This is a genomic window from Streptomyces sp. NPDC008079, assembly GCF_042957385.1.
Taxonomy (GTDB): domain Bacteria; phylum Actinomycetota; class Actinomycetes; order Streptomycetales; family Streptomycetaceae; genus Actinacidiphila.
Genome location: NZ_JBIBIC010000003.1, coordinates 403386 through 461056 on the forward strand (window position 1 = coordinate 403386; position 57671 = coordinate 461056).

45 protein-coding genes and 1 riboswitch (2 of these 46 cut by a window edge) are annotated in these 57671 nt (G+C 71.7%); of the genes, 33 read left to right on the forward strand and 12 right to left on the reverse strand.

Features of this window, described 5'->3' with window-relative positions; translation table 11 throughout:
• Positions 1 to 40, forward strand: partial view of a hypothetical protein gene (locus ACFZAM_RS11080; RefSeq protein ID WP_391044720.1) — the 3' portion only. The gene continues 659 nt to the left of window position 1, outside the view; 40 of the gene's 699 nt are visible here — the last part of the coding sequence; its start codon lies beyond the left edge, outside the window; its stop codon occupies positions 38 to 40.
• A 72-nt stretch (positions 41 to 112) separates the two neighbouring features.
• Here ACFZAM_RS11080 and ACFZAM_RS11085 read toward each other — a convergent pair whose 3' ends face one another.
• Positions 113 to 499: a hypothetical protein gene (locus ACFZAM_RS11085; RefSeq protein ID WP_355348019.1), complete on the reverse strand. Its 387-nt coding sequence runs from the start codon at positions 497 to 499 to the stop codon at positions 113 to 115.
• A gap of 172 nt (positions 500 to 671) precedes the next feature.
• Positions 672 to 1334, reverse strand: a complete 663-nt coding sequence (locus ACFZAM_RS11090; protein ID WP_355348022.1) for a hypothetical protein — start codon at positions 1332 to 1334, stop codon at positions 672 to 674.
• 315 nt (positions 1335 to 1649) lie between these two features.
• Here ACFZAM_RS11090 and ACFZAM_RS11095 point away from each other — a divergent pair, with 315 nt between their 5' ends.
• On the forward strand, positions 1650 to 2633 hold the full coding sequence (locus ACFZAM_RS11095) for a helix-turn-helix domain-containing protein (RefSeq protein WP_391044724.1): 984 nt from the start codon (positions 1650 to 1652) through the stop codon (positions 2631 to 2633).
• On the opposite strand, the gene ACFZAM_RS11100 is transcribed toward ACFZAM_RS11095, so the two are convergent.
• Both ACFZAM_RS11100 and ACFZAM_RS11105 read right to left on the reverse strand, forming a co-directional pair.
• A complete protein-coding gene (locus ACFZAM_RS11100; RefSeq protein ID WP_391044725.1) occupies positions 2627 to 4987 on the reverse strand; it encodes a tetratricopeptide repeat protein in 2361 nt (786 codons plus the stop codon). The two genes, ACFZAM_RS11095 and ACFZAM_RS11100, sit on opposite strands and share 7 nt — an antisense overlap.
• 296 nt (positions 4988 to 5283) lie before the next feature.
• Positions 5284 to 7521: a CATRA conflict system CASPASE/TPR repeat-associated protein gene (locus ACFZAM_RS11105; RefSeq protein ID WP_391044727.1), complete on the reverse strand. Its 2238-nt coding sequence runs from the start codon at positions 7519 to 7521 to the stop codon at positions 5284 to 5286.
• Between the two features lie 136 nt (positions 7522 to 7657).
• On the opposite strand from ACFZAM_RS11105, the gene ACFZAM_RS11110 reads away from it, so the two are divergent.
• Positions 7658 to 8026, forward strand: coding sequence for a hypothetical protein (locus ACFZAM_RS11110; protein ID WP_391044730.1), 369 nt, complete (start codon positions 7658 to 7660; stop codon positions 8024 to 8026).
• Positions 8027 to 8632: 606 nt separating this feature from the next.
• Here the strand turns inward: ACFZAM_RS11110 and ACFZAM_RS11115 are convergent.
• The 4 genes from ACFZAM_RS11115 to gcvT form a co-directional block, all read right to left on the reverse strand.
• Positions 8633 to 10018: an L-serine ammonia-lyase gene (locus ACFZAM_RS11115; RefSeq protein ID WP_355348034.1), complete on the reverse strand. Its 1386-nt coding sequence runs from the start codon at positions 10016 to 10018 to the stop codon at positions 8633 to 8635.
• Between the two features lie 224 nt (positions 10019 to 10242).
• The gene (gene glyA / locus ACFZAM_RS11120) at positions 10243 to 11496 is read right to left on the reverse strand and encodes a serine hydroxymethyltransferase (protein ID WP_355348037.1); all 1254 of its coding nucleotides are present in this window, start codon (positions 11494 to 11496) and stop codon (positions 10243 to 10245) included.
• 182 nt (positions 11497 to 11678) lie between these two features.
• Positions 11679 to 12059: a glycine cleavage system protein GcvH gene (gene gcvH, locus ACFZAM_RS11125; protein ID WP_355348040.1), complete on the reverse strand. Its 381-nt coding sequence runs from the start codon at positions 12057 to 12059 to the stop codon at positions 11679 to 11681.
• 120 nt (positions 12060 to 12179) lie between these two features.
• Positions 12180 to 13310 (reverse strand): glycine cleavage system aminomethyltransferase GcvT, encoded by a 1131-nt coding sequence (gcvT, locus tag ACFZAM_RS11130; RefSeq protein WP_391044734.1) that lies wholly within the window; start codon positions 13308 to 13310, stop codon positions 12180 to 12182.
• A gap of 180 nt (positions 13311 to 13490) precedes the next feature.
• Positions 13491 to 13588: riboswitch (glycine riboswitch) on the reverse strand.
• A 94-nt stretch (positions 13589 to 13682) separates the two neighbouring features.
• Between gcvT and ACFZAM_RS11135 the strand changes: the two genes are divergently transcribed.
• Positions 13683 to 14456 carry an enhanced serine sensitivity protein SseB gene (locus tag ACFZAM_RS11135; protein ID WP_355348046.1) on the forward strand — a complete coding sequence of 258 codons (774 nt, stop codon included), beginning with the start codon at positions 13683 to 13685 and terminating at the stop codon, positions 14454 to 14456.
• Between the two features lie 204 nt (positions 14457 to 14660).
• Positions 14661 to 15374 (forward strand): enhanced serine sensitivity protein SseB C-terminal domain-containing protein, encoded by a 714-nt coding sequence (locus ACFZAM_RS11140; RefSeq protein WP_355348163.1) that lies wholly within the window; start codon positions 14661 to 14663, stop codon positions 15372 to 15374.
• A 38-nt stretch (positions 15375 to 15412) separates the two neighbouring features.
• Here the strand turns inward: ACFZAM_RS11140 and ACFZAM_RS11145 are convergent, their stop codons facing one another.
• The gene (locus tag ACFZAM_RS11145; RefSeq protein ID WP_391044737.1) at positions 15413 to 16933 is read right to left on the reverse strand and encodes a DUF885 family protein; all 1521 of its coding nucleotides are present in this window, start codon (positions 16931 to 16933) and stop codon (positions 15413 to 15415) included.
• 308 nt (positions 16934 to 17241) lie between these two features.
• Between ACFZAM_RS11145 and ACFZAM_RS11150 the strand changes: the two genes are divergently transcribed.
• The 22 genes from ACFZAM_RS11150 to ACFZAM_RS11255 all read left to right on the forward strand — a co-directional run bounded on the left by ACFZAM_RS11150 (position 17242) and on the right by ACFZAM_RS11255 (position 44861).
• Positions 17242 to 18240 (forward strand): ABC transporter permease, encoded by a 999-nt coding sequence (locus ACFZAM_RS11150; RefSeq protein WP_188283044.1) that lies wholly within the window; start codon positions 17242 to 17244, stop codon positions 18238 to 18240.
• Between the two features lie 103 nt (positions 18241 to 18343).
• Positions 18344 to 20119: an ABC transporter substrate-binding protein gene (locus ACFZAM_RS11155; RefSeq protein ID WP_355348053.1), complete on the forward strand. Its 1776-nt coding sequence runs from the start codon at positions 18344 to 18346 to the stop codon at positions 20117 to 20119.
• A 95-nt stretch (positions 20120 to 20214) separates the two neighbouring features.
• The gene (locus tag ACFZAM_RS11160) at positions 20215 to 21225 is read left to right on the forward strand and encodes an ABC transporter permease (protein WP_355348056.1); all 1011 of its coding nucleotides are present in this window, start codon (positions 20215 to 20217) and stop codon (positions 21223 to 21225) included.
• A 98-nt stretch (positions 21226 to 21323) separates the two neighbouring features.
• Entirely contained in the window at positions 21324 to 22370 is a 1047-nt protein-coding gene (locus ACFZAM_RS11165) for an ABC transporter ATP-binding protein (protein ID WP_355348166.1), read from the forward strand.
• A gap of 191 nt (positions 22371 to 22561) precedes the next feature.
• Positions 22562 to 23593, forward strand: a complete 1032-nt coding sequence (locus ACFZAM_RS11170) for a dipeptide ABC transporter ATP-binding protein (protein ID WP_391044839.1) — start codon at positions 22562 to 22564, stop codon at positions 23591 to 23593.
• 125 nt (positions 23594 to 23718) lie between these two features.
• The gene (locus tag ACFZAM_RS11175; RefSeq protein ID WP_355348059.1) at positions 23719 to 24378 is read left to right on the forward strand and encodes a trimeric intracellular cation channel family protein; all 660 of its coding nucleotides are present in this window, start codon (positions 23719 to 23721) and stop codon (positions 24376 to 24378) included.
• A 177-nt stretch (positions 24379 to 24555) separates the two neighbouring features.
• Complete coding sequence (locus ACFZAM_RS11180; RefSeq protein WP_391044741.1) at positions 24556 to 25419, forward strand: acyl-CoA thioesterase domain-containing protein; 864 nt, start codon at positions 24556 to 24558, stop codon at positions 25417 to 25419.
• A gap of 201 nt (positions 25420 to 25620) precedes the next feature.
• On the forward strand, positions 25621 to 26787 hold the full coding sequence (locus tag ACFZAM_RS11185) for an aminotransferase class V-fold PLP-dependent enzyme (RefSeq protein WP_391044742.1): 1167 nt from the start codon (positions 25621 to 25623) through the stop codon (positions 26785 to 26787).
• An 83-nt stretch (positions 26788 to 26870) separates the two neighbouring features.
• Positions 26871 to 28055, forward strand: coding sequence for a tRNA 2-thiouridine(34) synthase MnmA (mnmA, locus tag ACFZAM_RS11190; protein ID WP_391044842.1), 1185 nt, complete (start codon positions 26871 to 26873; stop codon positions 28053 to 28055).
• A complete protein-coding gene (locus ACFZAM_RS11195) occupies positions 28052 to 28582 on the forward strand; it encodes a TIGR00730 family Rossman fold protein (RefSeq protein WP_355348068.1) in 531 nt (176 codons plus the stop codon). The genes mnmA and ACFZAM_RS11195 overlap by 4 nt, the downstream gene beginning before the upstream one ends.
• Positions 28579 to 29268: an SDR family oxidoreductase gene (locus ACFZAM_RS11200; RefSeq protein ID WP_355348071.1), complete on the forward strand. Its 690-nt coding sequence runs from the start codon at positions 28579 to 28581 to the stop codon at positions 29266 to 29268. The genes ACFZAM_RS11195 and ACFZAM_RS11200 overlap by 4 nt, the downstream gene beginning before the upstream one ends.
• Before the next feature lie 378 nt (positions 29269 to 29646).
• On the forward strand, positions 29647 to 30861 hold the full coding sequence (locus ACFZAM_RS11205) for a hypothetical protein (protein WP_391044745.1): 1215 nt from the start codon (positions 29647 to 29649) through the stop codon (positions 30859 to 30861).
• A gap of 93 nt (positions 30862 to 30954) precedes the next feature.
• A complete protein-coding gene (locus ACFZAM_RS11210; RefSeq protein WP_391044747.1) occupies positions 30955 to 31965 on the forward strand; it encodes a methionine synthase in 1011 nt (336 codons plus the stop codon).
• 25 nt (positions 31966 to 31990) lie between these two features.
• Complete coding sequence (ligA, locus tag ACFZAM_RS11215) at positions 31991 to 34297, forward strand: NAD-dependent DNA ligase LigA (RefSeq protein ID WP_355348080.1); 2307 nt, start codon at positions 31991 to 31993, stop codon at positions 34295 to 34297.
• Positions 34298 to 34519: 222 nt separating this feature from the next.
• Entirely contained in the window at positions 34520 to 36658 is a 2139-nt protein-coding gene (locus ACFZAM_RS11220) for a bifunctional diguanylate cyclase/phosphodiesterase (protein WP_355348083.1), read from the forward strand.
• Positions 36659 to 36870: 212 nt separating this feature from the next.
• Positions 36871 to 37167: an Asp-tRNA(Asn)/Glu-tRNA(Gln) amidotransferase subunit GatC gene (gene gatC / locus ACFZAM_RS11225; RefSeq protein WP_355348086.1), complete on the forward strand. Its 297-nt coding sequence runs from the start codon at positions 36871 to 36873 to the stop codon at positions 37165 to 37167.
• Positions 37168 to 37171: 4 nt separating this feature from the next.
• On the forward strand, positions 37172 to 38665 hold the full coding sequence (gene gatA / locus ACFZAM_RS11230; protein WP_355348089.1) for an Asp-tRNA(Asn)/Glu-tRNA(Gln) amidotransferase subunit GatA: 1494 nt from the start codon (positions 37172 to 37174) through the stop codon (positions 38663 to 38665).
• A complete protein-coding gene (locus tag ACFZAM_RS11235) occupies positions 38662 to 38886 on the forward strand; it encodes a hypothetical protein (RefSeq protein ID WP_355348092.1) in 225 nt (74 codons plus the stop codon). Before gatA ends, ACFZAM_RS11235 begins: the two co-directional genes overlap by 4 nt.
• A 29-nt stretch (positions 38887 to 38915) precedes the next feature.
• On the forward strand, positions 38916 to 40424 hold the full coding sequence (gene gatB / locus ACFZAM_RS11240; RefSeq protein WP_391044753.1) for an Asp-tRNA(Asn)/Glu-tRNA(Gln) amidotransferase subunit GatB: 1509 nt from the start codon (positions 38916 to 38918) through the stop codon (positions 40422 to 40424).
• Positions 40425 to 40642: 218 nt separating this feature from the next.
• A complete protein-coding gene (locus ACFZAM_RS11245; protein ID WP_391044756.1) occupies positions 40643 to 41305 on the forward strand; it encodes a hypothetical protein in 663 nt (220 codons plus the stop codon).
• A gap of 161 nt (positions 41306 to 41466) precedes the next feature.
• Positions 41467 to 41688: a hypothetical protein gene (locus tag ACFZAM_RS11250; protein ID WP_355348101.1), complete on the forward strand. Its 222-nt coding sequence runs from the start codon at positions 41467 to 41469 to the stop codon at positions 41686 to 41688.
• A 161-nt stretch (positions 41689 to 41849) separates the two neighbouring features.
• The gene (locus ACFZAM_RS11255) at positions 41850 to 44861 is read left to right on the forward strand and encodes an AAA family ATPase (protein WP_391044758.1); all 3012 of its coding nucleotides are present in this window, start codon (positions 41850 to 41852) and stop codon (positions 44859 to 44861) included.
• 15 nt (positions 44862 to 44876) lie between these two features.
• Here the strand turns inward: ACFZAM_RS11255 and ACFZAM_RS11260 are convergent, their stop codons facing one another.
• A complete protein-coding gene (locus tag ACFZAM_RS11260; protein ID WP_391044761.1) occupies positions 44877 to 46097 on the reverse strand; it encodes a PQQ-dependent sugar dehydrogenase in 1221 nt (406 codons plus the stop codon).
• 97 nt (positions 46098 to 46194) lie between these two features.
• The gene (locus tag ACFZAM_RS11265) at positions 46195 to 47187 is read right to left on the reverse strand and encodes an aldo/keto reductase (protein WP_391044763.1); all 993 of its coding nucleotides are present in this window, start codon (positions 47185 to 47187) and stop codon (positions 46195 to 46197) included.
• A gap of 92 nt (positions 47188 to 47279) precedes the next feature.
• Here ACFZAM_RS11265 and ACFZAM_RS11270 point away from each other — a divergent pair, with 92 nt between their 5' ends.
• From ACFZAM_RS11270 to serA, 6 genes are all read left to right on the forward strand, one after another.
• Positions 47280 to 48224 (forward strand): NAD(P)-dependent oxidoreductase, encoded by a 945-nt coding sequence (locus ACFZAM_RS11270; RefSeq protein WP_391044844.1) that lies wholly within the window; start codon positions 47280 to 47282, stop codon positions 48222 to 48224.
• Between the two features lie 419 nt (positions 48225 to 48643).
• Positions 48644 to 51472: an EAL domain-containing protein gene (locus ACFZAM_RS11275; RefSeq protein WP_355348113.1), complete on the forward strand. Its 2829-nt coding sequence runs from the start codon at positions 48644 to 48646 to the stop codon at positions 51470 to 51472.
• Positions 51473 to 51688: 216 nt separating this feature from the next.
• Positions 51689 to 53566 (forward strand): acetolactate synthase large subunit, encoded by a 1878-nt coding sequence (locus ACFZAM_RS11280; protein WP_355348116.1) that lies wholly within the window; start codon positions 51689 to 51691, stop codon positions 53564 to 53566.
• A 36-nt stretch (positions 53567 to 53602) separates the two neighbouring features.
• Positions 53603 to 54130, forward strand: coding sequence for an acetolactate synthase small subunit (gene ilvN, locus ACFZAM_RS11285; protein ID WP_188284938.1), 528 nt, complete (start codon positions 53603 to 53605; stop codon positions 54128 to 54130).
• 117 nt (positions 54131 to 54247) lie between these two features.
• Positions 54248 to 55246 (forward strand): ketol-acid reductoisomerase, encoded by a 999-nt coding sequence (gene ilvC / locus ACFZAM_RS11290; RefSeq protein ID WP_355348120.1) that lies wholly within the window; start codon positions 54248 to 54250, stop codon positions 55244 to 55246.
• Between the two features lie 266 nt (positions 55247 to 55512).
• A complete protein-coding gene (gene serA / locus ACFZAM_RS11295) occupies positions 55513 to 57105 on the forward strand; it encodes a phosphoglycerate dehydrogenase (protein ID WP_355348123.1) in 1593 nt (530 codons plus the stop codon).
• A 73-nt stretch (positions 57106 to 57178) separates the two neighbouring features.
• Here serA and ACFZAM_RS11300 read toward each other — a convergent pair whose 3' ends face one another.
• Positions 57179 to 57671: the final stretch of a helix-turn-helix domain-containing protein gene (locus tag ACFZAM_RS11300; RefSeq protein WP_355348126.1), read on the reverse strand. 704 nt of this gene lie beyond the right edge of the window; 493 of the gene's 1197 nt are visible here — the last part of the coding sequence; the start codon falls outside the window, past its right edge; the stop codon is at positions 57179 to 57181.

Sequence of the window (57671 nt, forward strand, 5' to 3'; positions counted from 1 at the left end):
GGAACGGGACGTCTCGGCCACGGCCTTCGGACACGAATGAACGCCCGGCGCGAAGCCGGACGTTCATTCGTCGGGCGGGCGGACCGGCCTTGCGGCCCCTCCCCTTGTCCGCTCAGATGCCCGTGTAGGTGAGGGAGGGATCTTCCTCCTGGAGCGAGACGACGAATCGGCGCATCTTGCGGTTCGCAAGGATGCGCAGGGCGCGCACGTTGCCTTCGGCTTCGAGCCGGATCTTCCGGCATTCCCCCCGGTCCCAGATGAGGAGGTGGACCGACAACCGCTCGGTGCTCTCTCCCCGGCTCACGAGTTCGGCCGTCAGCGCGAGGTCCGGCATATCGGTGTGGTGGATGCCGAGCGGTGAACCACCGCTCTCCGTGAACGTCGTGGCGATTCCGGTGTTGTTCTCCCCGAACCAGTTCGCTCGCATATCCGTGCGGAACAAGGCCGCTGCGTCCTCCACGGAGGCCGTGGTGGATATATCCACCGGCTGCTTGGTCATCTGCTCAACTCCCCGATGTGAACCCCGTGGTGCCGTGGGGGCGGTGCTCTTGTGCGGGAACTGCGTTCCGCCACGACCTTCTCACTGAAACGGAACCGCGGTGGGTTTTGTTGCACGGTTTCCGGAAGTACGGGAGCGGTTACCGTGACGTGCGGCGTTTTCGGTCGGCCGGTCAGAGGCTCGGCGCGGAGAAGGGAATGAACGGCATGAGCTCGTCGGCGACCCAATGGGCCGGGACTTGTAATGCCTCGCCGATCCGCAGATAGAGTTCGTACTGCGTCGCGGCGCCGAACCAGTCGAACCGGCAACCGGCCGGATCGCGGCCCCGACCGCATGCCTCGACCACCGCCACGCAGCCGTCCTGGACATCGGCCCTGGCGTACACGGTCTCGGCGTGAGGTCCGGCCGACATCCGGGCGACCGGGCGCAGTTCCCCTGTTGCCAGCGGTGGGAGAGCCGCCCCGGGCGCCGGGGGCGGTCGGCCGACGAGCCAAGGCTCGTCGGGTCCGCGGTGCAGTCGCCAGAACTCGCGATCCCCTGCGGACAGGCGGTTGCCGGGTACCCCGCGAGCTCGGAAGAACTCCAGCGCGTCCATCCGCAAGGCGTCGTAGCAGGGATGCGCGAAGTCCGGGCCGAGCAGGTTCCAGACCGTCCTGGCCGCTCCGAAGAGCGCGAAGCCGCCTGCCGGTATGACGGCCGCGGCCAGTTGTGTGGTGAACCGGTCACTGTCGGACTGGGCGAATTCCAGAAACGGCGCCTGTAGTTCGCTCCACACCAGATCAGCGCCGAATTCGATCCCCGTGGCATCGAATTCGAAACGGCCGAACCGCTCCATCCGCAGAACGACATCGGCCGGGAGCCGTGAGGAGCCTGTGGCGTCCGAAGCGACTTTCATGATCCCTCCCTGCTTCGACCGTGCCGTCCACGGCGACGTGGGCCGCGAACCGGTCCGCGTGTCCGGTCGATACGTGTCCGGCGGCAGTACGTGTCTAGCAACGGACGGAGAATGGGCACAATGGTTCTCCGGCGTACCCGGACGATCTCCGGAGAACTCCGCACGGCACCGGCACCGGCCGCCGGGCGCTCCCAGGCCACCGGGCGTTGTGCCAGACTCGGCGGTGGCAGCAGGCGGCGAAAGGGAGTTCGGGGCATGGGCCGTCCGCAAAAGGAACTGCCTCCCGACGGTTCGCCCGTCACGCTGTTCGCGTTCTGGCTGCGAGATCTGCGTCGGACCGCGGGACTGACCTTCGACCAACTCTCCCGTCACACCGGGTACGGTCGCACCACCATGACCGACGCGCTCCGCGGGGACTCGCACCCGACGCTCCCGGTGACGATGGCGATCGTCGGCGCCTGCGGCGGCGACATCGACAAGTGGGGCGCGTTCTGGGCCGAGGTGCACCGCGCCCTGGACAAGGACGCCGTGCCCGGGACTGTCATCGTCTCGCCGCCCCCCTGGACCCCGTCGATCGCGGGCGGGGCGCACGGCGAACTCTGTCCGAGCGGCTGCGCCCGTACCGATCCGCACGGCTGGTACACCGAGTCGGTCGAGACCCGGCTGCGCCTGGACACCGTGACACCCGAGGCGGTGGAGCGGCGGGTCATCGTCGCCACCTGCGACGGCCTCGCCGAGATCCCGGTCGCGTTCAGCGTGCCGCGCCGCACCGACGACGAGGCCGACGGCCACGGTCTGGAGGTCTCTGTCCTCGACGGCGGCCGCCTCGATCTGCCCGAACACCCCTACGAGAGCTTCTTCCAACAGCGGCTGATCCTCCCGACCCCGCTGCGCACAGGTGCCCGCCACACGTACACGCTCCGGCTGCGCATCCCCCAGGACCAGCCGATGGCACCGCACTTCGTCCATGTCCCGCTGACCCGCAGCGAACGCTTCAGCCTGCGGGTGCGCTTCGCCCCCGGACGTCCGCCGCTGTCCGTCTGGCAGTTGAGCCGAGTCCCGACCGCCGTCATCTACCAGCGAGCGCCGGGGACATCCCTCCTGCGCCCCGACCGGCAGGGCACGGTGGCAGTGGAGTTCGACGCGATGCGGGTGGGATACGGCTACGGACTGTGCTGGCAGGACGGACCCGCCCCTGCCGCACCCGAGCCCGAGCCCGAAGTGCCGCCCGGCTACTGAGAGATCGGCGCGTCCGGCAGTTTGGCGCTGATCCGGGCGGCGTCCGGGTGGTGCAGGGTCCGCAGCACATCGAGCGCTTCGCGTCGCAGCGCGTACGCGTCGCGGTCGTGGCCGAGCGCGGCGTGCGCGTCCGCCAGATGGTCGAGGGCGTGCGCCTCGCGGTAGCGGTCGCCCACCGCCCGGTCGAGAGCCAGGGACCGTTCATAGGTGCCGATCGCCGCCGCGTGCCGGCCCGAACTCTGCTCGGCCCGCCCGGTGGTGAGCAGGATCGCCGCCTGGCCGTCCAGATGGCCGAGTTCCGCGTACAGGTCGAACGCCCGCCGGCCGTGTACCAGCGCCGCCGCGTGGTCCCCCGAGCGTTCCTGCTCCTGGGCCAGGGCGCTGAGGCCATCTGCCAGCGGCAGCGGATCCGCGGTCCGCTCGGCCATCGCCAGCGCGAGCCGGGCCTGCGGGAGCGCCCGCCGGTGGTCGCCGCGCGCGGCGTACACCCGCACCAGGGACAGCCGCACCTGGCGCGCGCCGTCGTCATCACCCAGCCGGCGGCATTCGCGCAGCGCCTCGTAGAGCAGCGACAGGGCTTCGTCGGACCGGTCGAGGCGGGAGAGGGCGTCCGCCAGCCGGCGGGTGGCCGACGCCCAGGCCCGGCGGTCCCCGGCCTTCGCGGCCGCGTCCCGGGCGATTTCGTGCACCAGACCGCGCTGGAACCGCCGCCCCGAGCGACGCAGATAGACCGCGCACGCCTGGGCGAGGCGCCAGGTGTACGACTCCAGCTCCTCGCTCCGCGCGGCCAGCGCGATCACCGCCTGTAGCGTGCCCAACTCGGCCTCGAACCACGCCATGGCCGCCGCGTGATTCTCAACGGGCGGTTCGGTGCCAGTCGGCTCGACCGGAGCGCGCCGCCACGGTTCGAGGCGGCGGTCCGCCAGTCGCGCGGCACTCAGATAGTGCCGCAGCAGGCGCTCGACGGCGGTGGCGCGCTCGGCGGCCGGGCCGTCGTCCGCCAACTCCTTCGCGTACAGCCGCAACAGGTCGTGCAGTACATACCGGCCCGGCGCGTGCTGCCGCACCAGATGGGCGGCGGTGAGCGCGTCGAGCAGTTCGTCCGGCGGCGCCTGTTCGCCGAGCAGCGCCGCGCACGCGGTCGCGTCGAGGTCAGGGCCGGGGTGGCAGCCGAGCAGCCGGAACAGCCGCGCCACGGGCGGTGGCAGCAGGGCGTACGAACCCTGGAAGACCGACCGCAGGTTGACGTCCGCGTCCTTGAGCTCCAGGATGCCCAGCCGCGCGTTGGCCTGCCGGAGCCGTGCGACGAAAAGACCGATCGAGCCCTTGGGCTCCAGCGCCGCCCTCGCGCCGGCAACGCTCAGGGCCAAGGGCAACCGGGCGCACAGGTCCACGAGTTCGTCAGCGGCCCGTGGTTCGTCCGCCAGCCGGTCGGCTCCGATCTGCCCTTCCACCAGGGCCCGGGCGGCATACCGCGGCAGCACGTCCAGGGTGACCCGGAACGCCCCGTCCCGTACCACCAGTCCGTCGAGGCGGTTGCGGCTGGTGACGATCACCAGCGATCCCGGCCCGCCCGGCAGCAGCGGGCGAACCTGATCGGCCGAGCGCGCGTTGTCGAGCACCACCACCACCCGACGGCCCGCCAGCACGGTACGCAACAGACCTGCGGCGGCAGTCTCCCTGGCCGGGATCGCGTCGGGCGTCACGCCCAGCGACTGCAACAGGTCGTGCAGCGCTTCCGCGGGGGACATGGGCACTCCCGAGTCGAAGCCCCGCAGATTCAGGTGGAGTTGACCGTCGGGAAAGTGCTCCTCCACCCGGCGTGCCCAGTGCAGCGCCAGGGATGTCTTGCCGACTCCCGCAGTGCCCTCGATGCTGGTGATCACCACCGGCCGGACCGCCGCGACCGGATCCGGCTCCAGTAGCCCGTCAAGCCGCCGCAGTTCGGGCTCCCGGCCGACGAAATTCCGCAGAGACGGGGGAAGTTGGTGGGGCACGCGGGAGGACGGTGGCGGACCGCTCGTGCCGACGGTCGCTCTGGCCGCGGCGGGGCGGAGCCTCCGGGCCGCTTCGGCGCGGTCCCGGAGCGTGCTCAGCCGACCGGCTTCCGGGCCGCCGACACCGAGTGCGACCAGCAGTTCATCGAAGACGCCCACCCCCGCGAGCGTCGTCCCGTTGAGGTAGGCGTACAGACTGCTCGGCGAGACGTTCAGCCGTCTGGCCAGTTCGGCCCGGTCCAACGCGCGGCCGAGCCGCTTCTCGGCGCGGACCACGGCATGGGCCAACTCGACGGCCAGCCGCTGCCTGAGCGCCGACGGGTCCTCATCCGTCGCCGGGGTCCGATCCCCTGCCACCGCTTTCCCTCCGTACCGGCCCTACGCCTTGGCGGACGTGGCTGACGTGCACACCCGTACGGCGTGCCCGCCGCGTGTCTCGTACCCGGATCGTGACGCATACGACCCGTGCGGATTCGTACCGCGCCTCCAGACTTGTCCAGTGTCTTCCAGAGCGGCCGGGAGTGCTGATGATCCGCGTGTTCCGGTGGGGTCCGACACCGGCGGCGCGCTGTTCGCCGGGCCGGCCCGGGAGGACGACAGCCATGCAGACTCACTGAGGACACACACCGGAAGACCCCGGCACGACCGTCGGTTCAGGACTCCTGGGGCCGGCCGTCCACCTCCGCGCACCGCAGCACGTGGGCGGCGGCCGTGCCCCACGTCACTCTTTCAGCCATCGCCTCGCGCAGGCGGGCGGCCCGGGCGAAGGCGCTCGGCCGGTCGAACATCACCGAGTTGATGGCCCGTTCCCACGCGGCGGCGTCCGCCGCCAGCCGCTTCTCATAACCGTCCACGTCAACGACGACCTGCTCCGCCTCCGCGGGCAGGATCTCGCGAAGCAGCATGCCCAGCCCGCTGCGGCCGCTCACAAGAACCGGCACCCCGGCCACGATCGCCTCGAGCGCCACCAGACCGAACGCCTCGGCTCGGGACGGCATCAGCACCAGACTGGCCCGCCGCACATCCCTGCGGATCTTCTCCTGGTCTTCTGTGTAGGTCCGCACCTTGACGTCGATGGCCGGATGGCCGATCAAGTCCTTCGCGTACTCGCTCAGGCTGCGGGAGGTGTTCTCGGGCGCGCCGCGGACCAGCAGTTCCCAGTGTCCGGGCCCGGACCTCGGCGGTACCGCTTTCTCCAGTGCCCGGCAGGCGATGTCCAGCCCCTTCAACTGCGCATCCTTCAGGCGCCCCATGAACAGGATCTGCGTCCGACCGGAGCGCGGTCCGTCCACCGGGTCGGCCTCGCCGTCGAATCCGGGGTCGATGCGCTGTATCGGGGGCAGGTCCCGGTATCCCGGCAGACCTCGCTCCCGTTCCAGCAGTTCCTCGAGGCGCGGTCCCACCGGCATGATGCGGGCGGCACCTCGGCACAGGTCGAACTCCAACTCCGTGAGGGCCTCGGCGCGGGCACCCACGTCGTCACCCTCGTCTTCCTTGGACCATTCCGCCTGGTCCGGCTCGACATGGAGGAAGTGCAGCCGCCGCGCCCCCCTGAAATGGTCCTCCGCCTGTGCCTGCGCCGCAGGTCCGCTGACCCTGCCGTGCCCGATGACGAGGTCCGGCACGACTCCCTCCGGCAATTCGGCGCGACGCATCAGCGACTGCCGCCCGGTACGGCCCGGCCGGGCCGCGGCGAGCAGACGCACCCCGTGCTCCTCCGCGTCGGCCTGTTCCCTGGCGGTGAAATTCTCCACCAGCACGTGGACTTCGGCGCCCGCCGCCGTCAGCGCCAGGCACAGCCCTCGGTTGAACGCCGTCAGGCCGCCATGTGCGGGAAACCACTCGTCGGTCACCGCGAGCACCCGCACGGGGCAGCCGTCCGGCCGCGTCGGCGCCGTCGCCGCGACCGGCGCCAACTCCGCCGACGGTTCCGATTCGTCGTTGTCCGGCGGCGGTTGCCGTGCGCCCTGACGCTCGGCGGTTTCCGTTACGGGCAGGCTGTCGGTCGTCTCCACGCGCGTGATGCCGTCCTCAAGAAGTTGGACGAACCAGTCGACGACCTCGCGGTCGTCGTCCAGCACGTCGGTGTCGGTCACATCGCCGCCGTGTGCCTCGCGGCTCCGACGCAGGGCCAGTCGCGCGTTGGTCCACGTGACGTCCACGGTGTGCCGGAGGGCGCGCAGTGCCCGCGCCGGATCGCCGAGCGGCAGTTCGCCGATCCCGCCGCCGTAGGGGAGCCGTACCAAGGCCCGCAGACCCGTGTCGCCGCCGTCGATGGAGGAGAGCCTTTTGTGGACCCGCAGTTGATGCCGGACAGCGGCCATATGCATCAGGTAGCTGACGAACGGCGGCATCTCGGCACTGCTGTCGGCCGACCACGCCCAGGCACCGAGGAAGGCGTCCTGCTCCGGATGCCCGAGCAGGAGGAGCCGGCGCAGGTACCGGTCGTCGTCCTCGCGCTCCGGTTCCAGCAGGTCCAGCCCGCCGACCGCCCCGCCCGGCTGCTTGCCGACCAGCAGCACCACGGCGCCCAGGCAGCTGGCGTCGAGCGGGCCGAGCACGTCGGCGGCCCGCTGCTCCAACTCCGGCCAGGCACGGTCCTCGCGCGCCCCGAGCAGCAGCGACAGATTCAGTACGGCACCGTGACGTCGCACGATCGCCTGGTCGAGGCCCCCGGGCGACTGGACGGCAGCCACCGTCACCGAACCGTGCAGCGCCGCGTCCGGCAGCACCTCCGGGATCTCGGTGGGTGCCGTCGCCCACACCGGCTGGTTCGCGCCCTGGAGGGCACGGAAGCGCTGCCACATCACGCGGACTGCGGTCGGCCAGACGTCGGCACGCGGCGCGTCGAGCGGCGCGAAGACGTGGGCCACGACTTCCTGTTCCGTCACGGCGAGTTCGTGCACTCGGTCGTTCGCCCCCGGGCTGCGTGCCGTACTCACTACGGTAAGTCCCCGCATTCTACTGACGGTTCGGCCGTGTCGAGGATCTCTCGGGCTACGTGCTCAACTGCTGTCGACCGTATCGGTGTTCAACACCACAAGCGTGGCCGCCGACGCCGGTACGAACAAGGACACCGACCCGGCCGGACTGAACCTGGTCAAGACCACCGCCTACGACGCTCAGGGCCGCGTCATCAAGGCCACCCTGCCCAAGTCCGCGGGCACCGACGCGGGGCCACCGTCACGACCTACTGTTCCGCTGTGGCGGGGGGGCTTCGGCATGATCGAATCCACGATTCCGTGGCCCGCTGTCAAGGCTATTGCCTACGCGCTCCGTTGGGGGCTGTGGGCAGTCACGGCCAAGGCATCCCACGCGGCAGTGCGAGCACGCTGTGTCACCTTCGTCACAGATCTCCCCACCGGATTCTGGCGAATCAACGAACGGAAGTGCTGATCGATGCCTAGACCTGTCCGGATCACTATCCCGGCGCTTATCGCCCTACTGCTCGCGGCCGTAATGATCGAAGCGATAAGCCACTCTTCGTGGCCCACTGTAGCCCTCATGGGCGTCGGTATAGGCTTTATGGCCATCGATATCGTAAGAGCGCTGCGGGACAACCGTCACGGGTAGGCACTCGCGACGAGCGCTGTCGCGTCAAGCAGCCGCACAACTCGTCCCCCCTTGGGGAACACAGCCCGCTAGGTCCTCCCTTCAGGGAGGGCCTAGCAAACCCCATCCCCGAGGGCAGCGCCAACGCCTGCGAAAGATCTTCCGTGCGGCACCCTTGGGCGTGCGGATTTCCGCAGGGTCGGTGACATTCCTTGTCGTGATGCGCTCGGCCAGTGGCGACCTCCTGGGTCGCTCGTCTATTGCCCTGTTCTTTGGTGCTCGGGTTTCGCACCGTGAAGCACTGCCTCAACGGCCGAGCCCGTGCGTGCCTACGCGGAGTCAGGGACTCTCCACTCGGTCGGAGGGACTTCCCGGGGACTTTCGCTGTGCAAACCGGGAAGGCTCCGACAGCGCCGAAAGACGGGAAACCCCAGCTCAGGCGTTAAAAGCTCAGCACTCGATGACGTTCACGGCCAGCCCGCCGCGGGCGGTTTCCTTGTATTTGACCTTCATGTCGGCGCCGGTCTCCTTCATGGTCTTGATGACCTTGTCGAGGGAGACGTGGTGGCGGCCGTCGCCGCGCATGGCCATGCGGGCGGCGGTGACGGCCTTGACGGCGGCCATGCCGTTGCGCTCGATGCAGGGGATCTGGACGAGGCCGCCGACCGGGTCGCAGGTGAGGCCGAGGTTGTGTTCCATGCCGATCTCGGCGGCGTTCTCGACCTGTTCCGTGGAGCCGCCGAGGATCTCGGCGAGGCCGCCGGCCGCCATCGAGCAGGCCGAGCCGACCTCGCCCTGGCAGCCGACCTCGGCGCCGGAGATGGAGGCGTTCTCCTTGAAGAGCATGCCGATCGCGCCCGCCGCCAGCAGGTAGCGCACGACGGCGTCCTCTTGGTCGACGGCGCCGGCGGTCGGCGCCGCGACGAAGTTCAGGTAGTAGTGCAGGACGGCCGGGATGATGCCCGCGGCGCCGTTGGTGGGGGCGGTCACGACCCGGCCGCCCGCCGCGTTCTCCTCGTTGACGGCCATCGCGTAGAGGGTGACCCACTCCATCGCGTGCGCGGCCGGATCGCCCTCGGCGCGCAGCTGGCGCGCCGACTGCGCCGCGCGGCGGCGGACCTTCAGGCCGCCCGGGAGGATGCCCTCACGGGACATCCCGCGCCGCACGCAGGACTCCATCACCCGCCAGATGTCGAGCAGCCCGGCGCGGATCTCCTCCTCCGTACGCCACGCCTTCTCGTTCTCCATCATCAGCGCCGAGATCGACAGCCCCGTCTCGCGCGAGAGCCGCAGCAGCTCGTCCCCGGTGCGGAAGGGGTGCCGCAGCACCGTGTCGTCCAGCTTGATCCGGTCCTCGCCGACCGCGTCTTCGTCCACGACGAAACCGCCGCCCACCGAGTAGTACGTCTTCTCCAGCAGCGGGGCGCCGTCCGCGTCGTACGCGAACAGCGTCATCCCGTTGGCGTGGTACGGCAGCGACCTGCGCCGGTGCAGCACGATCTGCGTCTGCGGGTCGAAGGCGATCTCGTGCGCCCCGAGCAGGCTCAGCCTGCCCGCCGCGCGCACCGCCGCGACCTCGTCGTCCGCCGTCTCCACGTCCACCGTCCGCGGCGAGTGGCCCGCGAGCCCCAGCAGCACCGCCTTCGGCGTCCCGTGCCCGTGGCCCGTCGCCCCCAGCGACCCGAAGAGCTCCGCCCGGACCGACACGGTGTGCGCCAGCAGTCCCTCGTTCTTCAGCCGGTGCACGAAGATGCCCGCGGCACGCATCGGGCCCACGGTGTGCGAGCTGCTGGGGCCGATGCCCACGGAGAAGAGGTCGAATACGGATATTGCCATGAGGACTCCAGATCTCGAAGGGGCACGGCCCCTTCACGGTTCCTCCGCGGAGGAGGGTTCCCCAGGGGCGCGGGGAACTGCGCGACCAGCCCCCACCGGCGGGTGGTCCGGCGACAACCGGACTGCCCGCCGGGGCGGGTGGTGACCTGCGGGAGCGCTCCGGCTGAGCACGCGGTTCCTCCGTCGGCCTCCGGCCGGGAGGTGCCCCCCTCGCCCCTACGGGGCTACGCGTAGAGCGGGTGCTTGCGGGTCAGGGCGGCGACCCTGTCCCGGAGAGCCGCGGCATCGTAACTCGGCTTGAGGGCCGCCGCGATGATCTCCGCCACCTCCCGGAAGTCCTCCGCGTCGAAGCCCCGCGTGGCCAGCGCGGGCGTGCCGATGCGCAGCCCCGAGGTGACCATGGGCGGCCGGGGGTCGTTGGGGATCGCGTTGCGGTTGACGGTGATGCCGACCGAGTGGAGGCGGTCCTCGGCCTGCTGGCCGTCGAGCGCGGAGTCGCGGAGGTCGACCAGCACCAGGTGGACGTCGGTGCCGCCGGACAGGACGGAGACGCCGACCTCGGTGAGGTCGTCCCGTACCAGCCGCTCGGCGAGGATCTTGGCGCCCTGGAGCGTACGCGCCTGCCGGTCCTTGAACTCGTCGGTGGCGGCGGCCTTGAAGGCGACCGCCTTTCCGGCGATCACGTGCTCCAGCGGGCCGCCCTGCTGACCGGGGAAGACCGCGGAGTTGATCTTCTTGGCCAGCTCGGCCTTGGAGAGGATCACACCGCCGCGCGGGCCGCCGAGCGTCTTGTGGGTCGTGGTGGTGACCACGTCCGCGTACGGCACGGGGGAGGGGTGCAGACCGGCCGCGACCAGGCCCGCGAAGTGCGCCATGTCGACCATCAGGTACGCGCCGACCTCGTCCGCGATCCGGCGGAACTCGGCGAAGTCGAGCTGGCGCGGATACGCCGACCAGCCCGCGATGACGAGCTGCGGCCGGTGCTCCCTGGCCAGCTTCTCGACCTCGGCCATGTCGACCAGACCGGTGTGCTCGTCGACGTGGTAGGCCGCGACCTTGTACAGCTTGCCGGAGAAGTTGATCTTCATACCGTGGGTCAGGTGGCCGCCGTGCGCCAGGTCGAGGCCCAGGATGGTGTCGCCCGGCTTGATCAGGGCGGTCATCGCGGCGGCGTTCGCGGACGCGCCGGAGTGCGGCTGCACGTTCGCGGCCTCGGCGCCGAACAGCGCCTTGACGCGGTCGATCGCGAGCTGCTCGATCACGTCGACGTGCTCGCAGCCGCCGTAGTAGCGGCGGCCCGGGTAGCCCTCGGCGTACTTGTTGGTCAGCACGGAGCCCTGGGCCTCGAGGACCGCGACCGGCGCGAAGTTCTCCGACGCGATCATTTCGAGGGTGGACTGCTGGCGGTGGAGTTCGGCGTCGACCGCGGCGGCGACGTCCGGGTCGAACTCGTGCAGGGACTGGTTCTGCAGCGACATGAGATCTTCCTGGTCAGAAGGTCGATGAATACCGGGGGCCGGCGAACGGCCGGTGACGGCGGGCCCGGCGGGAAGCGAGCCCGTGATGACGGCGGGCCCGGCGGGAAGCGAGCCCGCGATGACAGCCGGGGGCCGGCCCGCCGTGAAGGCCGGGGGACCGGCCCGTGACGGAGGCCGGAAGGTCAGCCCGCGATGAAGGCGTCGTACTCGGCGGCGGACAGCAGCTCGTCGGTCGCCTGCGGCTCGCGCACCTTGAACAGCCAGCCGTCCGCGAAGGGCGAGGAGTTGATCAGGGCCGGGTCGTCCACGACGTCCTGGTTGATCTCCGTGACCTCGCCGGTGACCGGCGAGTACAGGTCGCTGACGGACTTGGTGGACTCCAGCTCACCACAGGTCTCACCCGCCGTGACGGCGTCGCCCACCGCGGGAAGCTGCACGAACACGACGTCGCCGAGCGCGTCGGCGGCGTGCGAGGTGATCCCGACGGTGACGCCCTCGGCCTCGGGGGCCGACAGCCACTCGTGTTCCTTGGTGTACCGAAGATTCTGGGGGTTGATGCTCATGACGGAATTCTCCCGGATGCGAAGGGGTGCCCGCGCGCGGGGACGGCGCGGTCGGTCGGCTCGACGGACAGGTCCGGTACCGGCCGGACAGGCCCGGTACCAGGTGGCGGTACGAGCGTGTCAGCGCTCACGCTTGTAGAACGGCAGCGCCACGACCCGGTGCGGCTCACGGGTGCCGCGGATGTCGACCGCGACCCCTTCCGTACCGGGCGCGGCATGCGCGGCGTCCACGTACGCCATCGCGATGGGCACGCCCAGCGTCGGGGACGGCGCGCCCGAGGTGACCTCGCCGACCACGGCGCCCGAGGCGTCGGTCACCGCGTACCCCGCGCGCGGCACTCGGCGGCCCTCGGCGATCAGCCCGACCAGCTTGCGCGGCGGGGTGGCCGCCGCCTTCTCCGCCGCGGCCTCCAGCGCCGCCCGGCCCACGAAGTCGCCCGCCTTGTCGAACTTCACGACCCGGCCGAGCCCCGCGTCGAACGGCGTCAGCGCGGTGGTCAGCTCGTGCCCGTACAGCGGCATGCCCGCCTCCAGGCGCAGCGTGTCCCGGCAGGACAGGCCGCACGGTACGAGCCCGGCCGCGACCCCGGCCTCGGTGAGCGCCTGCCACAGCCGCTCGGCGTCGGCGGGCGCGACGAACAGCTCGAAGCCGTCCTCGCCGGTGTAACCGGTACGGGCGATCAGCGCAGGCACCCCGGCGACCGTGCCGGGCAGGCCCGCGTAGTACTTCAGCCCGTCCAGGTCCGCGTCCGTGACCGACTTCAGGATGCCGGGGGACTCCGGACCCTGGACGGCGAGCAGCGCGTACGCGTCCCGGTCGTCGCGTACGGCGGCGCCCGCGAAACCGGCCGCGCGCTCGGTGACGGCGTCCAGCACCACCTGGGCGTTGGAGGCATTGGCGACGATCATGAACTCCTGCTCGGCGAGCCGGTACACGATCAGGTCGTCCAGGATGCCGCCGTCGGGCGCGCAGATCATCGTGTAGCGGGCCCTGCCGACCGCGAGCGCCGACAGGTGGCCGACCAGCGCGTGGTCGAGGGCCTCGCCCGCCTGCGGTCCCGTGACGGTGATCTCGCCCATGTGGGAGAGGTCGAAGAGTCCGGCGCGGGTGCGGACGGCGGTGTGCTCGTCGCGCTCGCTGCCGTACCGCAGCGGCATGTCCCAGCCCGCGAAGTCGGTCATGGTCGCGCCGAGCGCGCGGTGCGACGCGTCGAGGGCGGTGTGGCGCGGGGAGGTCGGTGGCTGGCTCATCGGAGGGCTCCCAGAGGGGTGACGGCACGGGACGGACAGGGCGGGCCGGGGCATGCTCGCCCCGGGTCTCCCCATCTGTCATCGGAACCTGAGAGGTTCACCGTGACCCTCGCGGGTCCCGGTTTGCACCTTGGGTGGGGCCGCTCCCCGTCAAGGGAGCCGCCCGCTTTTCAGATCTGCCTCGCCCGCGCGGTATCTGTGCCTGAGAGATTCAAGGGAGGGCTTGCTCCTTCGGCGCCCGGCCCGGTGAGGGGACGGAACTCTCCCGCGCGGCCTCCAACGGCCGGTATGCAAGTTGTGCCGCCAATCATTGCACGCCAGCCGCTAGGGTTTCCGGGCAGGACAGTGGCACATGGGCGGACAAGGGTGGACATGGAGATTCCGGCACCGTACACGGCACCGTACATATGGCCGGCCAACGAGCTGGAAGAGGTGCTCACCGCGAGCCTCGGCAACCCCTCGGCCGCCCCCCGGCTGCTGGAGGTGCTGGGGCGCTCCCATGTCTGGGTGCCGCTGCCGAACGGCGGGGCGCCGGACGCGCCGGGGCTCGACCTGCCCACCGTCGAACTGGAGGGCGCGACCTATGTGCCGGTCTTCAGCTCCGAGCAGCAGTTCCGGCAGGCCGCCGACGGCATGGCCTGCACCGTCGCGCCCGTCCACGAATTCGCCCGCGGCCTGCCGCCGCTGGTCGGCATCGCCCTGAACCCCGGCGGCGCCGTCGGAGTGCCGCTGCCGCCCGCCGCCGTCGCCGAGCTGTGCCGCGGCGGCGCCGCCGAACGGTACGAGCAGGACGGCACGCCCGGCCGTACGGTCGGCGCCCGCGTACGGCTGTGGGAACCGGACCACGACGACGAGCCGGTGGACTTCCTCGCCACCGCCGCGGGGGAGTTCGCCGTCACCCCGGTCGTGCTGTCCGCCCGCCGCGCGCTGGCCGCCGTGGAGGAGGAGCCGCCCGCGCTCTTCGTCGGGGTCGAGCTGGACCGCTGGCAGGACGTGGACCGCGCCGCGGCCATGGACGCCATCGGCCGCGCCCTCGGCGCCGCGCCGCTGCCCTGGCCCGTCCACCTGATTCTGCTGGACGTCGCACAGGACCCGGTCGCGGACTGGATGCTGGAGACCGTACGGCCGTTCTTCACGCGGGACTGAACCGGACCGAACCGGACTCATCGGGACCGAACGGGACCGACCGGCGGGAGGCCGTACGGCATGGGTGGGGATCCAGGACGTGACCTGGTTTGATGGCGGGCGGCGCACAGGTGTGCGCCGGGCAGACCGAACGAGGGGAAGGGGCGGTCCCACGTGATCGCGGGCGCGCAAGGCGGTGCGGCGGCGGCCGGCCATGTGGAGCAGATGCTGCTCCAGGTGGCGCCCGGTCGCTTCGACGCATACGAGAACCTGCTCGCGTCGCTGGCCGAGGGCCAGGTGTGGATGCTGCTCTGGCACGGCACGCCCGGTTCGGCCGATGCCCAGTACGGCAACCTCCGGATCGGCGGTCACGGCTACGCGCCGTGCGTCACCTCGCCGCGTGAGCTGGCCGCCAGCGGCTGGACCCGGGAGTACGAGGTCGTCTCCGGGCGCGACATCGCCCTGACCCTCTTCCCCGACCGCTGGGGCCTCTGGCTCAACCCGCACGCGCCGGGCGGCGGGGTCGGGGTGCCCTGGCTCGACCTGCGCCGGATCGCCGCCGGGCTGGACCTGCTGCCCGCCGGGCCGCTCCAGATCGGCGAACCCTCGCTACAGATTCCGCAGTTCTACGCTCTGCTCGCGCAGGCCGCGCACCGCACGCCCGCCGTGCGCGCCCTCCGGCGCGCCTGGGTCCAGCCCACCCTCGGCGAGCCCTATCTCGCCATCGGCGTCGAGGTCTACGACGACTCTCCGCAGTCCGTCGAGTCCGTCCGCCTCATGATGCAGCAGTCCGTGGCCGGTGTCCCCGACGGCCTGCCCGTCTCCACCGTCGCCATGGCCGACGCCTACGATCCCGTCGCCATGTGGATGCGCGCCAACGGGCAGCCCTTCTTCGACCGCGAAGCCTTCGCCGGCGGCCCGGCCTGGGGCCCCCGCTAGGGCCTGTCCGGCGGATCACGAACGGCGATGAGCGACCCTCAGGCGCCGGAATCGTCCAGGGCGGCGGACATCAGGCCGAGCGGCGGACTGCCCAGGGCGAGCAGGGCGGCGTGGAATTCGGGCAAGGTGAAGGAAGCCTTCCGCTTGGCCCGCTCGCGCAGTCGCATGATCTCCAGCTTGCCCCAGGTGTACCGCCCGTAGGCCGCGTCGAAGGTGCCGCGCCGCGCCTCGGCGGAGGCCCCGGCCCGGGCGAGATGGGCGTCGCGCATGAAGAGCCGGGTCGCGTCCTCTATGGACAGCGCCCCGGTGTGCAGCCCGATGGAACACGTCAGCCGCGTCACGCGGACCAGCGCTTCGAGCGCGACCCCGATCGCGAAGCGCGGGTCCCGCGCCCGGAACCCCTCTTCGAGGCAGACCTCCTCGACGTAGTGCGCCCACCCCTCGGCGAAGGAGAGGCTGTGCAGGACCCGCCGCACCGGCGTCGCGGCCCGCCGCAGCGAGCGGCTGTGCGCGAAGTGCCCGGGAGCGACCTCGTGGACGGTGATCGACGGCAGGCTGGTGCGGCTGAAGACGGTCAGCCACTCCTCGCGCTCCTCGGCCGGCCAGTCCGGCTCCGGCGGAGTGACGTGGTACCAGGACGCGGCATCGGCCTCGGCGGGCGCGGCCCAGCTCATCATGGCCATGGCCCAGCGCCGGGAGGGCGGCGCGGGCCCGACGAGACAGTCCCCGTCCACGTACGGCGCGAGCTTGTGCGCGCGGGTGAAGGCGATCACCTCGTCGGTGAGCCTGGCCGCCTCGGGGATGACGCCGTCGGCGTCGGGGTGGTCGGCCATCAGCTCGGGGAGCAGCTCGTCCACCCGCCGGTGCCGGTCGTACGCGCGGCAGGAGTCGACCAGCAGCTCGGTGAGCCGGGCCCGCTCCCGGTCGGCCTCGACGGCGAGCGCCGACAGGTCGACGCTCAGGCCCTCCTGACTGCCCATCAGCGCGGCCAGCGCGTTGCCGCCGAGCCGGGGGTCGGGGTCGCCGTGCTCGGCGGCCCGCTCGATGTGCGCGACCAGCCGCCCGTGCGCGGCCAGCGCGGCGGCGGTGTCGGGGCTGTCCTCGGCGTCGAGCCCGGCGGCGAGTCCGCGTACGGCGCCCAGCAGCGCGTCCGCGACCGGCGCGCTCACCCGGTCGAGTGACGCCACCGCCGCGTCCACGGCCTCCGGCCAGCGCGCCAGATGCTTGCGGCGGGCCTTGGCGCGCTCCCGCCCGGAGGCGTACTCCCGGTCGTAGCAGGCGAGTTCGAGATTGGACAGATGCGGGTACGGGTCGCGCCTGTGCAGCTCCAGCTCCCCGTACTGCACGCGCAGCGCCTCCTCGAAGACCGTCAGGTGCCGGTCGTCGTGGGCGGACTCCAGCGGTCCCGCGGCGCGCTGGGCGCGGGCCATCGCGTCGAGGCCGCGACGGACGCCGTCCGGCGACAGGTCCTGGACGCGGCCGTCGTACTCGTGACGCCCCGCCATTTCCCGTACCACCGGCACCATCAGGTCGCATACCGCACGCAGCCGCTCGTTCACCACACGACCGTACCCCGAGGTACGCGTCGGTAACGGTCGATGAATCACCACATCACAGTTGCGCATCCCTTCGTGGTGAGGGCTGGCGGGTGATCGACACATCGCAGAAGAATCCAGCGGCAAGGGCCTCAGGCCCCCGTTGTCATCTGCACCACCTGCACCGCCTCGTACCAACAGCACTTTCTGCAGAGCCAGTTCATGCATCACGCAATTCATGAGACTCGCACCAGCAGCACGACTGATGAGTAAAGCCGCTACAGCGGCGGGCGCGCGCCGGTTACCCGCCGGCGAGAGGGGTCAGTCACACCATGACCGCACCGATTGAGACCACCCATGGGCAGGCCGAGGCACAGCCGGAAGCCATCCTCAGCGGGGTCGAGCGGAGCCAGATCGAGGGCCGGTCCCTCGGTCAGATCGCCTGGATGCGCTTCAAGCGCGACAAGGTGGCGGTGGCCGGCGGTGTCGTCGTCATCCTGCTGGTGCTGCTCGCGATCCTGGCCAAGCCGATCGAGCACGTCTTCGGCCTCGACCCGACCGCCTTCCACCAGGACCTCGTGGACCCCGTCCGCGTCGCCCCCAAGGGCCCCTTCGGCGGCATGAGCTGGGCCCACCCGCTGGGCATCGACCCGCAGTTCGGCCGTGACCTGCTGGCCCGGATCATCGAGGGCTCGTGGGTCTCGATGCTGGTGGCGACCGGCGCGACGATCCTGTCCAACATCATCGGCACCGTCCTCGGCGTCATCGCCGGGTACTACGGCGGCTGGGTCGACAGCCTGATCAGCCGTCTGATGGACACCTTCCTCGCCTTCCCGCTGCTGCTCTTCGCGATCTCGATCTCCGCCTCCCTCCAGGACGGCGCCTTCGGGATGAACGGGCTGCCGCTGCGGATCAGCGTGCTGATCTTCGTGATCGGCTTCTTCAACTGGCCCTACATGGGACGCATCGTGCGCGGCCAGACGCTGAGCCTGCGCGAACGCGAGTTCGTCGAAGCCGCCCGCAGCATGGGCGCCCGCGGCCCCTTCATCCTCTTCAAGGAACTGCTGCCCAACCTGGTCGCGCCGATCCTCGTCTACTCGACGCTGCTGATCCCGACCAACATCCTCTTCGAGGCCGCCCTGAGCTTCCTCGGCGTCGGCATCGCACCGCCCCAGGCCTCGTGGGGCGGCATGCTCAACGACGCCGTCGACCTCTTCTACGCCGACCCGCAGTACATGGTCGTCCCCGGCCTCGCGATCTTCATCACCGTCCTGGCCTTCAACCTGCTGGGCGACGGACTGCGCGACGCCCTCGACCCGCGCAGCAAGTGAACGGCCGCAGCACGCCACGCCGCACCGCCCGTACCGGGTACCAGCCCGCCCGTACCACCGCTGAAACCACGTATATCCATTCGATTTGGAGGCTTTCCTCGGCATGAACAGCAGAAAAGCGACAGCCGCGCTGGCGCTTGCCATGGCTCTGGCCCTGGGAGCATCCGCGTGCAGCAGTGACTCGAAGGACGACAAGGGCGGCAAGAACCCGAGCGGCGGCAGCAGCAAGTCCGCCTCCGGCTCCGACGCCGCGCTCACCTCCATCGTCAACAAGTCCGACAAGAAGGGGGGGACGGTCGTGATGGAGAACTCCGACGTGCCGGACTCCCTGGACATGGGCAACACGTACTACGGCTGGGTGCAGAACTTCTCCCGCCTCTACGCGCGTACCCTGCTCACCTTCAAGCCCGCCGCGGGCAAGGACGGCCTCACCGTCGTCCCCGACCTCGCCACCGGACTCGGCAAGGCCAGCCCGGACGCCAAGACCTGGACGTACACCATCCGGTCCGGCCTGAAGTACGAAGACGGCACGCCGATCACCACCAAGGACATCAAGTACGCGATCGAGCGCAGCAACTTCGCGCCCGAGGCGCTGTCCAACGGCCCGACGTACTTCAAGGCGTACCTCGCGGGCGGCGACAAGTACCAGGGTCCGTACAAGGACAAGAACCCCAACGGGCTCGCGTCCATCGAGACCCCGAACGACACCACGATCGTCTTCCACCTGGCGAAGCCCTTCGCGGACTTCGACTACCTGGCGACGTTCTCGCAGACGGCCCCCGTGCCGCAGGCGAAGGACGACGGCGCCGGTTACGTGAAGCACATCGTGTCGTCCGGCCCGTACAAGTTCTCCTCGTACACCGAGGGCGCGGGCGCCACGCTGGTCCGTAACCCGCAGTGGAGCCAGGCCACCGACCCGGTGCGCAACCCGCTGCCGGACAAGTACACGATCAAGTTCAAGGTCGACGCGGTCACCATCGACAACAACCTGCTGGCGGGCAACACCACGGTGGACTCCGGCGGTACCGGTGTCACCCCGCAGACCCAGGGCAAGGTGCTCGGCCCCAAGTACAAGGGCAGCACCGACGACTCGTACGCCGGCGCCACCGCGTACATGGCGATCAACTCCAAGGTCGCGCCGTTCGACAACATCGAGTGCCGCAAGGCCGTCGAGTACGCGATCGACAAGGTCTCGGTGCAGACCGCGATCGGCGGCAGCGTGAAGGGCGACATCGCCACCACGCTGCTCCCGCCGACCGTCAACGGCTACGCGAAGTTCGACCAGTACCCGACCGAGGGCAACAAGGGCGATGTGGCCAAGGCCAAGCAGGCCCTGAGCGCCTGCGGCAAGCCGGGCGGCTTCACCACCAACCTGACCGCCCGCTCGGACCGTCCGGCCGAGATGGCGCAGGCCACCGCGGTGCAGAACTCGCTCAAGCAGGTCGGCATCACCGCCAACATCAAGAGCTACCCGGCGGGCAAGTACTTCGCCAACTTCGCCGGTGTCCCGAGCTACGTGCACGAGCACCAGCTCGGCCTGATGATGATGGCGTGGGGCGCCGACTGGCCGACCGGCTACGGCTTCCTCGACCAGATCGTGGACGGCAGCGCCATCAAGCCCTCCGGCGGCAACAACCTGATGGAGCTGAACGACCCGGCCATCAACAAGGCGCTGTCGGACGCGATCGCCAACACCGACGCGGCCGCCCGTGAGAAGGCCTGGGGCGACATCGACAAGATGGTGCTCGACACCGCCACCGTCGTGCCGCTGATCTACCGCAAGAACCTGCTGTACCGCCCGGAGAGCGCCACGAATGTGACGATCACTCAGGCGTACCTGGGCATGTACGACTACCTGCTGCTCAGCTCCTCCAAGTAAGCGAGAGCACCGAACACCGGAAGGCAGGTGAAGGCATCGGCGTCCGCCGGGACCGGGGTTGACCCCCGGCCCGGCGGACCCGGCGCCGAACCGCTGTGACTGCGTACATCATTCGACGCGTGATCGCCGCGATAATCCTGGTGCTTGTCGTCAGCGCGGTCACTTTCGCGATCTTCTTCCTGGTCCCCAAGATCGGCGGCCAGAGCACGACCCAACTGGCCACCCAGTACGTGGGCAAGGACGCCAACCCCGAGTCGATCGCGGCGGTCAAGAAGAACCTCGGGCTGGACCTGCCGCTCTACCAGCAGTACTGGCACTTCATCAAGGCCATCGTCATGGGCGCGAACTACAAGTTCGGCCCGGACGCGGCGGTCTGCCACCGCCCCTGCTTCGGCTACTCCTTCAAGTCGCACGTCGAGGTGTGGCCGCAGATCAAGACCCGTATCCCGGTGACCTTCTCGCTGGCGATCGGCGCGGCCGTGATCTGGGTGGTCTCCGGTGTCGTCATCGGTGTCATCTCCGCGCTCAAGCGCGGCACGGTCTTCGACCGGATCTCCATGGGCGTGGCCCTGGCCGGTGTCTCACTGCCGATCTTCTTCACCGGCATGGTGCTGCTCGGCCTGTTCTCCTACAAGTGGACGATCTGGGACAACGTCGAGTACGTCGGGTTCACCACCGATCCCGCCCAATGGGCGTGGAATCTGATCCTGCCGTGGATCGCGCTGGCCTTCCTCTACTCCGCGCTGTACGCCCGCCTCACCAGAGCCGGGATGCTGGAGACGATGGGCGAGGACTACATCCGTACCGCGCGGGCCAAGGGCCTGCCGGAGCGGACGGTCGTCGGCAAGCACGCGCTGCGCGCGGCCCTGACCCCGATCGTCACCATCTTCGGCATGGACTTCGGCCTGCTGATCGGCGGCGCGATCATCACCGAACGCGTCTTCTCCTTCCAGGGAGTCGGCGCCTACGCCGTGCAGGGCGTCAAGGACAACGACCTGCCGATCGTGCTCGGCGTGACGATGGTCGCGGCCACCTTCATCGTCTTCTGCAACCTTGTGGTGGACCTGCTGTACGCCGCCATCGACCCCCGCGTGAGGTACTCGTGAGCACCACGGACGGCAGTGCCCCCGACAGCGGCACGTCCGAAGCGTCCGAGGGCGGCGCCGTCGGGTTCGACAAGGCGGCGTCCGTCGTCGGGGAGCCGGTGGCGGACTCCGGCCCGGCCCCCGCGGGGGACGCGTATCTGTCGGTACGTGACCTGCGGATCCACTTCGACACCGACGACGGCCTGGTGAAGTCGGTCGACGGCCTCAGCTTCGACCTCCAGCGCGGCCGTACGCTCGGCATCGTCGGCGAGTCCGGCTCGGGCAAGTCCGTGACGTCGCTGGGCATCATGGGCCTGCACCGCACCTCGCGGGCCCGGATATCCGGCGAGGTCTGGCTGGACGGCGAGGAGTTGGTCGCCGCCGACCCGGACCACGTACGGCGGCTGCGCGGGCGCAAGATGGCGATGATCTTCCAGGACCCGCTCTCCGCGATGCACCCCTATTACACGGTCGGCGCGCAGATCGTCGAGGCGTACCGGGTGCACCAGAAGGTGTCGCGGAAGGTCGCGGCCGAGCGGGCCGTGGAGATGCTGGACCGGGTCGGCATCCCGGAGCCCCGGAAGCGCTTCTCGGACTACCCGCACCAGTTCTCCGGTGGTATGCGGCAGCGCGCGATGATCGCCATGTCGCTGGTCAACAACCCCGAGTTGCTGATCGCCGACGAGCCGACGACCGCGCTCGACGTGACCGTGCAGGCGCAGATCCTGGACCTGATCCGGGACCTGCAAAAGGAGTTCGGCTCCGCGGTCATCATGATCACCCACGACCTCGGAGTGGTCGCCGAGGTCGCCGACGACCTGCTGGTGATGTACGCGGGCCGGGCCGTGGAGCGCGGCACCGCCGAGACGCTGTTCACCGCGCCCCGACACCCGTACACCTGGGGCCTGTTGGGCTCCATGCCGCGTCTCGACCGGGAGCGCCTGGAGCGGCTCAACCCGGTCAAGGGCACCCCGCCCAGCCTGATCAACGTGCCGTCCGGCTGCGCCTTCCACCCGCGCTGCCCGTACGCGGCGCTGACCGGCGGCGCCGCGGAGACGGACGTGCCGGAACTGCGCGAGGTGGGCCCCGGCCACATGGCCGCCTGCCACCTCGGCGAGGCCGACCGCCTCCGGATCTGGACCGAAGAGATCGAACCGAAGCTGTGAAGGGTCAGGAAGAACCCGTGGCCGAGAACCCCTCGCCGGACGAGCCGCCGCAGGACGCGTCCTCGTCGGACGGCACACAGTCGGACGGCACGCCCCCGGACAACGCCGCTGCGGACGACGCGCCCTCGGACAACGCCGCGCCGGACGGCGGCACTTCGTCGGGCAGGCCCTCGCTCGACAAGAGCGTCCCGCTGCCGCGGCAGCGCGGCGGCGAGCCGCTGCTCAAGGTGACCGGTCTGGTCAAGCACTTCCCGATCACCAAGGGCCTGCTGCGCCGCCAGGTCGGCGCCGTACAGGCCGTGGACGGCATCGACTTCGAGGTCGCGGCGGGCGAAACGCTCGGCGTGGTCGGCGAGTCGGGCTGCGGCAAGTCGACGATGGGACGGCTGATCACCCGGCTGCTCGAACCGACCGGCGGCACGATCGAGTTCCAGGGCCGGGACATCACGCACCTGAGCACCGGGGCGATGCGTCCGATGCGGCGCGACGTCCAGATGATCTTCCAGGACCCCTTCTCCTCGTTGAACCCGCGGCACACCATCGGCACGATCGTCGGCGCCCCGTACAAGCTCCAGAAGGTCGCGACCGAGCACGGTGTGAAGCGCGAAGTGCAGAATCTGCTGGAGTTGGTCGGGCTCAGCCCCGAGCACTACAACCGCTACCCGCACGAGTTCTCCGGCGGTCAGCGGCAGCGGATCGGCATCGCGCGGGCGCTCGCCCTCAAGCCGAAGCTGGTCGTCGCCGACGAGCCGGTCTCGGCGCTGGACGTGTCCATCCAGGCCCAGGTGGTGAACCTGCTGGACGACCTCCAGTCGGAGCTGGGCCTGACGTATGTGATCATCGCCCACGACCTGTCGGTGATCCGCCATGTCTCGGACCGGATCGCGGTGATGTACCTCGGCAAGGTGGTGGAGATCGCGGACCGGGAGGCGCTGTACAGCGCGCCCTTCCACCCGTACACCACCGCCCTGATGTCGGCGGTGCCGGTGCCCGACCCGCGGCGGCGCACGCAGCGCAAGCGCATCCTGCTCACCGGTGACGTGCCGTCGCCGATCTCGCCGCCGAGCGGCTGCCGCTTCCACACCCGGTGCTGGAAGGCGACGGAGGTGTGCAAGACGCAGGAGCCGCCGCTGGCGCCGCTGGCGACCGGCCACCAAGTGGCGTGCCACCACCCGGAGAACCAGCCGGACAACCAGCAGGACAGCGCGGCTGTCACGCCGTAGGCAGTCGTGACGGGGCGGGCCGTGCGGTCGCTGCTTTGTGGCCGTACGGCCGGCGCCGCCGGTCCGGCGCCGGTTCGTACGGTGGGCCTCGCGGTTCGTACGGCGGGCCGTAGTACAACATCGGCATGGCCACGGATCTGTTCACGCCCACCGTCCAGCACACGCTCGACGTCGTCGGGATCTTCGTCTTCGCGATCTCCGGCGCGCTGGCGGCGGTCCGCAGGAACTACGACGTGTTCGGCATGGCGGTGCTCGCCGAGGTCACGGCGCTCGGCGGCGGGGTCTTCCGCGATCTGGTCATCGGCGCGGTGCCGCCCGCCGCCTTCACCGACGTCGGCTACTTCTCGACGCCGCTGGTCGCCACCGCGCTGGTCTTCTTCCTGCACCCCGAGGTCGAGCGGATCACCGCCACGATGAACGTCTTCGACGCGGCCGGGCTCGGGCTGTTCTGCGTGAGCGGCACGATCAAGGCGCACACGTACGGGCTCGGGCTCACCCCGTCCGTCGCGCTCGGCCTCGCCACGGCGGCGGGCGGCGGCGTCCTGCGCGACCTGCTGGCGAACGAGGTGCCGTCGCTGCTGCGCTGGGACCGCGATCTGTACGCCGTCCCTGCCCTGGTCGGCGCGAGTACGGTCGCGCTGCTGATCCACTTCGACGTGCTGGGCGGTGTGACCGCGGGGCTCGCGGCGCTGGTCGCCTTCGTCCTGCGGCTGCTGGCGCTGCGGTTCCACTGGCGGGCGCCGCGGGCGTGGCACCGCAGGAGCGCGGCGGCGGAGGGGGAGTAGCGGACTCCGTCCGGGCCGGGCCGTGCGTGTGCCGGTCGTACGGACGCGGACCGTGCGTACGCGGGCCGCGCGTGTGCCGGGCCGTGCGTATGAACGGCGGGGTCGCGCGGCCGGTCGCCGCGGCGGGAACCCGCCAGCGCTGGACACGGAGTCTCTACCGCTGGGTAACATCGGGGCATGGCACATGCGACAGCCCGCGCGACCCTCGGCGACAGCGAATTCGACCGCGACACGACGGTGACGGCGCGGCCGGGCGAGCCCGGCACGTACGACATCGACCTGTCACCGGGCTGGACCATCGCCGCGGCCGTCAACGGCGGGTATCTGCTCGCCGTCGTCGCCCGCGCCCTGCGCGACGCGCTGCCGCACGACGACCCCTTCACCATCACCGCCCACTACCTGACCGCCTCAGGCCCCGGCCCCGCCGTGATCAGGACCGAGACGGTACGGGCGGGCCGGACCCTCTCCAGCGGGCAGGCGTCGCTCTACCAGACCGACGAGCAGGGCCGCGAGGTCGAGCGGATGCGGGTCATCGCCGCGTACGGCGACCTGGGCGCGCTGCCCGACGACGTACGCACCACCGCGCCCGAGCCGTCGATGCCGGAGTACGCGGACTGCGTCGGCCCCGAGGACGCCCCCGAGGGCGGCGCGCCGCTGCCCGGCTCCAGCGCCCTCCTCGACCGCATCGCGCTCCGGCTCGATCCGGCCACTGCGGGCTGGGCCGTCGGCGCGCCCTCGGGGCGCGGTGACATGCGCGGCTGGTTCGGCCTGGCCGACGGCCGCGACCACGACGTCCTCTCGCTCCTCCTGGCCGTGGACGCCCTGCCCCCCACCGCCTTCGACCTCGGCCTCAAGGGCTGGGTCCCCACCCTCGAACTCACCGTCCACCTCCGCGCCCGCCCGGCCCCCGGCCCCCTCCGCATCGCCCTCACCACCCACAATCTCGCCGGCGGCCTCCTCGAAGAGGACGCCGAAGTCTGGGACACCGCCAACCGCCTCGTGGCCCAGTCCCGCCAACTCGCCCGCGCCCCCCGCCCCTGACCCCCCTCCCGCCACGGTCGGCCACCACGCCGGTGCCGTTGGCCATACGGTGAGGCGCCGGGTCCCACCCGGAGAGGGGGCATGGAGCGGTGAGGACACACCTGTTTCCCGCCCGATTCGGGGTGGGGGCGAGGGGCGGGGAGGGGGCGGACGCGGGTGGGGGTCGGAAGGTTGCTCCGGCGAACGTAGAATCGGGGCACCATGGCCTACTTCGACCACGCCGCCACCACGCCCATGCTCCCGGAGGCGGTCCAGGCGATGACCGCCCACCTCACGGTGACCGGGAACGCGTCCGCACTGCATGCCGCCGGGCGGCAGGCCCGGCGGACCGTCGAGGAGTCACGGGAAGCGCTCGCCGCGGCACTTGGCGCGCGCCCCAGCGAGATCGTCTTCACCGGCGGTGGCACCGAGTCGGACAACCTGGCGGTGAAGGGCCTGTTCTGGGCGCGCAGGGACGCCGACCCGCGCAGGGTCCGCGTACTGGCCAGCCCGGTCGAGCACCACGCGGTGCTGGACGCCGTCCACTGGCTCGCGGAGCACGAGGGCGCCGTCGTCGAGTGGCTGGACGTCGACGGCTACGGCCGGGTCCACCCCGAGACCCTGCGCGCCGCGATCGAGCGTGACCCCGACGACGTGGCCCTGATCACCGTGATGTGGGCGAACAACGAGGTCGGTACGGTGCTGCCGGTCGCCGAACTGGCCGAGGTGGCACGGGAGTTCGGCATTCCGATGCACTCCGACGCCGTGCAGGCGTTCGGCCAGGCCGAGGTGGACTTCACCGCGAGCGGCCTCGACGCGATGACGGTGACCGGCCACAAGGTCGGCGGCCCGTACGGCGTCGGCGCGCTCGTGCTGCGGCGCGAGGACACCCCCGTACCGCTGCTGCACGGCGGCGGCCAGGAGCGCAGCCGCTCCGGCACCCTCGACGTACCGGCCATCGCCGCCTTCGCGACCGCAGGCACCCTCGCCGCCGAGCGCCGCACCGCCTTCACCCGCGACATCGGCGCCCTGCGCGACACCCTCGTCCGCGACGTGCTGGCCACCGTGCCCGACGCCATTCTCAACGGCGACCCCGACCCCGCGGGCCGCCTCCCCGGCAACGCCCACTTCACCTTCCCCGGCTGCGAGGGCGACGCCCTCCTCCTGCTCCTCGACGCCCAGGGCATCGCCTGCTCCACCGGTTCCGCCTGCACCGCGGGCGTCGCCCAGCCCAGCCACGTCCTGCTCGCCATGCACCAGCCCCCCACCCACGCCCGCGCCACCCTGCGCTTCTCCCTGGGCCACACCACCACCCCCGCCGAGATCGCCACCCTCACCGCCGCCATCGGCCCGGCCGTCGAACGCGCCAGGGCCGCGGGCCAGACCTGAGGGCCGGGCCGGGAGGCCGTTACTCTGGGGGAGTGAATGACTTCCCTGACGCCGATCGCAAGAAGCTGCGCGTACTGGCCGCGATGAGCGGCGGTGTGGACTCCGCCGTGGCGGCGGCGCGCGCCGCCGAGGCGGGGCACGACGTGACCGGCGTGCACCTGGCCCTGTCGGCGAATCCGCAGAGCTTCAGGACGGGCGCGCGGGGCTGCTGCACGGTGGAGGACTCGCGGGACGCGCGGCGGGCGGCCGACGTGATCGGCATCCCGTTCTACGTGTGGGACCTCGCGGAGCGCTTCCGGGAGGACGTGGTCGAGGACTTCGTCGCGGAGTACGCGGCGGGCCGGACGCCGAATCCCTGCCTGCGCTGCAACGAGAAGATCAAATTCGCCGCGCTGCTGGACAAGGCGCTGGCGCTGGGCTTCGACGCGGTCTGCACCGGGCACTACGCGACCGTGCTGGTCAAGGACGACGGCACGCGCGAGCTGCACCGGGCGAGCGACGCGGCCAAGGACCAGTCGTACGTGCTCGGCGTCCTGGACGAGCGGCAGCTCGCGCACGCGATGTTCCCGCTGGGGGACACCCTGACCACCAAGGACGAGATCCGCGCGGAGGCCGAGCGGCGCGGGCTCGCGGTGGCGCGCAAGCCCGACAGCCACGACATCTGCTTCATCGCGGACGGCGACACCCAGGGCTTCCTGGCCAAGCGCCTCGGCACCGCGGAGGGCGCGATCGTGGACGAGGACGGCGCGCGGGTCGGCACGCACACGGGCGCCTACGGCTTCACCATCGGCCAGCGAAAGGGCCTGCGGATCGGCGTCCCCGCGGACGACGGCAAGCCGCGCTACGTCCTGGACATCTCGCCGGTCGACAACACCGTGACGGTCGGCCCCCTCGACGCTCTCGACGTGACATCGCTCACCGCGATCAAGCCGCGCTGGTGCGGCACCCCGCCGGCCGGCCCCGCCGCGTACACCGCGCAACTGCGGGCGCACGGCGAGGACGTACCGGTGACGGCGGAGCTGGTGGACGGCGAGCTGCGGGTCGGCTTCGGCGCGCCGGTGCGCGGCATCGCGCCGGGCCAGGCCGTCGTGCTGTACGACGGCACGCGCGTCGTCGGCTCGGCGACGATCGCCACGACGGACCGGGCGGGTTCGGCCGCGGACCGGGCCACCGGCGACCGGACGGACCCGCGGCCGGAACGGACCGCCGCCGTGAACGCCGATCAGGCCGCAGGAGCGCGCGCGGGCGCCGATACCGTGACCGTATGAACATCTGTGTCTTCCTCTCTGCCGCCGATCTCGACGAGCGGTATACGGCCCCTGCGCGTGAATTCGCCGAGCTGATCGGGCGCGGCGGCCACACCCTGGTCTGGGGCGGCTCGGACGTCGGCCTGATGAAGGTCGTCGCGGACGGCGTCCAGGAGAGCGGCGGCCGGCTGGTCGGGGTGTCGGTGGAATTCCTCCGGTCCAAGGCGCGGGAGAACGCGGACGAGATGGTGACCGCGGTCGACCTCGCCGAGCGCAAGGCGGAACTGCTGCGGCGCGCGGACGCGATCGTCATCATGGTCGGCGGCACCGGCACGCTGGACGAGGCCACCGAGATCCTGGAGCTGAAGAAGCACGGGCTGCACGCCAAGCCCGTCGTGCTGCTCAACAGCGCCGGTTTCTACGACGGGCTCAGGGAACAACTGCACCGGATGGACGCGGAGGGCTTCCTGCCGCTCCCGCTGGCCGATCTGGTGGCCTTCGCCGACACCGGCGAAGAGGCCATGACCTACCTGACGGAGAACGTGTGAGCATCCACCTGGTCACCGGAGCCGGCTCCGGCATCGGCGCCGCGGTCGCGCGCGGGCTGCTGGAGCGCGGCGACGAACTGTGGCTGCTGGCCAGGGACGCGGGCCGGGCCAAGGCGCTGGCCGCCGCCTTCCCCGGCGCGCGGACCCTGGTCGGCGACCTCGCCGAGCCGTCCCGGCTGTCCTGGGCGCTCGGCCACCAGTCGCCGCCCGACCGGCTGGACTCGCTGCTGCACATCGCGGGCGTGGTCGAACTGGGCGACATCGGCGACCTCACCCCGAAGGTGTGGAACGAGACGCTCGCGGTCAACCTCGTCGGCCCCGCCGAGCTGACCCGGCTCTTCCTGCCCCAACTGCGGCTCTCCCGCGGCCATGTGGTCTTCGTCAACTCCGGCGCCGGACTCGACGCGCACGCGCAGTGGGGCCCGTACGCGGCCAGCAAGCACGGCCTCAAGGCCCTCGCGGACGCCCTGCGCCGCGAGGAGCACGCCAACGGCCTGCGCGTCACCTCCGTCTTCCCCGGCCGCACCGCCACGCCCATGCAGGCCAAGGTGCACCAGCAGGAGGGCAAGCAGTACGACGCCGAGCGCTGGATCGCGCCCGAGTCGGTCGCCACCACGGTCCTCACCGCGATCGATCTGCCCCGGGACGCGGAGATCACCGACCTGACGGTCCGACCGGGCCGGTAACGCCTCGGGCGCGCCTGGCGGCAGCGGTGTGCCGCCTCCGGCACGGCTGACGGCGACGGCTGACGGTGACGGCTGACGGCGACGGCGGGGTGCGGGCTGTGGCGGGTGGCGTGCGCCGCGCGTGAGGCAGCCCGGCGCCCGGTCGTACGTCGGCCCCGGACCGTCGCGTCGCGTCTCGGCGGCCGGGGGCGCGTCACGTTTCGGGCGGGCGGCCCCCCGCCCCGCCGGTTTCGCTGGGCTTCCCGCAGGGGGGCGGTCGCCCAACCGTGTACTTATGCCGGTCGATTGCTCCGGCGCAGCCGATATCCGACCGCTTTCGTCACTTCCGCACCTTAAGGTCATCCGCGCCCCACCCCGATCCGAGGGAGCGGACCGACCATGGCCTCTGCCACCGCAGTACCCCGGCCGAGCAGCGCCGGGCGGGACGTACGGACCCGCGCCGAGGCCGCCCTGCGGCTCGCCGCCCCCGCGCTGCTCGGCTACGGCGCCGCCCGCGCCCTCGGCATCGTCCTGCTCTGCTACTTCGCCGAGCGGCGCGGCCGTTCACCCGGCACGGTGCTGTACGGGTCCTGGGACTCGCGCTGGTACCAGGACGTGGTCGAGCACGGCTACGACCGTACGGTCACCGGAGTGCCCAACGCCTGGCACGGCTGGAGCAACCTCGCGTTCTTCCCGCTGTACCCGGCGCTCTGCCGCGTCGCGGACGCGGTCCTGCCGGTCGGCGACGCCAAGGCGTCCTGGCTGGTCTCGCTGACCGCCTCGATGGCCGCGGCCTGGCTGATCTTCCTGGTCGGCAACCGCCTCCACCGGCGGCGTACCGGCGTCATCCTCGCGGTGCTGTGGGGCTGCCTGCCGCACGCGCTGGTCGAGAGCATGGCGTACACCGAGTCGCTGTTCACCGCGCTCTGCGCCGCCGCCCTCTACGCCACGCTGGCCAAACGCTGGGTGTGGGCCGGGACGTTCGCCGCGCTGGCCGGACTCACCCGGCCCACCGGCGTCGCCATCGCCGCGGCCGTCGGCCTCACCGCCGGGCTCGCCGCGGTCCGGGCACTGCGGCAGCCGCGCGAGGGACCCTGGTGGGGGCCGGTCTGGCGGCCCGCGCTCGGCATGCTGCTCGCGCCCGCCGGATGGCTGGCCTTCGTCGTCTGGGTGGGCGTGCGCGTGCACCGCGCCGACGGCTACTTCGCCGTCCAGGAAGCCTGGGGCAACCGCTTCAGCAAGGGCGGCTACCTGCTGCGGCGCTTCCGCTGGGTCTTCCTCGGCCCGCGCGGCAGCGACGTACCCGTCGCCTTCGTCGTCGTCACCCTCGTCGTCGTGGCCTGCTTCGCGCTCTTCGCCTTCAGCCTCGTCCAGCGCCAGCCGCTGCCGCTGCTGCTCTTCAGCGGCGCGCTCCTCGCCGTCCTCACCCTCGGCGCGGGCGTCTACATCGCCCGCGCCCGCTTCCTGCTCCCCGGCTTCCCCCTGCTGATCCCGCTGGCCCGCGTCCTCGCCCGCACCCACCCGCGCACCATCGCCTGCACCCTCTCCTTCGCCGCCGTCGCCTCCGCGATCTACGGAGTCCACCTGTCGCTGGTGTGGAACGGCCCGCCGTAGGGAGGGCGACCGCCAGGAGAGGACGACCGCCGGAGGAGAGGACGACCGCCGCGAGGGAAAGCGACCGGCCGCGGAGCGCATACGCTTTCGGACGTGAGTACCCAGACTGACTTCTCCCTGCCCGCGGGCACCGCGACCGGTGTCGGGTCCATGCCGGGCGGCGACGCCCGGGAGGCGGCGCGGGTGGCCGTGGAGGCCACGGCGGGCATGGCCTTCCTGCCCGAGCTGCCCGGCCGGGGCCCCGGCGCCGACATGATCGGCCGGACCCTCGGCATGCTCGTGGACCTCTACGCCCGCGTGGAGCCCAGCGGCTGGCGCTTCGGCGACCGGCCGGGACGGGACTCGAAGCGGGCCACGTCCTGGCTCGGCGAGGACCTGGACGCGCTGGAGGAGTTCACCCAGGGCTACGAAGGGCCGCTCAAGATCCAGGCGGTCGGCCCGTGGACGCTGGCCGCCGGGGTCGAGACCCGCAACGGCGAGGCCGCGCTGCGCGACCACGGGGCCGTACGCGACCTGGCGGGATCGCTCGCCGAGGGCCTGCGGCTGCACGTCGAGGAGGCGCGGCGCCGGGTCCCCGGCGCCCAGATCGTGCTCCAGCTCGACGAGCCGTCGCTCACCTCCGTGCTGCACGGCAGGATCAGGACGGCCAGCGGTTACCAGACCTACCGCGCGGTGGACCGCGCCGTCATCGAGTCGACGCTGCGCGACCTGATCGCGGCGGTCGGCGCACCGGCCGTCGTCCACTCCTGCGCCCCCGAGGTGCCCTTCGCGCTGCTGCGGCGCGCCGGGGTCGTCGGCATCTCCTTCGACTTCGACCTGCTCACCGAGCGTGACTGGGACGACTTCGGGGAGGCCGCGGAAGGCGGCACCGCGCTCTTCGCCGGTGTCGTCGCCGGCAAGGATGCCCCATTGTCGGACCCTGGCGGTAGCGTCAGTGGTGTTCGGGCGCTGTGGCGCAGGCTGGGGCTGGCGCCGGGGGCATTGGGCTCCTCGGTCGCGGTCACCCCTTCCTGCGGTCTGGCGGGGGCCTCTCCGGCCTATGCCCGTGCCGCCCTGGTGCACTGCGCGAAGGCGGCGCGATCGCTCGTCGACAACCCTGAGTGAGGGAAGGGACAGTTTCGTGGCAGCCGTGGACGACGACGCAAGCCGGGGCGAGGCGAGCGCGGCGGAGATCCCCGCCGAGGCACGCGAGGAGCACGCACGCCTCGCCGAGCAGATCGAGGAGCACCGCTTCCGCTACTACGTCAACGACGCGCCCGTCGTCAGCGACGCCGAATTCGACACGCTGCTGCGCCGACTCGAAGCGGTCGAGGAGGAGCACCCGGGCCTGCGCACCCCCGACTCGCCGACCCAGAAGGTCGCGGGCGCGTACGAGACGGAGTTCACCTCCGTCCAGCACCGCGAGCGGATGCTGTCGCTCGACAACGCCTTCGCGCCGGAGGAGCTGGCCACCTGGGCCGAGCGCGTCGCCGCGGAGCTGGGCCCGCCGGACAACACGCACAGCCCGTACCACTTCCTGTGCGAGCTGAAGGTCGACGGCCTCGCGGTCAATCTGACGTACGAACAGGGCCGCCTCACCCGCGCCGCCACGCGCGGCGACGGCAGGACCGGCGAGGACATCACGCCCAACGTACGGACGATCGCCGACATCCCCGACCGGCTCGCGGGCGACCGCGTGCCCGAACTGGTGGAGATCCGCGGCGAGGTGTACTTCCCCGGCGAGAAGTTCGAGGAGCTGAACGAGCGGCTGGTCGAGGCGGGCGACAAGCCCTTCGCCAACCCGCGCAACGCGGCGGCCGGTTCACTGCGGCAGAAGGACCCGCGGATCACCGCGAGCCGCCCGCTGCGCATGGTGGTGCACGGCATCGGCGCCCGCCAGGGCTTCGACATCGACTGCCAGTCGCACGCGTACGAGCTGCTGCGCGAGTGGGGCCTGCCGACCGCCCGCTACAACAAGGTGGTCGACTCGCTCGCCGAGGTCTCCGACGTCATCGCCTACTACGGCGAGCACCGGCACGACGTCGAGCACGAGATCGACGGCGTCGTGGTCAAGGTGGACGAGATCCCGCTCCAGGGACGGCTCGGCTCCACCTCGCGGGCGCCGCGCTGGGCGATCGCCTGGAAGTACCCGCCCGAGGAGGTCAACACCAAGCTGGTGGACATCCGCGTCGGCGTCGGCCGCACCGGGCGCGTGACGCCGTACGCGGTCGTCGAGCCGGTGACGGTGGCGGGCTCCGAGGTCGAGTTCGCGACGCTGCACAACCAGGACGTGGTGAAGAAGAAGGGCGTCCTGATCGGCGACACCGTCGTGCTGCGCAAGGCGGGCGACGTCATCCCGGAGATCCTCGGGCCGGTCGCGGACCTGCGGGACGGCAGCGAGCGGGAGTTCGTGATGCCCGCCGAGTGCCCGGACTGCGGCACCGCCCTCCAGCCCATGAAGGAAGGGGACATCGACCTGCGGTGCCCCAACGCCCGCTACTGCCCTGCCCAGTTGCGCGAGCGGATCTACTACCTCGCGGGCCGCAAGTGCCTCGACATCGAGAACTTCGGATACGTCGCCGCGACCGCTCTGACGCAGCCGCTGGAGCCTTCCGAGCCGCCGCTGAAGGACGAGGGCGACCTGTTCGGCCTGGAGATCGAGGAGCTGCTGCCGATCCGCTCCTACGTACTCGACCAGGACACCGGCCTGCCCAAGCGGGACGCGGACAGCGGCGACGAGAAGATCGTCACCTTCTTCGCCAACCAGAAGGGCGAGCCGAAGAAGAACGCGCTGGCGATGCTGGAGCACATCGCCGCGGCCAAGGAGCGCCCGCTGGCCCGCATCCTCACCGGTCTGTCGATCCGTCATGTCGGCCCGGTGGCCGCCGAGGCGCTGGCCCGCGAATTCCGCGACCTGGACCGGATCAAGGACGCCGCAGAGGAGGAACTGGCCGCGGTCGACGGCGTCGGCCCGACCATCGCCGCGTCGGTGAAGCAGTGGTTCGCCGAGGACTGGCACCTGGAGATCATCGAGAAGTGGCGGGCCGCGGGCGTCAAGTTCACCGAGGAGGGCTCGGACGAGGGACCGCGTCCCCTCGAAGGACTCACCGTCGTCGTGACCGGAACACTGGCCGGACACACCCGGGACGGCGCCAAGGAGGCCCTGGTCAGCCGCGGTGCGAAGGTCACCGGCTCGGTCTCCAAGAAGACGAGTTTCGTCGTCGTCGGCGACAACCCCGGTTCCAAGTACGACAAGGCGCTCCAGGTGAAGGTGCCGGTGCTGGACGAGCCGGGCTTCGCCGTCCTGCTCGAACAGGGGGCCGAAGCCGCCAGAGCCGTGGCGGTGAATCCGCCGGAGGCGGCGGAAACGGAGGAAGGTGCCGCGGACAAGCCGGTGGCCGAAGACGCGGAAGCGGCGGACGCCGACGGCACAGAAACGGCCGCCGAATCCGGCTGAATGGCCCTGGGATGTCACCCGTTCGGCCTATATCAGAATACGGCGATCGCCCAGGTCGCATTCCGGGAACCCCTGCCGATCGGTGCCCGAGGTGGCGTGTCGCGGCCTACTGTTGAGAAGCGCGCCCGCCGGGCATGAACCTTCCAGCGGCCTCAGCGGGTCCCACCGCGGGCACCGGCGCGGTGGACCTGCTTGCCACACCAGGCTGCGAGAGGGACGGGCATGGAAACGACGGAGGGCGTCGTAGCGGCGCCGCTGCCCAGCAGCCAGGCCGCGACACCGCTCCCGTGCGCGACCCGGCCGTCGATCCGGATAGGGGTGCCGGCGGTGGCCGGTGCCGCGCTCGTCGCGGGCGTCGTCCGCATGGTCGTCAGCGGCCACGCGCTCTTCCCCGGCGGCACCATCGGCTGGGCCCTGGCCGTACTCACCGGCATCGTTGTCGGCCACCTGGTCGCGATGGGCCGCGACCGCTGGTGGGGCGGCACCGGATCCGGCGCCGCCCTCACCCTCGCCATGCTCCTGCTCTACGGCTGGGTGCCCGCCGTCCTCGTCAGCCTCGCCGTGGTCGTCCTGGTCGGGGCCGCCCGCAGGCACCGCTGGCGGGAGGCCGCCCTGCACGGCGCCATCGACATCCTCGGCATCGGCGCGGGCGCGCTCGCCCTCTACTGCTTCGGCGACCACCCCTCCGTCGAGGGCCCCTGGCGGCCCGCCGCCTGGACGCTGTCCGCCGCCCCGGCCATCCTCGTCACCGCGTTGGCCTATCTGACCGCGACCCGGCTGCTGCTGTGGCTCGCGTTCGCCCCGCGCGGCGGCGGCCTGCCCACGGTCGCGCGCACCGCGCTCATCCGGCAGGGCATGGTCGGCGTCGCCCTGCTCGGCATCTCCCCGCTGATCCTGGTCGTCGCCTGCGACATGCCCGTCCTGCTGCCGCTGTTCTCCGTCCCGCTGATCGCGCTGGACTCCACCTTGTGGATCGCGCACGCCCGCGCCGAGGAACAGCTCCGCGACCCGCTCACCGGCCTGCCGAACCGTCAATGGCTCCTGGAACGCGTCCGGTCGGCGCTCGACATCGCCCAGGGACGCGGCGAGCGCAGCGCCCTGATCCTCATCGACCTCGACAAATTCCGCTCGGTCAACGACACGCTCGGGCACCTCGCGGGCGACCGGCTGCTCCTCCAGGTCGCCGACCGGCTGCGGCTCGCGCTGCCGCGCGGCGCCGAGGCCGCCCGGCTCGGCGGCGACGAATTCGCCGTCCTGCTGCCCATCTGCGACTCGCCGACCCGTGCCCAGCGCGTCGCCCGCGCGCTGGCGCTGGCGCTCGGCTCCCCGATCAGCCTGGACGGCCTGACCCTGGTGCTGGAGGCCAGCGCCGGGGTCGCCGTCTTCCCCGACCACGCGGTGGACGCCGAAGGGCTGCTGCGCCGCGCGGACGTCGCGATGTACCAGGCCAAGCTGGACCGCAGCGGCGTCGAGGTCTACGAGGCCAAGCGCGACGGCAACACCCCCGACCGGCTCGGCCTGCTCGGCGACCTGCGCCGCGCCCTGGACGCCGGGGACGTCCAGCTCCACTACCAGCCCAAGGTCCGCTTCGACGGCCAGGTCGCCGGACTCGAAGCGCTGGTGCGGTGGGAACACCCGGAGCGCGGCCGGGTGAACCCCGAAGAGTTCATCACGATGGCCGAGACGTCCGGGCTCATGCCGCAGCTCACCGAGTACGTCCTCGACACCGCCCTCGCGCAGGTCGCCCGCTGGCGCCGGATGGGCCTCGAAGTCCCCGTCGCCGTCAACGTCTCGCCCCGCGACGTCCACAGCCCCGGCTTCGCGGGCGCCGTCGCCGCCCGCCTCGCCCGGCACCAGGTCCCGCCGGGCTCGCTCCAGTTGGAGATCACCGAGCACGTCCTGCTCGAAGACCCGCAGCGCGCCGCCGACACCCTCAACGGGCTCACCGGACACGGCGTCAAGATGTCCCTCGACGACTTCGGCACCGGCTACTCCTCCCTGGTCCACCTGCGACGGCTCCCCGTCAGCGAACTCAAGATCGACCGCTCCTTCGTCGCCCGCCTGGTCATCGACAACGAGGACGCCGAGATCGTGCGCTGCACCATCGACCTCGCCCACTCCCTCGGCCTCCTCGTCGTCGCCGAGGGCGTCGAGGACGACGAGACCTGGGAACGCCTTCGTGACCTGCGGTGCGACGCCGTCCAGGGGTGGCTCGTCGCCGCCGCCATGCCTCCCGACGAAGCCACGGCGTGGCTGCGCGCCCGCGGTGAACGAGGGTGGCAGCGGCCTGTCGCCGCGCTGGCGGCGACGCCCGAGCCCGAGCCCGAGCATTCGGCTCTGCCGGAGATCCGCCGACCCTGACGCGCCCACGGGCACGGCCCTTGTGCGTCCACTTGCGCAGGTGGGTACGCCCCTGAAAAGCAGGGCCCCGCGTCAGCGCACCGTACCGGGGCCGCGCCCCTGAAAAGATCGGGTTGCCGCGTGCGGGAGGGAAATGGGGTCTGGGGGCGTGCCCCCGGGCCCGTAGGATGAGGGGTCCACCGACATCTCACCCCGCAGAGGATCGCAATCGCATGCCTGGCATCACGCGCGAGGAGGTCGCCCACCTCGGCAAGCTGGCACGGCTGGAACTGTCCGCCGACGAGCTGGACCACTTCGCCGGACAGCTCGACGACATCATCGGCGCGGTAGCCCGCGTGTCCGAGGTGGCCGGCGAGGACGTACCGCCGACCTCGCACCCGCTGCCCCTGACCAACGTCATGCGCCCGGACGACGTCCGGCCGTCGCTGACCCCGGAGCAGGCCCTGTCGGGCGCCCCGGCGCAGGAGCAGCAGCGCTTCAAGGTGCCGCAGATCCTGGGGGAGGACTAAGACCATGACGGACATCATCAGGCTGACCGCCGCTCAGACGGCGGAGAAGATCGCGTCCGGCGAACTGACCGCGGTCGAGGTCACCGAGGCGCACCTGGCCAGGATCGAGGCCGTCGACGAGAAGGTGCACGCCTTCCTGCACGTCGACCGCGAGGGCGCGCTCAAGCAGGCCCGCGCCGTGGACGCCAAGCGCGCGGCGGGCGAGCCGCTCGGCCCGCTGGCGGGTGTGCCGCTGGCGATGAAGGACATCTTCACCACCGAGGGCGTGCCCACCACCGTGGGCTCGAAGATCCTCGAAGGGTGGATCCCGCCGTACGACGCGACCGTCACGAAGCGGCTGAAGGCCGCCGACGTGGTGATCCTCGGCAAGACCAACATGGACGAGTTCGCGATGGGCTCCTCGACGGAGAACAGCGCGTACGGCCCGACCGGCAACCCGTGGGACCTGACCCGTATCCCCGGCGGCTCCGGCGGCGGTTCGGCCGCGGCGCTCGCCTCGTACCAGGCCCCGCTGGCCATCGGCACCGACACCGGCGGCTCCATCAGGCAGCCCGCCGCGGTGACCGCGACGGTCGGCGTGAAGCCCACCTACGGCGGCGTCTCGCGGTACGGCATGGTCGCCTTCTCGTCCTCGCTCGACCAGGGCGGCCCCTGCGCCCGTACGGTGCTGGACGCCGCGCTGCTGCACGAGGTGATGGCCGGGCACGACCCGCTCGACTCCACCTCCGTCGACGCGCCGGTGCCGCCGGTCGTCGAGGCCGCGCGCAACGGCGGCGTGGCGGGCCTGCGGGTCGGCGTCGTCAAGGAGTTCGGCGGCGAGGGCTACCAGGCCGGTGTCGTCCAGCGGTTCAACGAGTCGGTGGAGCTGCTGCGCGACCTGGGCGCCGAGATCGTGGAGATCTCCTGCCCGTCGTTCACGTACGCGCTCGCCGCGTACTACCTGATCGCGCCGTCGGAGTGCTCCAGCAACCTGGCCCGCTTCGACGCCATGCGCTACGGCCTGCGGGTCGGCGACGACGGCACGAAGTCGGCCGAGGAGGTCACCGCGCTGACCCGTGACGCGGGCTTCGGCCCCGAGGTCAAGCGCCGCATCATGCTCGGCACGTACGCGCTCAGCTCCGGCTACTACGACGCGTACTACGGCTCGGCGCAGAAGGTCCGCACGCTGATCACGCGGGACTTCGAGAAGGCATTCGAGAGCGTCGACGTGATCGTCTCGCCGACGACGCCGACCACCGCCTTCCCGATCGGCGAGCGCGCCGACGACCCGATGGCGATGTACCTCGCGGACCTGTGCACCATCCCCGCGAACCTCGCGGGCAACGCGGCGATGTCGCTGCCCTGCGGACTGGCCCCCGAGGACGGGCTGCCGGTGGGACTCCAGATCATCGCACCCGCACTCAAGGACGACCGGCTCTACCGGGTCGGCGCCGCCGTCGAGGCCGCCTTCGTGAAGAAGTGGGGCCACCCCTTGCTAGAGGAGGCACCCCAGCTATGAGCACCGTGAAGAAGAAGGGCAAGCCGGGCACGTACCTGGCCATCGGCAGCACGCTCTTCGCGGCCTTCAGCAACATCAAGAAGGTCCGCACCGCCCGCGGCGAGCAGGACACCCTCCAGTTGGTCGACGGCCTGATCCGGGTGGCCGCGGTGGCCACCGGCGTCGCCCTGCTCATCCGCGAGCTGCGCCAGGCGAACGACGACGACATCCTGACCGGCTGACCGGACGGACTGAGAAGGTAGAGGGAACTGTGACCGTCACGGAGCTGCTGTCCTACGAGGACGCGCTGGCGTCGTACGACCCGGTGATGGGCCTCGAGGTCCATGTCGAGCTGGGCACCAGGACCAAGATGTTCTGCGGCTGCTCGACCGAACTGGGCGCCGACCCCAACTCGCAGACCTGCCCGACCTGTCTTGGCCTGCCCGGCGCGCTGCCGGTGGTCAACGCGGTCGGCGTGGAGTCCGCGATCAAGATCGGCCTCGCGCTCAACTGCGACATCGCGCAGTGGTGCCGCTTCGCCCGGAAGAACTACTTCTACCCGGACATGCCGAAGAACTTCCAGACCTCGCAGTACGACGAGCCGATCGCGTACAACGGCTATCTGGACGTCCAGTTGGAGGACGGCGAGGTCTTCCGGGTGCAGATCGAACGCGCCCACATGGAGGAGGACACCGGCAAGTCGCTGCACGTCGGCGGCGCCACCGGGCGGATCCACGGCGCCTCGCACTCGCTGCTGGACTACAACCGCGCGGGCATCCCGCTGATCGAGATCGTCACCAAGCCGATCGAGGGAGCGGGCGCGCGCGCCCCCGAGGTCGCCAAGGCGTACGTCGCCGAGCTGCGCGAGCTGATCAAGGCGCTGGGCGTGTCCGAGGCCCGGATGGAGCAGGGCCAGATGCGCTGCGACGTCAACTTGTCGCTGCGCCCGCACGGGCGGGAGAAGTTCGGCACCCGCAGCGAGACCAAGAACGTCAACTCGCTGCGCAGTGTGGAGCGGGCGGCCCGCTTCGAGATCCAGCGGCACGCGGCGGTGCTGTCCTCCGGCGGCACGATCCTCCAGGAGACCCGGCACTTCCACGAGGAGGACGGGTCGACGACCTCCGGCCGGATCAAGGAGGAGGCCGAGGACTACCGGTACTTCCCCGAGCCCGACCTGGTGCCGGTCGCCCCGGCCCGTGACTGGGTCGAGGAGCTGCGCGCCGGCCTGCCCGAGCTGCCGCGGCTGCGCCGCAAGCGGCTCCAGGAGAGCTGGGGCATCGCCGACCACGAGATGCAGTCGGTGCTCAACGCGGGCGCGCTCGACCTGATCCTCGCCACCATCGACGAGGGCGCGGACGCGGCGTCGGCCCGTAAGTGGTGGATGGGCGAGCTGGCCCGGCACGCCAACGAGTCCGGCACCGAGCTGGCCGATGTGCCGATCACCCCGGCGCAGGTGGCCAGGGTCGCGGCGCTGGTCTCGGCGGGCGACCTCAACGACAAGCTGGCCCGCCAGGTCATCGAGGGCGTTCTCGCGGGCGAGGGCGACCCCGACCAGGTGGTCGACAAGCGCGGCCTGAAGGTCGTGTCCGACGACGGCGCCCTGGGCGCGGCCGTGGACGAGGCCATCGCGGCCAACGCGGCGATCGCGGACAAGATCCGTGGCGGCAACCTGGCCGCGGCGGGCGCGCTGATCGGCGCCGTCATGAAGCTCACGCGCGGGCAGGCGGACGCGAAGCGGGTCCGTGAGCTGGTGCTGGAGAAGCTGGGCGTGCAGGGCTGAGGCCAGGCCGCCCGCGCGTGCCGGACGGTTATACGAGGGCGGTTCCCGGTGGCGGGGGCCGCCCTCGGCCGTGGGCGGCTCACGTCGCCGTGGGCGGCCTCGGCCGTGCCCGGCGACGTGAGTCGGCCGGGATGTGGACAGTGGATCTCACAGGTTGAGGCGGGCACTCTCAGACGGCTCTCAGTCCGCTCTCAGAAAGCATCCCTACGGTGCGGACCATGGAGACCACCAAGCCCCCCACAGTGACCGACGCCGAGACCGAGAGCGGGATTGAGAGCGGGACCGAGACCGAGACCGGGACCAAGAGCGGGACCGAGACCGAGACCGAGACCGCGTCCGCGCGGGAGAAGCCCGGCACCCCCGCCGCGGAGACCGCGGCCGACCTCGAAGTCGTGGACGAGACCGACTACGAGGTGATCGGCGACGGAGCCGACGCCGAGGAGGAGGACGACGCCCTCGCCGCGGAGCCCGCGGCGCCGTCCGCCGCCTCCGCCATCGTGACCGGCGCCGCCGCCGTCGCGGGCGCCGCGCTCGCGCTGTCCTCGCTCACCGGCACCTGGCTCAGCAACGTCGTCTCCCAGCGGCAGGGCCTGATCGGCCAGATCAAGACGTCCAGCGGCACCGCCAAGCAGCAGATCGCCGCCGGATACGGCACGCCCTGGCACGCGATCGCCCTGGTCAACGGCATCTTCGCGGTCGTCGCGCTGATCGTCTGCGGCGGAGTGCTGCTGCACCCGGCCTCCCGGGCCCGCGCCGCCCGCGGCCACTGGAGCCAGGCGCTGGCCTGGGGCGGTGTCGTCCTGGCCTTCATCGGCCTGCTCATCGCGGGCGCCATGTGGTTCGACGTGTTCGCCGACCTCCCTACGGTCCCCGCGTCCTGACCCCCGCGCGGTGAGCGTCTAAGGCACCCGCACCCAGTACGGGGCGGCCGTCTAAGGCCCCCTGGGGCCGAGAGTTGCGGCAACTGCCCGATGTGGCGGGACCCCCTTGGAGACGAAGCTTGTGGCAGCGGAACAAGCACATCATCCAAGGGGAGAGACCGATGTTCGCTTACGAACTCCAGCAGGCCCGCCGTGACGACCTCCAGCACCGCGCCGACGCCTGGCGGCTGGCCCGGGACGCCAAGGCCGCCCGCGACGCCGCCCGCAGGAACCGCAGGACCACCAGGACCGCCGCCCGCACCGGCACCGAGGCGGACTCGGCCGCGGAGGCCCCCGCCTCCCCGCGCCCGTCCCGCGGCCGAGCCCGCCACCAAGCCGCATGACTGCGCCGCACCCGGCGCCGGCCCGGACCACCGCGACCGCGCCGCCGGGTGCGCGGGCGCAGGGGCCGCCCCCGGCGGGCGGCCCCTCTCCCGCGCCCGGCGGCAGGGACGGGCAAGGCGCCGCCCGGGTAATCGGTGTCGGGGGAAGGCGTGGGCGTGCGATGCTCGGCAGCGTGCAGACGCAGTCGCTGAGTCCCGAGTTCATTGGCCGTGACGCCGAGCTGGCGAAGCTCGGCGCCGCGCTGGCCGCCGCGGCGGCGGGGGAGCCGCAGGCGGTGCTGATCGGCGGGGAGGCGGGGGTCGGCAAGACCCGGCTGACCGAGGAATTCGTGGCCGCCGCGCGGGCGGCCGGCGCGGTCACCGCGGTCGGCGGCTGCGTGGAGATCGGCGCGGACGGACTGCCGTTCGCCCCGATCTCGACGGCGCTGCGCGCCCTGTACCGGGCGCTCGGCGCCGAGCTGACGGCCGCCGCGGCCGGGCAGGAGGCCGAGCTGGCCCGACTGCTGCCCGAGCTGGCCGAATCCGGCGGCGGCCTGCCGCGCGACCCGCACGACGAGGACGGCCGGGTCCGCCTCTTCGAGCTCACCGCCCGCCTGCTGGAACGGCTCGGCGCCGACCGTACGCTCGTCGTCGTCCTGGAGGACCTGCACTGGGCCGACCGCTCCACCCGCGAGCTGCTGGCGTATCTCTTCCGCTCCCTCCAGCGCGCCCGCGTGCTGATCGCGGGCACCTACCGCGCCGACGACATCCACCGCAGGCACCCGCTGCGGCCCTTCCTCGCCGAGACCGACCGGCTGCGGACCGTCAAGCGCATCGAGCTGCCCCGCTTCAGCCGCGCCGAAGTGCGCCGTCAGCTCGCGTCGATCCTCGCCGCGGAGCCCGCGGACGCCGTCGTGGACGAGGTCTTCACCCGCTCGGACGGCAACCCCTTCTTCGTCGAGGAGCTGGCGTGCAGCATCACCCGCGGCTGCGCCACCGGCATCAGCGAATCCCTCCGCGACCTGCTGCTGGTCCGCGTCGAGGCGCTGTCCGACGACGCCCAGCGGGTGGCGAAATTCGTCGCGGAAGGCGGCAGCACGGTGGAGTACCGGCTGCTCGAAGCCATCACGGGACTGGACGAGGACGCCCTGCTGGACGCGCTGCGCACCGCCGTGGGCGCCAACATCCTGCTGCCCTCCGACAGCGGTGAGGGCTACCGCTTCCGGCACTCCCTGGTCCGCGAGGCCGTCGGCGACGACCTGCTGCCCGGCGAGCGCAGCCGGATCAACCGGCGGTACGCGCGGGCCGTCGAGGCCGACCCGACGCTCGTCCGCGCCGACGAGCGGGCCGCGCGGCTCGCCAGTTACTGGTACGCCGCCCACGACCCGGCCAAGGCGCTGCCCGCCGTCCTGCGCGCCTCCGTCGAGGCCAGGCGGCGGCACGCGTACGCCGAGCAGTACCGGCTGCTGGAACGCGCGCTCGAACTGTGGGACGACGCCCCCGAGGAGACCCGCGCCGAGCTGCGGCCCGCCGACTACGCGGAGGCGTACCCGGCGTGCGGCTGCCACCCCGACACCCCGCTGAGCCTGCTCGACCTGCTCGCCGAGGTCACCGTCGCCGCCCGGCTCGGCGGCGAGCGGGAACGCGCGCACGCGATGGCCAAGCGGGCACTGCGGCTGATGGACCGCGACGACAGCGGCGACGACCCGCTGCGCGCCGCCTGGTTCTGGGCGCAGCGCTCCCGTGTCACCGAGGCGCTGGGCCGCGGCGACGGCTGGGACGAGCTGTCGCGCGCCCGCGAACTGGTCCGCGGCCAGCCGCCGTCCGCCGCGCACGCCGAGGTCCTCACGATGATCGCGAGCTGGATCATGGTGCACAAATCCGGCGCCGAGGGCGTCGACATCGGGCGCCGCGCCGTCGAGTACGCCCGGCAGGCCGGCGCCCGCGACACCGAACTGCACGCCCGCGTCACCCTCGGCCTGCTCCAGGCCGACGGCGGTGACATCGACGGCGGCATCGCGGAGGTCGAGGAGGTACGGCGGCTGCTCAGCGGCGACCACGCGGTGCCCGGCGCCATCGCCCGCACCTACGGCAATCTGTCCTCCGTCCTGGAGGGCGCGGGCCGCTCCCGCGAGGCCGTCGCCGTCGCCCGCGAGGGCCAGCGGCTGATCGGCGCGCGCGTCTCGCTCGGCATCCGCTCGTGGCTGCTCACCAACGAGGGCGAGTCGCTGATCTCGCTCGGCCGGTACGCGGAGGCCGCCGTCGCCCTCGCCGAGGCGCTGCGGTACGCCGACGGCTCGTATCCGCGCGCGGGCATCGAGATGCACCACGGATTCCTCGCCCTGCTGCTCGGCGACACCGAGGCCGCCGTCCGTTACCAGGCCGCCGCCCGGGCCGGTCTCCTCCACGACACGCAGCCGCAGCACCTCATCCCGAGCCGCACCCTGGCGCTCCAACTGGCCTCGGCCCAGGGCCGGTTCGACGACGCGCGCCGCGAACTCCTCGGCGCGATCGACAGCGGCTTCGCCACCGGGACCACCCGCTTCGCCTGGCCCCTGCTCGCCGCGGGAGCCGCCGCCGAGGCCGACGGCGCCGCCGAACCGCGCGTCCTGGAACGTATCCGCGCCGCCGCCCGCGAGCTGTCCCGGCCGACGCCGCTCGCCGAGGCGTACGCCCTGGTGGTCGACGCCGAACTGGCCCGCGCCGAAGGCCGTACGGAGCCCGACCTGTGGGCCGCCGCCGCGCTCGCCTTCGCCCGCCAGGAACGGCCGTACGAACTGGCCGCCGTACGCCACCGGCACGCCGAGGCGCTGCTGGCCGCGGGGCCCGAGGGCCGTGAGGAGGCCGGGTGCCTGCTCGCGCAGGCGTACGCGACGGCGGACGCCTTCGCCGCGCGCCCCCTGCGCGACCGGATCACCCGACTGGCCCAGCGCGGTCGCCTGCCCCTGGACAGCCCCGCGCCCCCCGCCGCGGACCCCGTCGAATCCCTCGGGCTCACCGCCCGTGAACGCGACGTGCTCCGCCTCGTCGCGGACGGCCTCACCAACCGTCAGGTCGCCGAAGTCCTGTTCATCTCACCCAAGACGGCGAGCGTCCACGTCTCCAACATCCTCGCCAAGCTCTCGCTGTCCACCCGCGGTGAGGCCGCCGCGCTGGCCCACCGGCTGAATCTCTTCGCCCCGGCGGCGTCCTGACGCCGCCCGCGCGGGTCAGCTCACCGTGAGGTGCAGGATGCGGTCGTCGCCCTTGGCGGGGGTGCCGCGGCCGTCGGTGTTGCTGGTCGTCAGGTACAAGGTGCCGTCGTCGGCGGCGACGACAGTGCGCAGGCGGCCGTAGACGCCGGTGAAGAAGGACTGCGGGGCGGCGGCGGCGTGGGCGCCGTCGAGGGGGATGCGCCACAGGCGGGCGCCGTGGAGGGCGGCCATCCAGATGGACCCGGCGGCGTAGGCGATCCCGCTGGGCGACGCCTGGTCGGTGTGCCACTGGACGACGGGGTCGACGTACCCCGCGCGGTGCGCGATGCCCTCGACGACCGGCCAGCCGTAGTTCTTGCCGGGCTCGATGAGATTCAGCTCGTCCCAGGTGTCCTGGCCGAACTCCGAGGCCCACAGGCGGCCCTTGTCGTCCCAGGCCAGGCCCTGCACATTGCGGTGGCCGTCGGAGTAGTCGAGGGAGCCGGGCGTGGGGTTGTCCTTCGGCGGCTGCCCGTCGGGCGTCATCCGCAGGATCTTCCCGGCGAGCGAGGACTTGTCCTGCGCGAGCCCGCGCTGGTTGGTCTCGCCGGTCCCGGCGTACAGCATCTTGTCGGGGCCGAAGGCGATCCGCCCGCCGTTGTGGATGGTGCCGCTGGGGATGCCCCGCAGGATCGTGTCGGGGGCGCCGAGCTGCTGGCCCTCGGCGTGCGAGGTGTCGTACAGCATCCGGACGATGCGGTTGTCCGACGCGGTCGTGAAGTACGCGTAGACCAGCCGGTCGGAGCCGAAGTCGGGGGAGACCGCGAGGCCGAGCAGACCGCCCTCGCCGCCCGCCTGGACGCCGGGCACGGTGCCGACCGCGCTGGTGGTCTTCTTGACCGGGTCCACGCGGACGATCCGGCCGGTGTCGCGGGAGCCGACGAGCATGGTGCCGTCCGGCAGCATCGCGACGCCCCACGGGGTGTCGAGCCCGGAGGCGACGGTGCCGGTCACCTTCGCGGTGCCCTTGGCGGGCGCGGCGGACTCCGACGGGCTGGCGGGCGGCGCGGTGGTTCCGGCCGTGCCGCCGCTCGGGGAGGGCGCGGACGGCGAGGCGCCACTGCCCGACGGCCGGGGAGTGACGAGATTCGGGCCGTCCGACGAGCAGCCGCCGAGGACGAGTACGGCCACGGCGGCCACAGTCCCGGCCGCCGTCCGGCGGACCGGCCCGCGGCGCACTGCGCTCCAAGACCTCATGGCGCTCACTCCCTCGTTTCGCCCCAGCACATCACACGCGAGCGGCGTCCCGCCCGCCGATCACCCGTACCCGCCGGGGCCGCACGGCAGACCCGCGTCAGTCCCACGAGCCGCGCGCGGCGGGCAGCTCCGCGATCTCCGACAGGTCCTCCGAGGTCAGCCGCAGCCGCGCGGCCCCGGCGTTCTCGGCTGTCCAGCGGGCCGACTTGGCGCCGGGGACCGGCACGACGTGCGACCCCTGGGCGAGGACCCAGGCCAGGGCGACCTGGGCGGCGGTCGCGTCGTGCCGCTGGGCCACCCGGCGCAGTCCGGCCACCACGGGCTGGTTGGCGGCCATCATCTCGGCGGTGAAGCGTGGATGCCGGGCGCGCAGGTCGTCCGGCTCGAAACCGCCGCCGGGCGTCAGCGTGCCGGTGAGGAAGCCGTTGCCCAGCGGCATCGCGGCCATGAAGCCGATCCCGCGCGCCGCGCACCACGGCAGCAGCGACTCCAGGGCCTCGGCAGCCCACACCGACAGCTCGGCCTGCACACAGCTGACCGGGAAGACCTGCTGGGCGCGTACGAGGTGCCGGATCGTCTCGTCGTGCAGGTGCGCGCCGGTACGGCGGTTGCCGCGCGCGCCGACCGCGCACAGGCCGAGCGCCCGCACCTTGCCCGCCGCGACCAGTTCCGCCATCGCGCCCCAGGTCTCCTCGATGGGCACCTCGGCGTCCACGCGGTGGAGCTGGTAGAGGTCGATGACGTCGGTCTGGAGGCGGCGCAGCGACGCGTCGCAGGCGCGTTTGACGTACCCGGGGCGGCCGTTGGCGACGATGTGCTGCTCGCCGACGAGCAGCCCGCACTTGGTGGAGACGAACGCGTCGCGCCGCCGCTCCCTCAACACCCGCCCCAGCAGCAGCTCGTTGGTGAACGGGCCGTACATGTCGGCGGTGTCCAGCAGCGTCGAACCCGTGTCGAGCGCGGTGTGCACGGCCCGCAGCGACGTCTCGCCGTCCTGGCGCGAGGTGCTGTACGCCCAGCTCATCGGCATGCATCCCAGGCCCACGGCGCCCACTTCGAGAGCTGCTGCACCGATTGTCCTGCGCTCCACCCGACCGTCCTCCCTCAAAGGGCCGTTCGTGATCCGCCGGACCGATCCCAGCCGCCGCCCCACTGTGTCATAGCCTCCTGACCATGAACGACATGACCCGAGACCGCCGTCCCCAGGTGTGGCTCTCCGTGCCGCCCGAGGGCGTGGACGGACTGCCGGACGCCTTCGAGTACGTCTTCTGGGACGGTGACGGCGACTTCCCCGCCGACCCGGCGGACGCCGCCTTCTACGTCGTCCCCTACATGAAGGGCGCGACCGCGGGAGCGCTGCCGCTGCCGCGGATGACCGGGGTGCGCGCCGTGCAGACGCTCAGCGCCGGAGTGGACCACATCCTGCCGCACCTGGAGCGACTGCCGCCCGGCGTGAGCCTGTGCAACGCGCGCGGGGTGCACGAGGCGAGCACCGCGGAACTCGCCCTCGCGCTCGTCCTCGCCTCGCTGCGCGGCATCCCGCGCTTCGTGCGCGGCCAGGACGCCGAGGAATGGCACGGCGGTTTCTACCCGGCGCTCGCCGACCGCGAGGTGCTGATCGTCGGGTACGGCTCGATCGGCGCGGCCGTCGAGGAGCGGCTGATCCCGTTCGAGTGCGAGGTGGTGCGGGTGGCGCGCGGCGCCAGGAACGCGCCGCGCGGACCGGTGCACGCCCTCTCCGAGCTGCCGCGCCTCCTTCCGTCCGCCGACGTGGTGGTGCTCACCACTCCGCTGACCGAGCAGACCCGCGGCCTGGCCGGCGCGGAGTTCCTGGCCCGGATGAAGGACGGCGCGCTGCTGGTGAACATGGCGCGCGGCCCGGTCGTCGACACCGAGGCGCTGCTCGCCGAGACCGGGGCGGGGCGGCTGACCGCGGCGCTCGACGTCACCGACCCCGAACCGCTGCCCGCGGGGCACCCGTTGTGGCACGCGCCGGGCGTGCTGATCAGCCCGCACGTGGGCGGCAGCACCTCGGCCTTCATGCCGCGCGCCCAGCGGCTGATCCGCGAGCAGCTCGTACGCTTCGCGGCCGGTGAACCGCTGGAGAACGTCGTCGCGACGAGCTGACCCGGCTGGCCGAGCGACCGGCCGACCGGCCGATAGGCGGACCGAGACGTCCCGCGCACGGCCGTCGGGGCGCGGCCGACGCGTATGCGTGAGGCGGGACGGGCACGCCTACAGCACGGGGGAGGACGGCCCTTCGGCACGCGGCCACCGCACGCGCGTCCGCCATCTTCCCTGTGGTTACGCTGAGTAGAGGAACTATGTCCCTGAGTGACGGATCTGGTGTATCGTCCCGATCGGGGGACTCACCGGGGCCGGGAGGGACGGCCACGGTGATGTGAACGACGAGCAAGTGAAGGGGGGCGACGGGCGATGCACGGCCGATGGATTCACTCCGGTCACTCCAGCGCGCGGGCCCAGAGCGCCGTACTGAGCAGCACACCGCGGCCGTTCGGCCCGCGCCGACGACACCGGACCGCACGGTGAGCTCCACCGGGGCGGTGCTCGCCCGCCCTTCGGCGCGCGGCGGCCGGGCGGGCCTGCTGCCCCAACTCCTGGTCGCGGTCCTGTGCGGCGGCTACACCACCGGCGCCGTGCTCGGCTGGGGCTCCAGCGAAGTCGCCCTGGTCATGGGCGACTTCGGACTCTCCGCCGCCGCGGCCACCGCCACCGTCTCCTCGCTGGTCTACGCGCGCAAGGTCTGCGGCCAACACCGCCCCGCCTGGCTGCTGTTCGCGGTCTCCTCCGCGATGGTCGCGCTCGGCAACGGCATCTGGGGCTGGTACGAGGTGGTGCTGCGCCGCCCGGTGCCGCAGACCTCCGCCGCCGACTTCTGCTTCCTGATGTTCGCGCCGCCCGCCATCATCGGCCTGCTCGTCCTGGCCAAACGCCCGGTCACCAGAGCCGGTTGGGTCTGCCTGGCGCTGGACGCGTCGCTGATCGGCGGCTCGCTGCTCACCTTGTCGTGGAGCCTGGCGCTCGCCCACACCGCGGCCTGGGACGGCCCGAGCACCGCCCGCATGGCGCTCTCGCTGGCCTACCCGCTGCTGGACATCGTCCTGGTCAGCATGGTGCTCGCCCTGCACTTCCGGCGCTCGGCCGCCAACCGCGCCGCGGTCAACACCGCCATCGCCGCGCTCGCCATGACCGTGCTGTGCGACGCCCTGTTCACCTCGCCGATCCTGCGCGAGCACTACCGCTCGGGCCAGATCCTCGACGCGGGCTGGTTCGCGGGCAGCATGCTGCTGGCGTACGCGCCGTGGACCGGCACCCGCACCGACCCGGTGCGGCGCACCGCCACCGCGACCCGCAAGGTCACCGGCTCGCTCGCCGCCCTCACGCCGTATCTGGCCGCCGCCGTCTGCACTCTCGGCATCCTCTACAACGTGATCACCGGCCAGAAGTGCGACCGCGTCGTCCTCTTCACCGGCTGCACCGTCGTCCTCGCCCTCGTCGTACGCCAGGGCATCATGCTGCTCGACAACATCTCGCTCACCCAGGAACTGGCCCAGAAGGAGAACCACTTCCGCTCCCTGGTCCAGGGGTCGAGCGACGTCATCATGATCGCCGCGCCCACCGGAGTGCTGCGCTACGTCAGCCCCGCCGCGCAGGGCGTCTACGGCCGCGACCCGGAGGAGCTGGTCGGCACCGAACTGGCCGCGCACATCCACCCCGACGACCTGGGACGCGTCGTCCACGAGGTCCGCAGATTCCTCGCCGCGCCGCCCGGCGACGAACCCGCGACCAGGATCGAGTGCCGCATCCGCTCCGGCCACACCCGCAACCAGGACGGCTCGATGGCCGACGACTGCTGGCTCAGCGTCGAGTCCAGCGTCAACCGCTACCAGGGCGGCCTGATCTTCAACAGCCGGGACGTCACCGAACGCGTCCGGCTCCAGGCCCAGTTGCAGCACAACGCCTCGCACGACCCGCTCACCGACCTGCCCAACCGCGCGCTGTTCACCGAGCGCGTCACCCGCGCCCTGAGCGGCCGGAGGGCCGGTGACGCCCACGCCGCCCTGCTCTACGTCGACCTCGACGGCTTCAAGGCCGTCAACGACACGGTCGGCCACCAGGCGGGCGACGAACTGCTGGTCCAGGCCGCCCGGCGGATACGGGACGCGCTGCGCTCCGGCGACACCGCGGCCCGGCTCGGCGGCGACGAGTTCGCCGCCCTGGTCTGCGGCGCCAGCGCCGACCCGCGTGAGCGCGAGTTCCAGATCCTCGACATCGCGGAACGCCTGCGGTCGGTGCTCTGCGAGCCGTACCGCGTGGAGGGCGGCGAGGTACGGGTCGCCGCCAGCATCGGCATCGCCTTCGCCGAACCCGGCGCCACCCCCGGCGAGCTGATGCGCAACGCGGACCTGGCGATGTACCGCGCCAAGCAGGCGGGCAAGGGCCGCGTCGAGGTCTACGCACCGCAGATGCAGGCCGACGTCGTCCGCCGCACCGAACTGGCCGGCAGGCTCCGCAAGGCGCTGCACGACGGCGAGTTCACCCTGCTCCACCAGCCCGTGGTGGAACTGGACAGCGGCCGGGTCACCTCCGTCGAGGCGCAGGCCCGCTGGCGGTCCGCGCAGGGCATCCTGTTCACCCCCGCCGAATTCCTGCGCGCCACCGAGGACACCGACCGTTCCTTAGAGCTGGGGCGGTGGCTGCTGGAACAGGCGGTGGAGCAGGCGGCGCTGCGGTACGGGGCCGGTCACACCGTCCCCGTCGCCGTCCGGCTCCCCGCCCACCGCCTGCTCCACCGCGACCTCCCCGTGTCCGGCATCGAGACCATGCTCACCCGGCACGGACTGCCCCCCGGCGGCCTCGTCCTGGAGCTGGCGGGCGGCGACCCCCGGATCGCCCTGGACGACCTGGAACGGCGGCTGTCGGCGCTGCGCAGGATGGGCGTACGGATCGCGCTCGGCGGCTTCGGCGGCGGCTACGCCTCGCTCATCGCGCTGCGCAGACTCCCCGTCGACCTCGTCAAGCTCGACCGCTGCTTCGTGGAGGGCGTCGTGGAGTCGGCCCGGCTGCACAAGATCACCCGCGGTCTGCTGCGGATCGCCCACGACCTGGGCGTGGGCAGCGTCGCCGACGGCGTGGACCGCCCCGAGCAACTGCACGTCCTGCGCGACATGGGCTGTACGCACGGCCAGGGCATGGCCTTCTCGGGGCCGCTGGACGAGCACCGGCTGCGCGGCTCGCTGACCCGCGGCGGCTATCCCGTACCGCGGGAAACACCCCGTGAACAGGTCACATCGAACGGACTTCCGCTGCCCTCGCGTCGCTCAAATACTGAGACGCGTGTCCCACCGGCTTGACACCCGCCGGGGTCCGGGAGGAAGGTCAAGGCCATGCGCACCCGAATTCTCGTACTTGGAAAGCGCGTCGGCTGACCGAGGCCGTACAGCCTCGCACACGCACCGACGCGCTCCCCTCGCTTGCCTCACGGCACGAGGGGTTTTTTGTTGTCCGGCCCCCGTCGGACACCCCCACAAAACCCTCATCACCCCCATCTTCGAGAGAAGAGAACGCAGATGACCGAGCAGGCCAACGGGTCCCACCATCCGCAGCCGCGGACCCGCAGCGCGGCTCCCGCCGCAGCAGCCACCCCCGAGCGCATGACGGGCGCGCAGTCGCTCATCCGCTCCCTCGAGGCCGTTGGCGCCGACACGGTATTCGGCATTCCCGGGGGCGCGATCCTGCCCGCGTACGACCCGCTCATGGACTCCGCGAAGGTCCGGCACATCCTGGTCAGGCACGAGCAGGGCGCCGGTCACGCCGCCACCGGCTACGCGCAGGCCACCGGCAAGGTCGGCGTGTGCATGGCCACCTCGGGCCCCGGCGCGACCAACCTCGTGACGCCGATCGCCGACGCCCACATGGACTCGGTGCCGATCGTCGCCATCACCGGGCAGGTCGCCGCCAAGGCCATCGGGACCGACGCCTTCCAGGAGGCGGACATCTGCGGCATCACCATGCCGATCACCAAGCACAACTTCCTGGTCACCGACGCGGCCGACATCCCGCGCACCATCGCCGAGGCTTTCCACATCGCCTCCACCGGCCGCCCCGGCCCGGTCCTGGTCGACATCGCCAAGGACGCGATGCAGAACGAGACGACGTTCTCCTGGCCGCCGCAGCAGGACCTGCCCGGCTACCGCCCGGTGACCAAGCCGCACGCCAAGCAGATCCGCGAGGCCGCCCGGCTGATCAACGAGGCCAAGCGCCCCGTGCTCTACGTCGGCGGCGGCGTCATGAAGGCCCGCGCCACCGGCGAGCTGCGCATCCTCGCGGAACTGACCGGCGCGCCCGTCACCACCACCTTGATGGCGCTCGGCTCCTTCCCCGACAGCCACCCGCAGCACGTCGGCATGCCCGGCATGCACGGCGACGTCGCCGCGGTCACCGCGCTCCAGAAGGCCGACCTGATCGTCGCCCTCGGCGCCCGCTTCGACGACCGCGTCACCGGCCGCCTCGACACCTTCGCGCCGTACGCCAAGGTCGTGCACGCCGACATCGACCCGGCCGAGATCTCCAAGAACCGCGTCGCGGACGTCCCGATCGTCGGTGACGCCCGCGAGGTGCTCGCCGATCTGATCGTCGCCGTCCAGGCCGACCACGAGGCCGGTCACAAGGGCGACTACACCGGCTGGTGGGAGCACCTGAACTTCTGGCGCAACACCTACCCGCTCGGCTACGACCTGCCCTCCGACGGCAGCCTGTCCCCGCAGCAGGTCATCGAGCGGATCGGCCAACTCGCCCCGGAGGGCACGCTGTTCGCCGCGGGCGTCGGCCAGCACCAGATGTGGGCCGCCCAGTTCATCAAGTACGAGAAGCCCTCCACCTGGTTCAACTCCGGCGGCGCGGGCACCATGGGCTACGCGGTCCCGGCCGCCATGGGCGCCAAGGCCGGCCGCCCCGACGCCACGGTCTGGGCGATCGACGGCGACGGCTGCTTCCAGATGACCAACCAGGAACTGGTCACCTGCGCGCTCAACAACATCCCGATCAAGATCGCGATCATCAACAACGGTGCGCTGGGCATGGTCCGCCAGTGGCAGAACCTCTTCTACGGCGAGCGGTTCTCCAACACCGTGCTGCACTCCGGCGCCGAGAACGTCCCCGGCTCCACGCAGGGCGTCGGCTCCATCCAGAACCGCGGCACCCGCGTCCCGGACTTCGTGAAGCTGTCCGAGGCGATGGGCTGCGTGGGCTTGCGCTGCGAGACCCCCGAGGAACTGGACGCGGTCATCGCCAAGGCCAACTCCATCAACGACCGCCCCGTCGTCGTGGACTTCATCGTCCACGAGGACGCGATGGTGTGGCCGATGGTCGCCGCAGGCACCTCCAACGACGAGATCATGGCCGCCCGCGACGTCCGCCCGGACTTCAGCGACGAGCTGGACGACTGAAGCGACCGCGGACACGTGAGAGAAGGAATCCCGACCATGTCCAAGCACACCCTCTCCGTCCTGGTGGAGAACAAGCCCGGTGTCCTCGCCCGGATCACGGCGCTGTTCTCCCGGCGCGGCTTCAACATCGACTCCCTCGCGGTCGGCACCACCGAGCACCCCGAGATCTCCCGCATCACCATCGTGGTCAACGTGCTGGACGAACTGCCGTTGGAGCAGGTCACCAAGCAGCTCAACAAGCTCGTCAACGTGCTGAAGATCGTCGAACTCGACCCCGCGTCGGCGGTTCAGCGCGAACTCGTTCTGGTGAAGGTGCGGGCCGACAACGACTCGCGCTCCCAGATCGTGGAGATCGTCCAGCTCTTCCGCGCCAAGACCGTGGACGTCTCCCCGGAGGCCGTCACCATCGAGGCCACCGGCGGCGCCGACAAGCTGGAGGCCATGCTCAAGATGCTGGAGCCCTTCGGCATCAAGGAACTCGTCCAGTCCGGCACCATCGCCGTCGGCAGGGGCGCCCGTTCCATCACCGACCGCAGCCTGCGCGCGCTGGACCGCTCCGCGTAGCACCGCGGCGTCACGCAACGCCTCCTCGCCCGAATCCGTATGGCGAGACCCCGCAACCCCCGTGTCCCCACCCGTCGTACGGTGGGCCGTACAACCCGATCCAAGGAGAGACCCGAAGTGGCCGAGCTGTTCTACGACGACGACGCCGACCTGTCCATCATCCAGGGCCGCAAGGTCGCGGTCATCGGATACGGCAGCCAGGGCCACGCCCACGCGCTGTCGCTGCGTGACTCGGGCGTCGACGTGCGCGTCGGTCTGCACGAGGGCTCCAAGTCCAAGACCGTGGCCGAGGAGCAGGGCCTGCGCGTGGTGTCGGTGGCCGAGGCCGCCGCCGAGGCCGACGTGATCATGATCCTGGTCCCGGACCCGATCCAGGCCAAGGTCTACGAGGAGTCCATCAAGGACAACCTGAAGGACGGCGACGCCCTCTTCTTCGGCCACGGCCTCAACATCCGGTTCGGCTTCATCAAGCCGCCCGCCGGTGTCGACGTGTGCATGGTCGCCCCCAAGGGCCCCGGCCACCTGGTCCGCCGTCAGTACGAGGAAGGCCGCGGCGTGCCCTGCATCGCCGCCGTCGAGCAGGACGCCACCGGCAAGGGCTTCCCGCTGGCCCTGTCGTACGCCAAGGGCATCGGCGGCACCCGCGCCGGCGTCATCAAGACCACCTTCACCGAGGAGACCGAGACCGACCTCTTCGGTGAGCAGGCGGTCCTGTGCGGCGGCACCTCCGCACTGGTCAAGGCCGGCTTCGAGACCCTGGTCGAGGCGGGCTACCAGCCGGAGATCGCGTACTTCGAGTGCCTCCACGAGCTGAAGCTGATCGTGGACCTCATGTACGAGGGCGGCCTGGAGAAGATGCGCTGGTCGGTCTCCGAGACCGCCGAGTGGGGCGACTACGTCTCCGGCCCGCGGATCATCAACGAGAACACCAAGGCCGAGATGAAGAAGATCCTCGGCGAGATCCAGGACGGCACCTTCGCCAACAACTGGATCGCCGAGTACAACGCCGGTCTGCCGAAGTACAACGAGTACAAGAAGGCCGACGAGGACCACCTGCTGGAGACGACCGGCCGCAAGCTGCGCAAGCTGATGAGCTGGGTCGACGAAGAGGCGTAACACCCCTCACGCGGTCTCGGGGGCTCTCGGCCGCCGGGCGGGCCAAGGGGTCTGTCCGGCGGGTGAGAAGCCCCTTGGCCGTGGCGTACAACCACCTTCGGGTGATCCTTACACCAAGGCGTAGGGTGCCCGTCAACGCGCCGATACACTGCCTTAACAAGCGCGTCAGGCTCACAGCGTCGTGCGTCTTCCACGCGGCATGCCATCCCCTCCCTCCCTGGAGCGACCGCGGGACCGGCCGCCCACGAAGGACAAGTGAGGACCACGTGAGCCAGAAGCCTGTCGTACTCATCGCAGAAGAGCTGTCGCCCGCCACGGTGGACGCGCTCGGCCCGGACTTCGAGATCCGGCACTGCAACGGGGCGGACCGAGCCGACCTGCTGTCCGCGATCACCGATGTCGACGCCATCTTGATCCGCAGCGCCACCAAGGTCGACGCGGAAGCCGTAGCCGCCGCGAGCAAACTCCGGGTCGTCGCCCGCGCGGGCGTCGGCCTCGACAACGTCGACGTCTCCGCCGCCACCAAGGCCGGCGTCATGGTCGTCAACGCGCCGACCTCCAACATCGTGACCGCCGCCGAGCTGGCCTGCGGTCTGATCATCGCCACCGCGCGCAACATCGCCCCGGCCAACGCCGCGCTCAAGAACGGCGAGTGGAAGCGGAACAAGTACACCGGCGTCGAGCTGAGCGAGAAGACCCTCGGCGTCGTCGGCCTCGGCCGGATCGGCGTGCTGGTCGCCCAGCGGATGTCCGCCTTCGGGATGAACATCGTCGCGTACGACCCCTATGTGCAGCCCGCGCGCGCCGCGCAGATGGGCGTCAAGCTGCTCACGCTGGACGAGCTGCTCGAAGCCGCGGACTTCATCACCGTGCACCTGCCCAAGACGCCCGAGACGCTCGGCCTGATCGGTGACGAGGCGCTGCACAAGGTCAAGCCGTCGGTCCGGATCGTGAACGCCGCGCGCGGCGGGATCGTGGACGAGGAGGCGCTGGCCTCGGCGCTCAAGGAGGGCCGGGTCGCGGGCGCGGGTCTGGACGTATACAGCAAGGAGCCGTGCACCGACTCCCCGCTGTTCCAGTTCGACAACGTGGTGGCCACTCCGCACCTGGGCGCCTCCACCGACGAGGCGCAGGAGAAGGCGGGCATCGCCGTCGCCCGCTCGGTGCGCCTCGCGCTCGCCGGTGAGCTGGTCCCGGACGCGGTCAACGTCCAGGGCGGCGTCATCGCCGAGGACGTCAAGCCCGCTCTGCCGCTCGCCGAGAAGCTCGGCCGGATCTTCACCGCGCTGGCCGGGGAGGTCGCGGCCCGCCTCGACGTCGAGGTCTCCGGCGAGATCACCCAGCACGACGTGAAGGTGCTGGAACTCAGCGCGCTCAAGGGCGTGTTCGAGGACGTCGTCGCCGAGACGGTCTCCTACGTCAACGCGCCGCTGTTCGCGCAGGAGCGCGGGGTCGAGGTCCGCCTCACCACCAGCTCCGAGTCGCCCAACCACCGCAATCTGGTGACGGTGCGCGGCACGCTCGCCGACGGCACCGAGGTCTCGGTCTCCGGCACGCTGGCCGGGCCGAAGAACATCCAGAAGATCGTCGCGGTCGGCGACGTCGACACCGACCTGGTGCTCGCCGACCACATGGCCTTCCTGCGCTACACCGACCGCCCCGGCGTGGTCGGCACCCTCGGCCGCATCCTCGGCGAGGTCGGCGTCAACATCGCCGGTATGCAGGTCGCCCGCGCCGCAGCCGGCGGCGACGCGCTGGTCGCCCTCACCGTCGACTCCACGATCCCGGCCGGTGTCCTCAGCGACATCGCGGCGGAGATCGGCGCGACGTCCGCCCGCGCGGTGAACCTGACGGACTGACGGTCCGCACGCGTACGACGGCGCCGCCTCCCACCGGGTGTGGGGGGCGGCGCCGTCGTATGTCCCGGCCGCCCTACAGCCGCGCCGCCTTCAGGGCCATATGGAGCAGCAGCCGCGACTCGCCGTCGGCCAGGTCGAGGCCGGTCAACTGCTCGATGCGCGAGAGCCGGTAGTAGAGGGTCTGGCGGTGGATGGCCAGCGCGGTGGCGGTGCGGCCGGCCTGCCCGGCGTTGTCGAGGAACGCCTCGGCGGTGTGGGCCAGTTCGCGGTGCGCGGGGGAGAGCAAGGGGGCGATCACCGGGTCCGGCGGGACGTCCGCCGGGAGCGCGGTCAGTAAACGGTAGGGGCCGATGCCCGACCACTTCGCGATCGGCCCGTGCAGCGGCTGCGCGAGCGCGGCGCGCGCCGCGTCCCCCGCCTCCCGCCACGCCTCCGGCAGCTCCGCGAGTGACTTGCGCCCGTCGCTGACCCCGGCCACCGCGCCCTCCGAGGCCACCTCCCCGAGCACCCGCGCCGCCGCCGACCTGGCCGTGGCCAGCAGTTGTACGGTGCGCAGCCGCACCAGC

Excerpts from the sequence above, each read along its gene's own strand:
- ACFZAM_RS11085 (WP_355348019.1), bottom strand. The coding sequence starts at position 499 with ATGACCAAGCAGCCGGTGGATATATCCACCACGGCCTCCGTGGAGGAC.
- ACFZAM_RS11090 (WP_355348022.1), bottom strand. The coding sequence starts at position 1,334 with ATGGAGCGGTTCGGCCGTTTCGAATTCGATGCCACGGGGATCGAATTC.
- ACFZAM_RS11095 (WP_391044724.1), top strand. The coding sequence starts at position 1,650 with ATGGGCCGTCCGCAAAAGGAACTGCCTCCCGACGGTTCGCCCGTCACG.
- ACFZAM_RS11115 (WP_355348034.1), bottom strand. The coding sequence starts at position 10,018 with ATGGCAATATCCGTATTCGACCTCTTCTCCGTGGGCATCGGCCCCAGC.
- glyA (WP_355348037.1), bottom strand. The coding sequence starts at position 11,496 with ATGTCGCTGCAGAACCAGTCCCTGCACGAGTTCGACCCGGACGTCGCC.
- gcvH (WP_355348040.1), bottom strand. The coding sequence starts at position 12,059 with ATGAGCATCAACCCCCAGAATCTTCGGTACACCAAGGAACACGAGTGG.
- gcvT (WP_391044734.1), bottom strand. The coding sequence starts at position 13,310 with ATGAGCCAGCCACCGACCTCCCCGCGCCACACCGCCCTCGACGCGTCG.
- ACFZAM_RS11135 (WP_355348046.1), top strand. The coding sequence starts at position 13,683 with ATGGAGATTCCGGCACCGTACACGGCACCGTACATATGGCCGGCCAAC.
- ACFZAM_RS11140 (WP_355348163.1), top strand. The coding sequence starts at position 14,661 with ATGCTGCTCCAGGTGGCGCCCGGTCGCTTCGACGCATACGAGAACCTG.
- ACFZAM_RS11150 (WP_188283044.1), top strand. The coding sequence starts at position 17,242 with ATGACCGCACCGATTGAGACCACCCATGGGCAGGCCGAGGCACAGCCG.
- ACFZAM_RS11155 (WP_355348053.1), top strand. The coding sequence starts at position 18,344 with ATGAACAGCAGAAAAGCGACAGCCGCGCTGGCGCTTGCCATGGCTCTG.
- ACFZAM_RS11175 (WP_355348059.1), top strand. The coding sequence starts at position 23,719 with ATGGCCACGGATCTGTTCACGCCCACCGTCCAGCACACGCTCGACGTC.
- ACFZAM_RS11180 (WP_391044741.1), top strand. The coding sequence starts at position 24,556 with ATGGCACATGCGACAGCCCGCGCGACCCTCGGCGACAGCGAATTCGAC.
- ACFZAM_RS11185 (WP_391044742.1), top strand. The coding sequence starts at position 25,621 with ATGGCCTACTTCGACCACGCCGCCACCACGCCCATGCTCCCGGAGGCG.
- mnmA (WP_391044842.1), top strand. The coding sequence starts at position 26,871 with ATGAGCGGCGGTGTGGACTCCGCCGTGGCGGCGGCGCGCGCCGCCGAG.
- ACFZAM_RS11195 (WP_355348068.1), top strand. The coding sequence starts at position 28,052 with ATGAACATCTGTGTCTTCCTCTCTGCCGCCGATCTCGACGAGCGGTAT.
- ACFZAM_RS11205 (WP_391044745.1), top strand. The coding sequence starts at position 29,647 with ATGGCCTCTGCCACCGCAGTACCCCGGCCGAGCAGCGCCGGGCGGGAC.
- ACFZAM_RS11220 (WP_355348083.1), top strand. The coding sequence starts at position 34,520 with ATGGAAACGACGGAGGGCGTCGTAGCGGCGCCGCTGCCCAGCAGCCAG.
- gatC (WP_355348086.1), top strand. The coding sequence starts at position 36,871 with ATGCCTGGCATCACGCGCGAGGAGGTCGCCCACCTCGGCAAGCTGGCA.
- gatA (WP_355348089.1), top strand. The coding sequence starts at position 37,172 with ATGACGGACATCATCAGGCTGACCGCCGCTCAGACGGCGGAGAAGATC.
- ACFZAM_RS11235 (WP_355348092.1), top strand. The coding sequence starts at position 38,662 with ATGAGCACCGTGAAGAAGAAGGGCAAGCCGGGCACGTACCTGGCCATC.
- ACFZAM_RS11245 (WP_391044756.1), top strand. The coding sequence starts at position 40,643 with ATGGAGACCACCAAGCCCCCCACAGTGACCGACGCCGAGACCGAGAGC.
- ACFZAM_RS11250 (WP_355348101.1), top strand. The coding sequence starts at position 41,467 with ATGTTCGCTTACGAACTCCAGCAGGCCCGCCGTGACGACCTCCAGCAC.
- ACFZAM_RS11255 (WP_391044758.1), top strand. The coding sequence starts at position 41,850 with ATGCTCGGCAGCGTGCAGACGCAGTCGCTGAGTCCCGAGTTCATTGGC.
- ACFZAM_RS11260 (WP_391044761.1), bottom strand. The coding sequence starts at position 46,097 with ATGAGGTCTTGGAGCGCAGTGCGCCGCGGGCCGGTCCGCCGGACGGCG.
- ACFZAM_RS11270 (WP_391044844.1), top strand. The coding sequence starts at position 47,280 with ATGACCCGAGACCGCCGTCCCCAGGTGTGGCTCTCCGTGCCGCCCGAG.
- ACFZAM_RS11280 (WP_355348116.1), top strand. The coding sequence starts at position 51,689 with ATGACCGAGCAGGCCAACGGGTCCCACCATCCGCAGCCGCGGACCCGC.
- ilvN (WP_188284938.1), top strand. The coding sequence starts at position 53,603 with ATGTCCAAGCACACCCTCTCCGTCCTGGTGGAGAACAAGCCCGGTGTC.